At 59.8% G+C, this 56,319-nt stretch carries 56 protein-coding genes (1 of these 56 only partly in view); 31 read left to right on the top strand and 25 right to left on the bottom strand.

The features are described 5' to 3' along the window. Positions 1-15: the 3' portion of a CDP-6-deoxy-delta-3,4-glucoseen reductase gene (locus PHT20_RS05345; protein WP_301019735.1), read on the top strand. Its footprint begins 1,020 nt before the window's first position; 15 of the gene's 1,035 nt are visible here — the last part of the coding sequence; the start codon falls outside the window, past its left edge; its stop codon occupies positions 13-15. A 77-nt stretch (positions 16-92) separates the two neighbouring features. Here PHT20_RS05345 and PHT20_RS05340 read toward each other — a convergent pair whose 3' ends face one another. Beyond that, positions 93-671 carry a CZB domain-containing protein gene (locus PHT20_RS05340; RefSeq protein ID WP_301019734.1) on the bottom strand — a complete coding sequence of 193 codons (579 nt, stop codon included), beginning with the start codon at positions 669-671 and terminating at the stop codon, positions 93-95. A 265-nt stretch (positions 672-936) separates the two neighbouring features. Between PHT20_RS05340 and PHT20_RS05335 the strand changes: the two genes are divergently transcribed. The 4 genes from PHT20_RS05335 (at position 937) to PHT20_RS05320 (ending at position 5,311) form a co-directional block, all read left to right on the top strand. Then, positions 937-1,461, top strand: a complete 525-nt coding sequence (locus PHT20_RS05335; RefSeq protein WP_301019733.1) for a hypothetical protein — start codon at positions 937-939, stop codon at positions 1,459-1,461. Between the two features lie 216 nt (positions 1,462-1,677). Then, a complete protein-coding gene (locus PHT20_RS05330; RefSeq protein ID WP_301019732.1) occupies positions 1,678-3,981 on the top strand; it encodes an NADP-dependent malic enzyme in 2,304 nt (767 codons plus the stop codon). Positions 3,982-4,455: 474 nt separating this feature from the next. Further along, on the top strand, positions 4,456-4,830 hold the full coding sequence (locus PHT20_RS05325; RefSeq protein ID WP_301019731.1) for a DUF2237 domain-containing protein: 375 nt from the start codon (positions 4,456-4,458) through the stop codon (positions 4,828-4,830). Position 4,831: 1 nt separating this feature from the next. After that, positions 4,832-5,311, top strand: coding sequence for a DUF3429 domain-containing protein (locus tag PHT20_RS05320; protein ID WP_301019730.1), 480 nt, complete (start codon positions 4,832-4,834; stop codon positions 5,309-5,311). 58 nt (positions 5,312-5,369) lie between these two features. Here the strand turns inward: PHT20_RS05320 and PHT20_RS05315 are convergent, their stop codons facing one another. After that, positions 5,370-5,558, bottom strand: coding sequence for a hypothetical protein (locus PHT20_RS05315; RefSeq protein ID WP_301019729.1), 189 nt, complete (start codon positions 5,556-5,558; stop codon positions 5,370-5,372). A gap of 50 nt (positions 5,559-5,608) precedes the next feature. Between PHT20_RS05315 and PHT20_RS05310 the strand changes: the two genes are divergently transcribed. From PHT20_RS05310 to PHT20_RS05290, 6 genes are all read left to right on the top strand, one after another. Beyond that, on the top strand, positions 5,609-6,838 hold the full coding sequence (locus PHT20_RS05310; RefSeq protein WP_301019728.1) for a hypothetical protein: 1,230 nt from the start codon (positions 5,609-5,611) through the stop codon (positions 6,836-6,838). Beyond that, on the top strand, positions 6,835-8,016 hold the full coding sequence (locus PHT20_RS05305; RefSeq protein ID WP_301019727.1) for a HupE/UreJ family protein: 1,182 nt from the start codon (positions 6,835-6,837) through the stop codon (positions 8,014-8,016). Before PHT20_RS05310 ends, PHT20_RS05305 begins: the two co-directional genes overlap by 4 nt. Next, positions 8,013-9,614, top strand: a complete 1,602-nt coding sequence (locus PHT20_RS05300; protein ID WP_301019726.1) for an FAD-binding domain-containing protein — start codon at positions 8,013-8,015, stop codon at positions 9,612-9,614. The genes PHT20_RS05305 and PHT20_RS05300 overlap by 4 nt, the downstream gene beginning before the upstream one ends. Before the next feature lie 167 nt (positions 9,615-9,781). After that, positions 9,782-9,937 (top strand): DUF2256 domain-containing protein, encoded by a 156-nt coding sequence (locus PHT20_RS16710; protein ID WP_366520895.1) that lies wholly within the window; start codon positions 9,782-9,784, stop codon positions 9,935-9,937. After that, the gene (locus tag PHT20_RS05295; RefSeq protein ID WP_301019725.1) at positions 9,934-11,247 is read left to right on the top strand and encodes a DASH family cryptochrome; all 1,314 of its coding nucleotides are present in this window, start codon (positions 9,934-9,936) and stop codon (positions 11,245-11,247) included. Before PHT20_RS16710 ends, PHT20_RS05295 begins: the two co-directional genes overlap by 4 nt. Before the next feature lie 39 nt (positions 11,248-11,286). Beyond that, positions 11,287-12,918, top strand: coding sequence for a cryptochrome/photolyase family protein (locus tag PHT20_RS05290; protein WP_301019724.1), 1,632 nt, complete (start codon positions 11,287-11,289; stop codon positions 12,916-12,918). Between the two features lie 66 nt (positions 12,919-12,984). On the opposite strand, the gene PHT20_RS05285 is transcribed toward PHT20_RS05290, so the two are convergent. Beyond that, positions 12,985-13,290 (bottom strand): hypothetical protein, encoded by a 306-nt coding sequence (locus PHT20_RS05285; protein WP_301019723.1) that lies wholly within the window; start codon positions 13,288-13,290, stop codon positions 12,985-12,987. Positions 13,291-13,292: 2 nt separating this feature from the next. Beyond that, positions 13,293-14,300 (bottom strand): adenylate/guanylate cyclase domain-containing protein, encoded by a 1,008-nt coding sequence (locus PHT20_RS05280; RefSeq protein ID WP_301019722.1) that lies wholly within the window; start codon positions 14,298-14,300, stop codon positions 13,293-13,295. Positions 14,301-14,463: 163 nt separating this feature from the next. On the opposite strand from PHT20_RS05280, the gene PHT20_RS05275 reads away from it, so the two are divergent. After that, complete coding sequence (locus PHT20_RS05275) at positions 14,464-15,159, top strand: SDR family NAD(P)-dependent oxidoreductase (protein ID WP_301019721.1); 696 nt, start codon at positions 14,464-14,466, stop codon at positions 15,157-15,159. A 124-nt stretch (positions 15,160-15,283) separates the two neighbouring features. After that, positions 15,284-16,450, top strand: a complete 1,167-nt coding sequence (locus PHT20_RS05270) for an MFS transporter (protein ID WP_301019720.1) — start codon at positions 15,284-15,286, stop codon at positions 16,448-16,450. 7 nt (positions 16,451-16,457) lie between these two features. Here PHT20_RS05270 and glmS read toward each other — a convergent pair whose 3' ends face one another. After that, positions 16,458-18,326, bottom strand: coding sequence for a glutamine--fructose-6-phosphate transaminase (isomerizing) (glmS, locus tag PHT20_RS05265; RefSeq protein ID WP_301019719.1), 1,869 nt, complete (start codon positions 18,324-18,326; stop codon positions 16,458-16,460). 139 nt (positions 18,327-18,465) lie between these two features. Between glmS and PHT20_RS05260 the strand changes: the two genes are divergently transcribed. Next, positions 18,466-19,353, top strand: a complete 888-nt coding sequence (locus PHT20_RS05260) for an EamA family transporter (protein ID WP_301019718.1) — start codon at positions 18,466-18,468, stop codon at positions 19,351-19,353. Positions 19,354-19,413: 60 nt separating this feature from the next. After that, positions 19,414-19,911 (top strand): Lrp/AsnC family transcriptional regulator, encoded by a 498-nt coding sequence (locus PHT20_RS05255; RefSeq protein WP_301019717.1) that lies wholly within the window; start codon positions 19,414-19,416, stop codon positions 19,909-19,911. Here the strand turns inward: PHT20_RS05255 and PHT20_RS05250 are convergent. The 6 genes from PHT20_RS05250 to PHT20_RS05225 form a co-directional block, all read right to left on the bottom strand. Further along, complete coding sequence (locus PHT20_RS05250) at positions 19,856-20,602, bottom strand: ATP-binding protein (RefSeq protein ID WP_301019716.1); 747 nt, start codon at positions 20,600-20,602, stop codon at positions 19,856-19,858. The two genes, PHT20_RS05255 and PHT20_RS05250, sit on opposite strands and share 56 nt — an antisense overlap. Beyond that, a complete protein-coding gene (gene glmU / locus PHT20_RS05245; RefSeq protein ID WP_301019752.1) occupies positions 20,599-21,981 on the bottom strand; it encodes a bifunctional UDP-N-acetylglucosamine diphosphorylase/glucosamine-1-phosphate N-acetyltransferase GlmU in 1,383 nt (460 codons plus the stop codon). The genes PHT20_RS05250 and glmU overlap by 4 nt, the downstream gene beginning before the upstream one ends. Before the next feature lie 119 nt (positions 21,982-22,100). Further along, the gene (locus PHT20_RS05240) at positions 22,101-22,607 is read right to left on the bottom strand and encodes a GNAT family N-acetyltransferase (RefSeq protein ID WP_300085310.1); all 507 of its coding nucleotides are present in this window, start codon (positions 22,605-22,607) and stop codon (positions 22,101-22,103) included. Next, on the bottom strand, positions 22,604-22,882 hold the full coding sequence (locus PHT20_RS05235; protein WP_301019715.1) for a DUF1778 domain-containing protein: 279 nt from the start codon (positions 22,880-22,882) through the stop codon (positions 22,604-22,606). Before PHT20_RS05235 ends, PHT20_RS05240 begins: the two co-directional genes overlap by 4 nt. 90 nt (positions 22,883-22,972) lie before the next feature. After that, positions 22,973-26,110 carry a type ISP restriction/modification enzyme gene (locus PHT20_RS05230; RefSeq protein ID WP_301019714.1) on the bottom strand — a complete coding sequence of 1,046 codons (3,138 nt, stop codon included), beginning with the start codon at positions 26,108-26,110 and terminating at the stop codon, positions 22,973-22,975. Between the two features lie 81 nt (positions 26,111-26,191). Beyond that, positions 26,192-26,764, bottom strand: a complete 573-nt coding sequence (locus tag PHT20_RS05225) for a 5-formyltetrahydrofolate cyclo-ligase (RefSeq protein ID WP_301019751.1) — start codon at positions 26,762-26,764, stop codon at positions 26,192-26,194. A 36-nt stretch (positions 26,765-26,800) separates the two neighbouring features. On the opposite strand from PHT20_RS05225, the gene PHT20_RS05220 reads away from it, so the two are divergent. The 6 genes from PHT20_RS05220 (at position 26,801) to PHT20_RS05195 (ending at position 35,522) form a co-directional block, all read left to right on the top strand. Further along, a complete protein-coding gene (locus tag PHT20_RS05220) occupies positions 26,801-28,795 on the top strand; it encodes a transglycosylase SLT domain-containing protein (protein WP_301019713.1) in 1,995 nt (664 codons plus the stop codon). A gap of 30 nt (positions 28,796-28,825) precedes the next feature. Continuing rightward, positions 28,826-29,506 carry a glutathione S-transferase family protein gene (locus tag PHT20_RS05215; RefSeq protein WP_301019712.1) on the top strand — a complete coding sequence of 227 codons (681 nt, stop codon included), beginning with the start codon at positions 28,826-28,828 and terminating at the stop codon, positions 29,504-29,506. Position 29,507: 1 nt separating this feature from the next. Beyond that, a complete protein-coding gene (locus PHT20_RS05210; protein ID WP_301019750.1) occupies positions 29,508-30,842 on the top strand; it encodes a multifunctional CCA addition/repair protein in 1,335 nt (444 codons plus the stop codon). Next, positions 30,835-31,539, top strand: coding sequence for a response regulator transcription factor (locus PHT20_RS05205; RefSeq protein ID WP_301019711.1), 705 nt, complete (start codon positions 30,835-30,837; stop codon positions 31,537-31,539). The genes PHT20_RS05210 and PHT20_RS05205 overlap by 8 nt, the downstream gene beginning before the upstream one ends. Beyond that, the gene (locus PHT20_RS05200; RefSeq protein ID WP_301019710.1) at positions 31,536-32,972 is read left to right on the top strand and encodes a sensor histidine kinase; all 1,437 of its coding nucleotides are present in this window, start codon (positions 31,536-31,538) and stop codon (positions 32,970-32,972) included. Before PHT20_RS05205 ends, PHT20_RS05200 begins: the two co-directional genes overlap by 4 nt. Positions 32,973-33,071: 99 nt before the next feature. Then, complete coding sequence (locus PHT20_RS05195) at positions 33,072-35,522, top strand: EAL domain-containing protein (protein ID WP_301019709.1); 2,451 nt, start codon at positions 33,072-33,074, stop codon at positions 35,520-35,522. 70 nt (positions 35,523-35,592) lie between these two features. Here PHT20_RS05195 and PHT20_RS05190 read toward each other — a convergent pair whose 3' ends face one another. From PHT20_RS05190 to PHT20_RS05135, 12 genes are all read right to left on the bottom strand, one after another. Beyond that, the gene (locus PHT20_RS05190; protein ID WP_300088701.1) at positions 35,593-36,750 is read right to left on the bottom strand and encodes an ATP-binding protein; all 1,158 of its coding nucleotides are present in this window, start codon (positions 36,748-36,750) and stop codon (positions 35,593-35,595) included. A gap of 77 nt (positions 36,751-36,827) precedes the next feature. Beyond that, on the bottom strand, positions 36,828-37,910 hold the full coding sequence (locus PHT20_RS05185) for an ABC transporter ATP-binding protein (protein WP_300088699.1): 1,083 nt from the start codon (positions 37,908-37,910) through the stop codon (positions 36,828-36,830). Between the two features lie 5 nt (positions 37,911-37,915). Next, positions 37,916-38,770 (bottom strand): carbohydrate ABC transporter permease, encoded by an 855-nt coding sequence (locus tag PHT20_RS05180; protein ID WP_301019708.1) that lies wholly within the window; start codon positions 38,768-38,770, stop codon positions 37,916-37,918. A 13-nt stretch (positions 38,771-38,783) separates the two neighbouring features. Then, on the bottom strand, positions 38,784-39,662 hold the full coding sequence (locus PHT20_RS05175; RefSeq protein WP_300086979.1) for a sugar ABC transporter permease: 879 nt from the start codon (positions 39,660-39,662) through the stop codon (positions 38,784-38,786). Positions 39,663-40,006: 344 nt separating this feature from the next. Further along, complete coding sequence (locus PHT20_RS05170; RefSeq protein ID WP_300086977.1) at positions 40,007-41,257, bottom strand: ABC transporter substrate-binding protein; 1,251 nt, start codon at positions 41,255-41,257, stop codon at positions 40,007-40,009. Between the two features lie 174 nt (positions 41,258-41,431). Then, the gene (locus PHT20_RS05165) at positions 41,432-42,424 is read right to left on the bottom strand and encodes an ROK family protein (RefSeq protein WP_300086974.1); all 993 of its coding nucleotides are present in this window, start codon (positions 42,422-42,424) and stop codon (positions 41,432-41,434) included. A gap of 101 nt (positions 42,425-42,525) precedes the next feature. Next, positions 42,526-42,897, bottom strand: coding sequence for a phosphomannose isomerase type II C-terminal cupin domain (locus PHT20_RS05160; RefSeq protein WP_300086971.1), 372 nt, complete (start codon positions 42,895-42,897; stop codon positions 42,526-42,528). Between the two features lie 81 nt (positions 42,898-42,978). Then, entirely contained in the window at positions 42,979-43,437 is a 459-nt protein-coding gene (gene trxC / locus PHT20_RS05155; protein ID WP_301019707.1) for a thioredoxin TrxC, read from the bottom strand. Between the two features lie 199 nt (positions 43,438-43,636). Next, on the bottom strand, positions 43,637-44,836 hold the full coding sequence (locus PHT20_RS05150; RefSeq protein ID WP_301019706.1) for a GGDEF domain-containing protein: 1,200 nt from the start codon (positions 44,834-44,836) through the stop codon (positions 43,637-43,639). An 83-nt stretch (positions 44,837-44,919) separates the two neighbouring features. Beyond that, positions 44,920-46,116 carry a diguanylate cyclase gene (locus tag PHT20_RS05145; RefSeq protein ID WP_301019705.1) on the bottom strand — a complete coding sequence of 399 codons (1,197 nt, stop codon included), beginning with the start codon at positions 46,114-46,116 and terminating at the stop codon, positions 44,920-44,922. Positions 46,117-46,179: 63 nt separating this feature from the next. Continuing rightward, positions 46,180-46,374 (bottom strand): DUF2905 domain-containing protein, encoded by a 195-nt coding sequence (locus PHT20_RS05140; protein WP_301019704.1) that lies wholly within the window; start codon positions 46,372-46,374, stop codon positions 46,180-46,182. Positions 46,375-46,382: 8 nt separating this feature from the next. Then, positions 46,383-47,519, bottom strand: a complete 1,137-nt coding sequence (locus PHT20_RS05135) for an SAM-dependent methyltransferase (protein ID WP_301019703.1) — start codon at positions 47,517-47,519, stop codon at positions 46,383-46,385. Between the two features lie 19 nt (positions 47,520-47,538). Between PHT20_RS05135 and PHT20_RS05130 the strand changes: the two genes are divergently transcribed. From PHT20_RS05130 to PHT20_RS05100, 7 genes are all read left to right on the top strand, one after another. Continuing rightward, complete coding sequence (locus tag PHT20_RS05130; RefSeq protein WP_301019702.1) at positions 47,539-48,351, top strand: SDR family oxidoreductase; 813 nt, start codon at positions 47,539-47,541, stop codon at positions 48,349-48,351. Positions 48,352-48,406: 55 nt separating this feature from the next. Continuing rightward, positions 48,407-48,787, top strand: a complete 381-nt coding sequence (locus PHT20_RS05125; protein WP_300086950.1) for a dihydroneopterin aldolase — start codon at positions 48,407-48,409, stop codon at positions 48,785-48,787. A gap of 61 nt (positions 48,788-48,848) precedes the next feature. Beyond that, positions 48,849-49,154, top strand: coding sequence for a DUF6364 family protein (locus PHT20_RS05120; RefSeq protein ID WP_301019701.1), 306 nt, complete (start codon positions 48,849-48,851; stop codon positions 49,152-49,154). 31 nt (positions 49,155-49,185) lie between these two features. After that, a complete protein-coding gene (locus tag PHT20_RS05115; RefSeq protein ID WP_301019700.1) occupies positions 49,186-49,599 on the top strand; it encodes a PIN domain-containing protein in 414 nt (137 codons plus the stop codon). Positions 49,600-49,607: 8 nt separating this feature from the next. Then, positions 49,608-50,582, top strand: a complete 975-nt coding sequence (gene ttcA, locus PHT20_RS05110; protein WP_301019699.1) for a tRNA 2-thiocytidine(32) synthetase TtcA — start codon at positions 49,608-49,610, stop codon at positions 50,580-50,582. An 89-nt stretch (positions 50,583-50,671) separates the two neighbouring features. Continuing rightward, on the top strand, positions 50,672-51,280 hold the full coding sequence (locus PHT20_RS05105) for a DUF4136 domain-containing protein (protein WP_301019698.1): 609 nt from the start codon (positions 50,672-50,674) through the stop codon (positions 51,278-51,280). 12 nt (positions 51,281-51,292) lie between these two features. After that, positions 51,293-51,931 (top strand): histidine phosphatase family protein, encoded by a 639-nt coding sequence (locus PHT20_RS05100; protein WP_301019697.1) that lies wholly within the window; start codon positions 51,293-51,295, stop codon positions 51,929-51,931. A gap of 56 nt (positions 51,932-51,987) precedes the next feature. Here the strand turns inward: PHT20_RS05100 and ruvB are convergent, their stop codons facing one another. Then, a complete protein-coding gene (ruvB, locus tag PHT20_RS05095) occupies positions 51,988-53,079 on the bottom strand; it encodes a Holliday junction branch migration DNA helicase RuvB (protein ID WP_301019696.1) in 1,092 nt (363 codons plus the stop codon). Positions 53,080-53,214: 135 nt separating this feature from the next. On the opposite strand from ruvB, the gene PHT20_RS05090 reads away from it, so the two are divergent. From PHT20_RS05090 to PHT20_RS05080, 3 genes are all read left to right on the top strand, one after another. Further along, complete coding sequence (locus PHT20_RS05090; RefSeq protein ID WP_301019695.1) at positions 53,215-54,615, top strand: carbonic anhydrase family protein; 1,401 nt, start codon at positions 53,215-53,217, stop codon at positions 54,613-54,615. Between the two features lie 90 nt (positions 54,616-54,705). Beyond that, positions 54,706-54,951: a type II toxin-antitoxin system ParD family antitoxin gene (locus PHT20_RS05085; RefSeq protein ID WP_301019694.1), complete on the top strand. Its 246-nt coding sequence runs from the start codon at positions 54,706-54,708 to the stop codon at positions 54,949-54,951. After that, a complete protein-coding gene (locus PHT20_RS05080) occupies positions 54,944-55,234 on the top strand; it encodes a type II toxin-antitoxin system RelE/ParE family toxin (RefSeq protein ID WP_301019693.1) in 291 nt (96 codons plus the stop codon). Before PHT20_RS05085 ends, PHT20_RS05080 begins: the two co-directional genes overlap by 8 nt. A gap of 70 nt (positions 55,235-55,304) precedes the next feature. Here PHT20_RS05080 and PHT20_RS05075 read toward each other — a convergent pair whose 3' ends face one another. Further along, positions 55,305-56,192 carry a type ISP restriction/modification enzyme gene (locus PHT20_RS05075; protein WP_301019692.1) on the bottom strand — a complete coding sequence of 296 codons (888 nt, stop codon included), beginning with the start codon at positions 56,190-56,192 and terminating at the stop codon, positions 55,305-55,307. Positions 56,193-56,319: the final 127 nt, after the last annotated feature.

Below are 56,319 nucleotides of genomic sequence, written 5' to 3'. Positions count from 1 at the left end.
GAAGCTGACAAGTAAAAGTTGCCACTGAGGCGGCGCGTAGCTTCTCCACACAGTTCTCCAAGCTTGCGGCTGGGTTGGTGTCAAGAGCCTGCTCAAACAGAGGATCTTTTCACCCTTTTGACAGCATGACGCATGCGCTCCAAGTCCTGAACCAAGGCTTTTGAGTAAGCAGCATACTGCCCATTCAAAATTTGGTGGGAATGCATCAATTTGTCGGCCTTGTACAAAGCCACCACGTTGGAGGCGGCGTAATGAAACATTTTGTGGTGCCCCATCAGGGCAGTAAAACCAGGGTAATGTCCCAAATGCGCCTTGCCTGGGCCGTGCAACCAACGACCTAAATCACAACGGTCATCGAAGCAAATCACGTCGGGTGAAAAGTCTTCGTTGGACTGGCCTTTCAAATACGCTTGCAAACGGTATTTCCAGTTTTGATGCGCTGCCATGGCAGCATCGACGTCAAAGTCGTTGAGCGCTTGCGCGGCCAATGGCGTCAGGATGCGCTGACTCGGCTTGGAAAACTTAGCGGGGTTGAGGTATTTTTTTAACGATCCAATCACTTGTGTTCCAACGTATTCAAAAAAAGGGATGAATTCAATACCGTGCGTGACACCCGTCAAGCCGGCATGAGGCTCGACCACAAGGCGACGCACGGTGAGTTCTTTTGTCATATTTGGATGTTAAAGAACTTAACTTTCAGGAAAAAATTCAAACCAAAACTGCGAACGAAGAAGCGGAACTTGTTGTCACATTTGACATTTTTTCACCTGGGCATGCGCCCACTGGATCTCATCGGGCGCGCGTAACCAGAGCCATCCAGGAACGAGAGACGATACAAAGCTTTACCTATTTAAGCCTGCCATAAGCCACAACGCAGGCTTTTTCGGGCACATTACGGGTTTTGAATTGCAGCCTTTCCTCAGCCTGAGACACACCATGACCACAGCCACCTCGCCATGCACCTTTCTAACCAACCGAAGCTTGCGTTGGTGCGCCGTCACTGCCACTTTTCTGGCAGGCTGCACCACCACCCCGCTACCCCCCATGGCACCCCCACCCAAACCAGCGCCGGTATTGCCCCCGGTGGTGATCATTGCACCACCACCCACCCCTGCCCTGGTCTCACAAGCGCGCAGCCCGCGTGACTACCGCATGGACGCCGCCGCCCACCTGTATGGCAAAAACCAAAACCGTGTGTACCGCGGCAAAATGCCGCCCTTGCTTTACGCCGTGGGCGTGCTGCAAGTTGAAGTCAACAGCCAAGGCCGGGTCACCAGCACCAGCTGGATGCGTGCCCCCAAACACGCCCCCGAAGTAATGGCCGAAATTGAACGTACCGTGCGTCAAGCCGAACCCTACCCCGCCCCGGTGCGCATGGGTCGGGTCACCTACACCGACACCTGGCTCTGGCACAAAAGCGGTCTATTCCAACTCGACACCCTCACCGAGGGTCAAATGTAAAACCGCTGGGCGCAGGCCGACGCGCCCTGAAACCCAAGGCTGGTTTGTCAGAAAACCAGCCACCCCGCGGTGTAAAGTATTTGCCATAGGACTTACGCAAAATTGCTCCAACTAGGCGCCCCGACGGAGACAGTACAAGCGTACGGCAAGTCGGGGCAACAACGTTGGTGCGGTTTTGCGTAAGTCCTGTGCCATTTATTTCAACCGGAGACCCTGATGAGCAAACAACTATCCGCCGCCGAACAAGCCTTGGGCGATGCCTCGCGCGACTACCACCGCCTGCCGACCCGCGGCAAAATTTCGGTCAACGCCACCAAACCCCTGTTCAACCAGCGCGACCTGGCGCTGGCCTACTCCCCTGGCGTGGCCTACCCGTGCCTGGACATTCAAGCCAACCCTGACCTGGCTTATGAGTTCACCAGCCGTGGCAACCTGGTGGGCGTGGTGACCAACGGCACCGCCGTGCTGGGTTTGGGCGACATTGGTCCGCTGGCGGGCAAGCCGGTGATGGAAGGCAAAGGCTGCCTGTTCAAGAAATTTGCCGGCGTGGACGTGTTTGACATTGAGCTGGCCGAGCGCGACCCCGACAAACTCATCGAGATCATTGCCGCGCTGGAGCCCACCCTGGGCGGCATCAACCTCGAAGACATCAAAGCACCCGAGTGTTTTTACATTGAAGAAAAGCTCAAAGCCCGCATGGGCATTCCGGTGTTTCACGACGACCAGCATGGCACTGCCATCATCAGCAGCGCCGCACTGGTGAACGCGCTGGAGCTGGTGGGCAAAGACATTGCAGCCGTCAAAGTGGCAGTCTCTGGCGCAGGCGCAGCAGCGCTGGCCTGCCTGAACGTGATGGTGGGTTTGGGCGTGCAAGAAAAAAATGTCTACCTTTGCGACTCCAAAGGCGTGGTCTACCTGGGTCGTCCAGGGGGTTACGACCACTCCAAAGCCCGCTTCGAGAAAGACACCAGCGCCCGCACGCTGGCCGATGCGGTCAACGGCGCCGACGTGTTCCTGGGCTGCTCTGCCGCCGGGGTGCTGACGCAAGACATGGTCAAAACCATGGCGGCCAGCCCAATCATCCTGGCGCTGGCCAACCCCGAGCCCGAGATTCGCCCCGAGCTGGCCAAAGCCGTGCGGCCAGACTGCATCATTGCCACCGGCCGCTCGGACTACCCGAACCAGGTCAACAATGTGCTGTGTTTCCCGTACATCTTTCGCGGTGCGCTGGACTGCGGTGCGACCCAGATCACCGATAGCATGAAGCTGGCCTGTGTGCGCCAAATTGCCGACTTGGCCAAGGCCGACATCAGTGAAGAAGTGGCGCACGCCTACGCTGGCCAAGAGCTGGCCTTTGGCCCAGACTTCATCATCCCCAAACCCTTTGACTCGCGCCTGATCTTGCGCATTGCCCCGGCGGTGGCGGCCGCGGCTGAAGCCTCTGGCGTGGCCAAACGCCCGATCAAGGACATGGACGCTTACCGGCGCGAACTCTCGCGCTTTGTTTACTCCACCGGCATGCTGATGGAGCCGGTGTTCAACGCCGCCCGGCTGGCACCAGCCGCTGCCAAGCGCGTGGCCTATGCCGAAGGCGAAGACGAGCGCGTGCTGCGTGCGGCTCAAATCGTCATCGAAGGTGGCCTGGCACGCCCCATTTTGATTGGCCGCCCAGCGGTGATGGAAGCCCGCATTGCCAAAGCTGGCCTGCGCCTGCAACTGGGCAAAGATGTCGATGTGATCAACCCCGAAGACGACCCGCGTTTCAGGCAATATTGGGAAACCTACCACCAGCTCAAAGGCCGCGACGGTGTCAGCCCCGAGGCCGCCAAAGCCGCCGTGCGCCGCAGCACCACCACCATTGCAGCACTCAGCGTCAAACTGGGCTACGCCGATGCCATGCTGTGCGGCATGCATGGCCGCTTTGACGTGCACCTGGACCACGTGCGCGATGTCATTGGCTACGCCCCGGGCATCAGTAACTTTGCCACGCTCAATGCCCTGATGCTGGAGCACCACAGCCTGTTTGTGGCCGACACCTATGTCAATGAAGACCCCAGCGCCGAGCAACTGGTGCACATTGCGCAAATGGCTGCGGTTGAAGTCAAACGCTTTGGCCTGCAGCCCAAAGTGGCGTTTTTGTCACATTCCAACTATGGCTCGTCCTCGCGCGCTTCGGCGCGCAAAATGCGCGCCGCACGCGACTTGTTCAAAGCCGCTTGTCCAGACGTTGAATGCGACGGCGAAATGCAAGGCGACACCGCGTTGTCTGAAGAAATTCGCCACGCCACGCTGCAAGACTGCACCCTCAGCGGCTCGGCCAACATCCTGATTTGCCCCAACCTGGATGCCGCCAACATTTTGTTCAATGTGCTCAAAATGACTGGCAGCAACGGCGTCACCGTTGGCCCCATCCTGCTGGGTGCAGCCGCCACCGCCCATGTGCTCAACCCGTCAAGCACCGTGCGCCGCGTGGTCAACATGACCGCCCTGGCCGTGGCAGATGTCAACGCAATGCGCTGATGCCGCACAACTGATGCTGAGCTAAGACCACGCCAATCCCACGAAAAATTGGCGTGGTCTTTTTTTTGGGGTGAAGGTGAGAGTGAGGGTTTAACCCGGCAGGGCGACTGGACTCAAAGATTTATAAGAAAACAGCCTCTAGAGCATATCCAAAAAGCGTGAGCAGCTATGAATTTTGGTCACTTTACAACGCACCATCCACGCAGATAAGGCGTGGTGGTTGGGTCAGGTGACCGGGCTTTGGGGGTAAAAGCGCGCGAACCTGACCCAGCCGCCGCGCCGTGCCAGAGCCACCAAAGCACCAGGGCAGCCAGAGACACCCCCACAGCAGCCGCACCTGAAAAATCACACCGCTGCGACCCACACCCACCCAATGCCCATGAATTGACGGGGTGTTTGGCGCGTGCCCAGGCCTTTTGCCAAGCGCTTGTTTCACAATGTCATCACCATCACGCATTCGACATTCTCACCACCATGACCGCACTCAATGTGTTGGGCACACCCCTTGTGCCTTGCTCTTACGACCCCCTCACCGGCTATTTTCGTGACGGCTGCTGCCACACCGACGCGCAAGACCACGGCACCCATGTGGTGTGCGCCCGCATGACGCGTGAGTTTCTTGACTTCTCGCTGGCCCAGGGTAACGACTTGATCACAGCGCGACCTGATCATCGCTTTGCCGGGCTCAAACCCGGTGACCGCTGGTGCTTGTGCGTGCTGCGCTGGCTTGAAGCACTGCAGGCGCAGGTGGCACCGCCGGTTGAATTGCGCAGCACGCACATCAAGGCGCTGGAGCGCGTCACACTGGCGCAACTGCAAGCCCATGCCACCGAATTGAGCCCTGACTGACATGACCACTGCCACCCCTTCTCGACCCACCCTGGTGGCCTGGCTCGGCTACGGCGGCTTGCTGCCCTTTGTGGCCACAGCGCTGGTGAGCTGGCTTGAGCCAAACCACCGCAGTTTTTGGCAAGACATGCTGGTGGGCTATGGCGCTGTCATTTTGAGTTTTGTCGGGGCGCTGCACTGGGGCTTTGCCATGGTGCACCCTGACACTGCTGGCAAATCAATGAACGGCATGTATGCCTGGAGCGTGATGCCGTCCTTGCTGGGTTGGGCGGCGCTGCTGGTGCACCCGGGTGCAGCGGTCACCTTGCTGATGGCCGGTTTTTTGGCGCAATACCGACAAGATGTGCGTCTGACACGGGTGCTGGCCTTGCCGCCTTGGTACCTCCCCCTGCGCTTGCAGCTGACGTTAGTGGCCTGTGCCTGCCTGGCATCGGTCTACGTGTTAACGCCCAACGCGCCACCCAGTTTGCTCAACGCCTGAGTTTGAGCCATAAAAAAAACGAGCCGCAGCTCGTTTTTTTAAAGTGAGCAACCAGGAATTACTTCTTGGTTTCCATCATTTTTTTGCATTCAGCTTTCATCTTGTCATCAGCTTTTGCATCCATCTTTTTGCAAGCTGCCATTTTTTCTTCCATGGCCTTGGCATCTTTCATGGCACCGCCATGAGAAGCTGCAAAAGAACCCGTGGCAAACGCAGCCAAAACCAAAGCAGACAATAATTTCGTCATACCAGCTCTCCAAGTGAATCTATGAAACGCCCAAACCGAGCGCAGAAATAATGTACCGCAGCCTGAAAAAATTGAACTTTGTAGCGCCTCAAAGGCTTGTCCAAGCTGGGCTTATTGCCCGGGGGCTGATGCTGTGCCTTGGGCTGGCGTGTGCCAGCCCACACAGCCAAGCTGCCCCACGCACACCGCGTGATGATGCCGAAGTCTTGGCGCGCTTGCCAACGCGGCCTGGCGATGCGTCCACCCAGCACCTGGCTGCCTTGCGTGCGCAAGTGGCTCAAACCCCAACCGATGCCGAAGCCACCCGTGCCTTGGCACAGGCCTACTTTGACCAAGCCATGGCGCAAGGCGACCCGCGCTACATTGGCTATGCGCAGGCCAGCCTGCAGCCCTTTGCCAAAACCATGACGGCTGAGTTGCTGCTGGTGCGTGGCCAGCTCAAGCAATACAGCCACCAATTCGAGGCCGCCTTGGCCGACTTTGCCGCGGCACTGCAAGCCAACCCACAATTAGCGCAAGCCCAGGCCTGGCGCGGTGCCATTTTTTTGGTGCAGGCCAACTACCCGGCAGCCCGTGAAGTGTGTCAAGCCCTGCACAGCCTGGGGCGCACCGCCTTGGGCGGTGCGTGTCAGGGCTTGCTGCAGGCCTACACCGGTGACCTGGGTCGCGCCCAAGCCACTTTGCAGCAGGCCTTGAACGTCAGCACAGATGCGGACAGCCAGCTTTGGCTGCACACCCGCCTGGGTGAAGTGGCGCATTGGCGCGGCCAGCCCGTTCAAGCCGAGCAGCATTTCAAAGCCGCCTTGGCACTGGGGCTGGACGACGGCTACCTGCTGGCCGCCTGGAGCGACTTTTTGCTTGACACGGCGCGCCCCGCTGAAGTGGTGCAGTTGCTCAAACCCTGGGAAGCCTCCGACAGCCTGCTGCTGCGCCTGGCGCAAGCCGAGCAGCAGCTCAAACTGCCCGCCGCCGCCGCCCACCGGCAAGCCATGGCCAACCGTTTTGAAGCCGCCCGCTTGCGTGGCGATGTGACCCACCGCGCGGAAGAAGCCCGCTTTGAAATGCACCTGCGCGCCAACCCCCAAGCGGCTTTGACGCTGGCACAGGCCAACTACCAAGTGCAGCGCGAGCCACGCGATGCCCGCATCTTGCTAGAGGCAGCGCTGGCCGCCCAAGCCCCGGCTCAAGCCCAGGCGGCGCTGGACTGGCTGCGCAACAGCGGCTTTGAAGACACCCGCCTGCAAAGCATGGCGCAAACCCTCAACACCCTGACACCATGAGCACCCGGATCCTCTTCTCGCACGCTCTTTCACTCTTGCGCTTGTGCGTGCGCCGCACCTTGACCCTGCTGGCACTTACTCTGGGGCTGACACTGGGCTTGACTGGCCCGGCCAGCGCCCACAAAGCCAGCGACAGTTTGCTGATGTTGAACGTGCAGGGGCAAACCCTCAGCGGCCAGTGGGACATTGCCCTGCGCGACATCGACTTTGCCTTGGGGCTAGACGTTGACGGCAACGGCGACATCACCTGGGGCGAACTGCGCCAGCACCAGACAGCCCTGAACAGCTGGGCGCTGGCCCATTTAAGCCTGCAGCGCGGCGGCGCCTGCACGCTGCAGGTGGCGCAACTGCAAGTTGACGAACACACCGACGGCGGCTATGCCGTGCTGCAGCTAGGCGGCCAATGCCCCAGCGCCACGGCTGATGTCAACCTGACCTACCAGCTGCTGTTTGACCAAGATGCCCTGCACCGCGGCCTGCTGCGCCTGCAGCTCGACGGCCACACCCACACCGCCGTGCTGTCGCCCACGCAACCCAGCCAGACCTTCAAGGCACAGTCGGTCTCCAGCTTCACCCATTTTGTTCAGTACCTGGTGGAAGGCGTGTGGCACATCTGGATGGGGTTTGACCATATTTTGTTTTTGCTCTCGCTGCTGCTGCCCGCGGTACTGGTCATAGAACAGCGCAAATGGGTCGCTGTGCACAGCTTTGGCCAGGCCCTGCATGAAGTTTTATGGGTGGTCACGGCGTTTACCGCAGCACACTCCATCACCCTGACACTGGCCGCACTGCGGCTGGTGGAGCTGCCGTCCAGGCTGGTGGAGTCAACCATTGCGTTGTCGGTGGTGCTGGCCGCGGCCAACAACCTCAAACCCGTCATCACCCAGCGGCGCTGGATGATGGCCTTTGGGTTTGGCCTGATCCACGGCTTTGGTTTTGCCAGCGTGTTGGCCGAGCTGGGCCTGCCGCAAGAGGCGCTGGTGTTGTCGCTGCTGGGCTTTAACCTGGGCGTGGAAGTGGGTCAACTGGCCATTGTGGCGGCGTTTTTGCCGGCAGCTTACTGGCTGCGGCACAGCCGCTTTTACCGTCGCGGCGTGTTTGTGGGTGGCTCGGTGCTGACCCTGCTGCTGGCTGCGGTGTGGCTGGCCGAGCGCGCCTTCAACCTGAAACTCTTATGAACATCAGCGTGGTCTGGTTCAAGCGCGACTTGCGCCTGCACGACCACGCCGCGCTGATGCAAGCCGCTGCCTGCGGCCCGGTGCTGTGCCTGTATGTGATCGAGCCCGGCCTGTGGGCACAGCCCGATGCCGCTCGCCAACACTATGAATTTGTGCTGGAGAGCTTGCGCGAGCTGGCGCGTGCGCTGAAAGCCCTGGGCGGCCGCTTGCACGTGCGCACCGGCGACGTGGTTGCGGTGTTGTCAGAACTGCACGCCCTGCTACCGTTCAACGGCCTTTTTTCGCACGAGGAAACTGGCAACGCTTTCACTTATGCGCGCGACACGGCCGTGGCCCAGTGGTGCCAGCGGCACGCTGTGACGTGGCAAGAGTCGGCCCAGTTTGGCGTGGTGCGCCGCCTGCAAAACCGCAACCTCTGGCACAGCCACTGGGTCACACACACCAGCGCTAAACAGCACCCTTGCCCCGGCACGAGTGCATGTGCAGGCATGGGCATGGGCCTACTGCAGTTTCAGCCCTCGCCCTGGCCCGCCCAGACCGTGCCCGCTGCACAAGACCTGGGGCTGGCGGCGTTTGACCCACCCCGGCGTCAGCGCGGTGGGCGCAGTGTGGGGCTGGCCGTGCTGGATGATTTTTTGCTAGACCGCTGCCGCCATTACCGGGGCGGCATCTCGTCACCCCTGTCGGCGCCTGAGGCCTGCTCGCGCTTGTCACCGTACCTCAGCTTTGGGTGCCTGAGCCTGCGCGAAGTGGTGCAAGCCACCGAGCAAAAGGCGCTTCAACTTCAAGAGCACTCTATGCAAGAAGCAAAAGGGCTAGAGGCATTTTTGAGCCGATTGCATTGGCACTGCCATTTCATCCAGAAGTTGGAGTCTGAGCCCGAGCTGGAGTGGCGCAACGTGCACCGCGGCTACGACGGCCTGCGTGAACCCGACTGGAACCCGGCCCACTTTGCCGCCTTGCAAGCCGGGCGCACCGGCTGGCCGATGGTGGACGCCTGCGTGGCCATGCTGCGTGACACCGGCTGGCTCAACTTTCGCATGCGCGCCATGCTGGTCTCGGTGGCAGCGTACCCGCTGTGGCTGCATTGGCATGAAGTGGGTCAGTGGCTGGCACGCCAATTTTTAGACTATGAGCCCGGCATCCACTGGAGCCAGCTGCAAATGCAAAGTGGCACCACCGGCATCAACACCACCCGCGTCTACAACCCGGTCAAGCAAGCGCAAGACCACGACCCGCGCGGTCTGTTTGTGCGCCGCTGGTGCCCCGCCCTGCGCCACGTGCCCGACAGCTGGCTGCTCGAGCCCTGGAAAATGCCTGAGAGTGTGCAAGCCGCCTGCGGCGTGCGTGTGTGTGCCGATGCACCAGCAGGTGCACCAGACGCCTGGCCGCTGCCGCCCGTCGACCTGGAAGCCGCCACCCGCGCCGCCAAAGACCGCCTGCACAAACTGCGCCGTGCGCCAGAGGTGCGCGCAGGCAAAGCGGCCATAGTGGAAAAACACGCCTCACGCAAAGGGCGCGACAGTGGCACGCGCGCCCCAAACCGCAAGCCCGCTGCAGACAGCCGGCAAATTGGGTTGTTTGATGAGTCCCTCTAACCAGCGCAAAGTACCCAAAACTACCACCTATCCAATGGCTGACCCGCAACGTCCCCATCCACCCAACGTCAATCTGACACTTGCCAGCAAAGTTAATCAATTTCAATAGCTGCTTACGCTTTATCCATAAGCTCTAGAGGCATATTTAGCACACAAAAATCATCTACATGCGCAAGAAATCAGACCTGCCCAGCAAAATTTGCCCCATATGCCACAAGCCCTTTGCCTGGCGTAAAAAATGGGAGCGTGATTGGGACAACGTCAAATACTGCTCAGAGCGCTGCCGCCGCAGTGGCCCTAGCCCTTCAGGAAACCAGCCATGACCACCCTGATTTACTGGTTTAGAAACGACCTGCGCCTGCACGACAACCCGGCCTTGACCCAAGCCTGCGCGCAAGCCAGCGCCGTGCTGCCGGTGTACTGCCTGGGCAGTGCCAGCGCCACCCACAATGGTGAGCCACGCTGGGGCGTGATGCAGCCCAGCGTGCACCGCCAGCGCGTCTTGCTTGACAGTTTGCAAGACCTTGACGCACAACTGCGCCGCTTGGGCAGTGCCTTGACCGTGCTCTACGGCGCCCCGGGTGAGATGCTGCCCAAGCTGGCCCAAGCCCTGAATGTGCGCACCGTGCACTGCGAACACATCGCCGCCACCCATGAACGCTCTGAGGTTGATGGGCTGCAACAAGCGGGGTTGAACGTGGCAAGCCACTGGCAGTCCAGCCTGTTTGAGCCCGCCGCTCTGCCCTTCAAAGTGCCAGACCTGCCCCCGGTTTACACCCAGTTTTGCCAGGCACTCAGCCACGCCCACACGCCCGTGGCAGCACCCCTGCCCGCGCCCACCCAGCTGCCGCCCTTGCCGCGCACCGCGCACGGCTATGCCTGCGTCAACCTGGCGCAGGCACTGGCCAAGCTGGGCGACATCACTCTCGAGCCACGCAGCAGCGTGCCCTATTGGCTGGGCGACTTTGCCGGGGGCGAGCGTGCCGCACTTGGCCACCTGGCACGCTACTTTGCGTCCAACTTGCCGCCCCGCTACAAAGCCACGCGCAACGGGCTCACAGGCACAGACTTTTCCAGCAAAGTGTCACTCTGGCTGGCCTCTGGCGCGCTGTCGGTGCGCCGGCTGCACCAGTCGATGGTTGACTTTGAGCACACGCATGGCACCAACGAGGGCACCGAATGGCTGCAAAAAGAACTGCTGTGGCGCGACTACTTCCGGTTTTTGCACCTGCAGCATGGCGACACCTTGTTCAGGTACCGCGGCCTGCGCGACAAAGTGCCGCCGGTGCACCACGACCCGGCGCAATTCACCCGCTGGTGCCTGGGCCGCACGGGGGAACCCCTGGTGGACGCGGCCATGCATGAACTGCTGGCTACCGGCTACTTGTCCAACCGCCTGCGCCAGGTGGCAGCGAGCTATTTGATTCATGAGTTGGGTGGCGACTGGCGCGCTGGTGCCGCCTGGTTTGAGGCGCAGTTGTTTGACTACGATGTGTACAACAACCAAGGCAACTGGCTCTACATTGCCGGCATGGGATGCGACCCACGTGGCGGGCGCCGCTTCAACGTGGCCAAACAGGCGCATGACCATGACCCGGATCAGCGCTACCAAAAGCTGTGGCAACAAGTTTGAACCCAAGAGCAACATGACCGTGAGACCGTGACCGTGACCGTGAAAGCAAACCTTGCCCCCTATCCAGCGCCAGCCCCAGCCCACACCCTGCGGCTGATTCTGGGCGACCAGCTCAACCCGCTGCACAGCTGGTTTTCAAAAGCAGACACCAGCGTGATCTACGTGCTGATGGAGATGCGCCAGGAAACTGACTACGTGTTGCACCATGCGCAAAAAATCATCGCCATTTTTGCTGGCATGCGCGCGCTGGCACAGCTGCTGCGCGAGACTGGCCACCGCGTGCATTACCTGGCCATTGACGACGCGGCCAACACCCAAAGCCTGACGGACAACTTGAGCGCCCTCATCCGCCACTACGGCGTGCAGGTGTTTCAATACCAAGACCCCGACGAATACCGCCTAGACCAACAATTGCAAGCGTTTTGTGCCTCTAGACCATATGGAATAAGCGCAAGCAGCTCTGCTATTAATAGCAATGAGGGTCAGCGCGTTGACATCAACGCCAGCAGTTGCGGCGTTGACAGCGAACACTTCTACACCCAGCGCCATGAAGTGGCAGAGCTGTTTGCTGGGCGCAAGCAGTGGCTGATGGAGACCTTTTACCGCCACATGCGCAAACGCCACCGCGTGCTGATTGACGGGGCCGACAAGCCCGCCGGTGGCCAATGGAACTTTGACGCCGAGAACCGCAAGCCCTGGAAAGGCTCACCCCCCGAGCCACCCGATTTGCGCCCGCAGCACGACCACAGCGCCCTGTGGGCCAGCATTCAAGCCGCAGGCGTACAGAGCTTTGGCGAGCCCAATGCTGCCAACTTCCGCTGGCCCCTGAACCGCTTGGAGGCCTTGCAGCAGCTTGACCACTTCATCACCCACGCCCTGCCCCACTTTGGCGACTATGAAGATGCCATGAGCCGCAAAGCCATGCGGTTGTTCCACAGCCTGCTCTCTTTTGTGATGAACGTGAAACTGCTCAACCCGCGTGAAGTGGTGCAGCGCGTTGAGGCCGAGTGGCGCGCTGGCCGCGTGGAGCTGGCCGCCGCTGAAGGCTTTATCCGCCAGGTGATTGGCTGGCGCGAGTATGTGCGCGGCATTTACTGGGCGCAAATGCCGGGCTATGACGCGCACAACTACTTTGCACACACCAGGCCGCTGCCCCAATGGTTTTGGACGGGCAACACGCGCATGAACTGCTTGGCTGCCGCCATCACCGGCTCGCTGCAAACCGCCCACGCGCACCATATTCAGCGTCTGATGGTGATTGGCAACTTTGCCCTGCTCGCTGGGCTGGATGTGCAGGCGCTGCACCGCTGGTATTTGGGTATTTACATCGACGCGTTTGAGTGGGTGGAGCTGCCCAACACCCTGGGCATGAGCCAGTTTGCCGACGGCGGCCTGCTGGCCACCAAACCCTATGTGTCAAGCGCCGCCTACATTGACCGCATGAGCGACTACTGCAAAGGCTGCGCCTATGACAAAAAACAGCGCCTGGGGGACTCTGCCTGCCCGTTCAATGCGCTGTACTGGGACTTTTACCAGCGCAACGCCGACAAACTGGAACGCAACCCGCGCATCGGCATGGCCTACCGCCAGCTGGCCAAAATGCCGCCAGAAGAACTAGCCGCGCTGCAAGCCCAGGCCAGCGCCACACGCCAGCGGCTTGATGCGCTTTGAGAGCTCAAAGCCTGCCCCTATCCCTGCCTTCCCCCAAAGGGGGAAGGAGTGAAGATATGCGATTGACTAAATGCTGCGCATAGGTTTTTGCAAGCTCACGGGCATTTGCAGGGTCTGCATGTCCCACTGCTCCAGCACCAACACCGCATGCAAGCACTCCTCAAGCGCAGCGTGGGCGCGTTGCGCGTCTGACGCAATGCGCTGATGCACGGCCACGTCGGTATCGGTTTGGTTCAGGCAGTCTTGTTGGTAAGCAAACAAATCACGCAAGCCAATCAGATGTTTAGCCACCTGGGCGGGGCAGGCACACTGGTAAATCAGCGACTGATCCAGAATGTGACTGAGCTGTTTGTCTGAAAATTGGGTCTTCAAAATCATTCCTTGGGGACGGGTTGAATGTGCGCACAAGCCACCGGCTTGGCAAAACCTTTGACCTGAATGGCCTCGGTCATGGGCGTGTTGACAAAATCAAAATGTGCCTTGGCAGCAGTGTCTTGGGTCGCCAAAATCTCGCCGCCAGCAGCCAAAGCGCAGAGCCTGGCGGCCACGTGCACATGCTTGCCAATCACATCAAAGTGCACATGCTCATGGGTGCCCAAAATGCCAGTCAGCACCAGCCCATCGCTCAAGCCAATGCCAATGCCGATCGCATCTGCCCGATTCGTGCACTGAATGGCTTGGGCGCATTTCAAGGCCAAATGGCAGCGTGCAGCACCCTCAAACACCGCCAACAGCCCGTCGCCCGTGGTTTTGACCACCATGCCGTCATGGGCACGAATCAGCCGGGCTTGTTCGCCCAAAATGCGGTTGAGCCGGACAAAATAATCTTGCGCGGTCGACGCCACAATGTGGCGAGACGAGTCGCGGATGTCGGTGAACATCACCGTCATGTCAAACAGTTCTGCATGGCCGGGCTCGGGGTGCTTGAAAATGCGGCGCAAACCACCGGTGGGCAAAAACCGCAACAGGTTCAGGTGCTCTGAGTTGAGTTTTCTGGCCAAGTTTTGCCTGGCCATCTCGTCTTGAATTTGCCGGGCAAGCGCATCAGGGTCAATCGGTTTTTCAATCAACCCCTGAATATGGCCTGCCTTGCGCAATGGCTCCAAGGCTCTTTTTTCAGTGCCGGGGCTCACGATCACCAGCACCTGCGTGGTCGGGCAGACGTGTTTCAAGTGCGCTAATAAATCAGCCGGTGGTGCGTCGGTGGCATGGTGGTTGAGCAACAAAATGGCGCTGCACTGTGCCGATGGTGCCAGCTGTATGTCGGCCAAGCTCGCGTGCACGTGCAAAGCGCAGCCCTCAAGCCGCACCATGCGCTCGACCAGCAGTGAGCGGGTGTAGGCGTTGCTGTCGGCAATCAATAAATGGTTTTGCGATGGCATAAGGTCTGGGTAATCATGAGGTGAGCAGTCAGCAATGATTATTGCGCTTTGAGCCGTGTTTCATCACCCTGCTTGTCTGCAAACCCCTAGCACGCGGACTGCTGCCACGCCCACCCCCATATCGCCTAGACTGCAGCGCTTGACTGAACATTCAGCACACACCATGAACACATTTCCAGACGGTTTTCGCGCCTTGGTGCTTGGCGCATCAGGCGGCATTGGGCAGGCTTTTGTAGCGCTGCTGCAAGCCAACCCACGCTGCAGCGAGGTGATCGGGCTGCACCGCAAGTCTGCGCCTAGCCTTGACTTTGACGACGAGGCCAGCATCGCCAACGCCGCTGACGCCTTGCGCGCAGGTGGCAAGTTTCACCTGATCATCAATGCCGCTGGCGTGCTGCACACCGCCGGTTTCATGCCTGAGAAAAAACTCGGTGACCTGAGTTATGCCCAATTAGAGACCACCTTTCGCGTCAACACCTTTGGCCCAGCCTTGGTGCTGCGCCATTTCGCTGCGCTGCTCGATGCCCAGCGCAGTGTGCTGGCCCTGCTGTCGGCCAAAGTGGGCAGCATCGAAGACAACCGCCTGGGCGGCTGGTACAGCTACCGCGCCTCCAAAGCGGCGCTCAACATGCTGCTGAAAACTGCCGCCATTGAGGTCAAGCGCAGCAACCCACAGGCGGTGCTGGTCAGCCTGCATCCTGGCACCGTCAACAGTGCCTTGTCCAAACCTTTCAAGGGTGAACAAATTGGCCGCCAAGCCATGCTGGCTGTGCATGAGATGCTGCAAACTTTAAACAGCTTGACCCCTGCCGACACCGGCTCTTTTGTGGCTTATGACGGCGCACGCTTGCCTTGGTAAAGCGCTGAAAAAGCCCTTTGCAGAACGGCAGTTGCCGGAACCCAAGGGCAATAAACCGTGGCCTGCGGCATGGCTTTGAGTTACCGACAATCAGCCTCTTCTTATTTAACGTTTGAGTTTTTTCATGAACCGACACCTCTGGCTTTTGGCCATTTGCCAAGGCCTTTTTTTGACCAACAACGTCACCTTCATTGCCATCAATGGGCTGGTGGGCTTGAGCTTGGCACCGCTGGGCTGGATGGCCACCCTACCGGTGATGGGTTATGTGGTGGGAGGCGCCTTTTCCACCAGCCTGGTGGCCCAAACCCAGCAACGCTACGGCCGTAAAACATCGTTCCAAATGGGGCTGGTGGTGGCTTGCCTGAGCGCCCTGCTGTGCGCCTATGCCGCCTGGAGCCGCAACTTTTGGCTGTTGTGCGCTGCCACGCTGGTGGCCGGCTACTACAACGCCAACGCCAATTTGTACCGCTTTGCCGCCGCCGAGCTGGCCAATGCCGGTGCCAAAGAAAAAGCGGTCTCGATGGTGATGGCCGGTGGGCTGATTGGCGCGGTGGCCGGCCCCAACTTGGCCGCCCAAACCCGCGCTCTGACTGCGGTGCCGTTCATGGGCGCTTATCTGGCCCTGGCCGTGGTAGCGCTGCTGTCTATGCTGGTGCTGGCCTTCATCACTTTTCCCCCGGCGCCTGCGCCCTCGCACCACAGCCAAGGTCGCACGCTCAAAGAGATCATGCGCCAACCTGCCTTCATGGTGGCTGCCGCCTGCGGGGCACTGGGTTTTGGGGTGATGAACCTGCTGATGGCGGCCACACCACTGGCCATGCAGCAGTGCAGTTTGCCGTTTTCTGATGTGGCTTTGGTGCTGGAGTGGCACGTGATTGGCATGTTTGCGCCGGGCTTTTTCACCGGGCATTTGATCAAACGCTTTGGCGTGCTGCCCATTATGGGTGTGGGTGTGGTGCTGAATGCGGCGTGCATTGGCATTGCGCTCACGGGCGTGGATTTGCATCAGTTTTTGATTGCCTTGTTTTTGCTGGGCGTGGGCTGGAACTTTTTGTTCACCGGCAGCACCACCTTGTCGCTGCAAACCTACACCCCGCAGGAAAAAGACCGGGCGCAAGGTGCGCTCAATTTCTTTGTGTTTGCCACCACCGCGCTGAGTTCATTGGCCTCTGGCGTGCTGGTCACCACCCAAGGCTGGCTGTGGCTCAACGCCGGGTCTATGCTGCCCGTGCTGCTGACCGGGGCGGCTATTGTTTGGCTGGCAACCCGGCCAGCGGCGCAACGGGGTTGAAGCAGCCTCACTCCACCGTCACGCTCTTGGCCAAGTTGCGCGGTTTGTCAACGTCGGTGCCACGGGCACAGGCGGTGTGGTAAGCCAGCAGCTGCAGCGGCACCACGTGCAGCATGGGCGAGAGTTCGCCATAGTGCTCGGGCATGCGGATCACGTGCACGCCTTCGCTGCTCTCAATCTGGCTGTCGGCATCGGCCAGCACATACAGCACGCCGCCACGGGCGCGCACTTCATGCATGTTGCTTTTGAGTTTTTCCAGCAGCACGTCATTGGGTGCCACGGTCACCACCGGCATGGCACTGGTCACCAGCGCCAACGGGCCGTGTTTGAGCTCACCAGCGGGGTAAGCCTCGGCGTGGATGTAGCTAATTTCCTTGAGCTTGAGCGCGCCTTCCAGCGCAATGGGGTAATGCAAGCCGCGCCCCAAAAACAGCGCATTTTCTTTGGCTGCAAAGTCTTGCGCCCAGGCCATCACTTGCGGCTCTAGCGCCAGCACCGCCTGCAGCGCAGCCGGCAAGTGGCGCATGGCGTTGATGTGGCGTGCCTCTTCGGCATCTGACAGCAAGCCGCGCGACTGCGCCAACGCCAGGGTCAGCAAAAACAAGCCCGCCAGCTGTGCGGTAAAGGCTTTGGTGCTGGCCACGCCAATTTCAACTCCGGCGCGGGTGATGTAGGCCAGCTCGCACTCGCGCACCATGGCGCTGGTGGCCACGTTGCAAATGGTCAGGGTGTGCGGCATGCCCAGGCTTTGCGCGTGGCGCAGGGCAGCCAGCGTGTCGGCGGTTTCGCCAGACTGCGTGATGGTGACCACCAGCGTGCGCGCATTGGGCACCGAGTCGCGGTAACGGTATTCGCTGGCCACTTCCACCTGGGTCGGGATTTTGGCAATGGACTCCAACCAGTATTTGGCGGTGCAGCCGCTGTAAAAACTGGTACCGCAGGCCAGAATCAACACCGAGTCGATGTCTTTGAACACGCGCGCGGCGCTGGCTTGTGCGCCGTCAAACAGCTCGGGCACGATGCTGTCGACGCCTTGCAGGGTGTCGGCAATGGCGCGTGGCTGCTCAAAAATTTCTTTTTGCATGTAGTGGCGATACGGCCCCAGCTCGGCCGCGCCGCTGTGGGCGTGCACGGTTTTCACCGGGCGCTGGGCGGCGCTCAGTGGCTTGAAGGCCTTGTCCACCAGCCAGTATTTGCCCAGCTGAATATCGGCCACATCGCCCTCTTCCAGGTAAACAATCTGGTCGGTCACACCGGCCAGCGCCATGGCATCGCTGGCCAGGTAGTGCGACTGGCCGTCCACCCCCACGCCCAAAATCAAAGGGGAACCAGCGCGCGCACCTATCAAGCGCTGCGGCTCGTCCTTGCAAAACACGGCAATGGCATACGCCCCGCGCAGGCTGCCAATGGCCACCTTGACCGCTTCAAACAAGTCACCGTCGTACAGGCTGTCAATCAGGTGGGCAATGACCTCGGTGTCGGTCTGGCTTTGAAACACATAGCCTTTGGCTTGCAGGGCGGCGCGCAAGGCGTCGTGGTTTTCAATGATGCCGTTGTGCACCAGCGCCACGCGGCCCGGCTTGCTGTAGGCATCAGCGCCCGGGCCGTGGCTGAAGTGCGGGTGCGCGTTGTGCACAGCGGGCGCGCCATGCGTGGCCCAGCGGGTGTGGGCAATGCCGGTGCTGCCTTCCAGGTGCGTGGTGGCAATTTGGTCCATCAGCTCTGACACCCGCGCCGTGCTGCGCGCACGCTGCAAACCGTTGGCGTAAACCGCTACGCCGCAGGAGTCGTAGCCGCGGTACTCCAGCCGAGCCAAGCCCTGTACCAGAATGGGAACGATGTTTTGGTTGGAAACGGCGCCGACAATGCCACACATAAAGACTGCTCCATGAAAATGAAAATTGCATCGTAGTGACTTCACTATGAAATAAGCAGTCTATTTTTTGGTTTTTTAGTTTTTAAATTTCACAAAATGAACTGTGTGATTTAATATTCCAAATAAATTTATTTTTTGAATGAAAACTTCACTCTCTTTGCGCCATTTTTGGCTGGCCTTGGCGGTGGTGGCGGTGTGGGGCAGCAACTTTGTGGTCATCAAACTGGCGCTGGGGCAGATGCCGCCGCTGCTGTTTGCCACGCTGCGTTTTGTGGTGGTGGTGCTGCCCATGGTGTTTTTTCTGAAACGCCCAGCCGTGCCGTGGCGCAACCTGGCGGGCTACGGACTGCTGATTGGTGTGGGGCAGTTTGGCTTGCTGTTTGTGGCCATGAACGGCCACATTTCAGCCGGCTTGGCCTCGTTGGTGATTCAGATGCAGGTGTTTTTCACCATTGGCCTGGCCATGCTGCTGGCGGGCGAGTCTTTGCAAAGGGTGCAACTGTGGGCGCTGGCGCTGGGCGCGGCAGGCCTGGGCGTGATCGTGACCCACACCGACGGCAGCACCACGCTGTTGGGTTTGGGGCTGATTTTGCTGGCTGCGTTGTCTTGGGCGGGCGGCAACTTGGTCAGCCGGGCGGCTGGGCGCATCAACATGGTGGCCTACGTGGTGTGGTCTAGCTTGTTTGCCGTGCCACCGTTGCTGCTGCTGACCTTGTGGATGGAGGGCTGGGAGGTGGTGCTGGGCAGTTTGGCGCAGGCCGATGCGTTCACCTGGGGCGCCGTGGCCTGGCAGGCCTGGGGCAATTCGCTGTTTGGCTATGCCGCCTGGGGCTGGCTGCTGGCGCGCTACAGCGCCGCCACCATCACCCCGATGGCGCTGCTGGTGCCGCTGTTTGGCATGGGCGGCTCGGCCTTGTGGCTGGGTGAAGGCTTGCCCGCCTGGAAGCTGATCGCTGCCGCCCTGGTGCTGAGTGGCCTGGCGCTCAACCTGCTCTGGCCATGGTGGCTGCAGCGGCGCAAGAAATAAGTGACAAATTGGCCTCTAGAGCTTATGAATAGAGCATGAGGTGCTATCAAATACAAGATCATGACCCCTTTCCACCTTGACCCGACCGACCTGCTGCTGCTGCGCCAGCTGCAAAAAGATGCCGCTTTGTCTAACCAGGCATTGGCTGAGCTGGTGCACATTTCACCCCCTACGTGCCTGCGCCGCGTCAAACGGTTGCAAGAGACGGGGCTGATTGAGCGAAAAATTGCGATTCTGAGCGTGGACACCTTGGCCAAGGTGGCCGGGCATGGGCTGAGTGTGGTGGTGGAAATCACGCTAGACCGGCAAGACCAGCACGCGCTGGAGGCGTTTGAGAAAAAAGTGCTGCCAGAAGACGCTGTGCAACAGTGCTACCGGGTCTCGCCCGGACCCGATTTTGTGCTGATCGTCCACGCGGCCAACATGCCCGACTACCTGGCCTTGACCCAGCGCCTGTTCACCACAGACGTCAATGTGCGCAATGTGAAAAGCTTTTTCAGCCTCAAGCGCAGCAAGTTTGGGGCAGCGCTGCCGCTGCCCACGGAAGGACCAGCGTGACGCTGCAACCATTGGCTGGCACGCCTTCAATGGCGACCGTCCCCCCCAACCGCTGCATGATCTTGCGGCAAGTCACCAGCCCCAAGCCCAGCCCGGCAAACTCGCGTGCCGGGTGCAGCTTGCCAAAGACCTTGAACAAGGCTTTGGCTTGCTCAGGCGCAAAACCTACGCCATGGTCGCAAATGCTCAACTGACAGTGCTGCGGGGCTGCTTGCTGCCAGCTCAGTTCCACCACCACCGGGTCACAACCCCGGCTGAATTTGACGGCGTTGTCCAGCACCTGCACCAGCACCTGGCGCAATAGCGCGCTGTCGGCCAGCACCAGCGGCACGTCAGCGGCCAGCTGCCACTGCACCACTTGCTGCGGGTAGCGTGCTGCCACTTCTTGCGCGGCATCTTGCGCCAGTGCTGCCACATCCACCGCTTGCAAGTTGAGCGGCTGCAGCCCCAGCCGCGAGAGCTGTGTCAAGCCTTCCAGCTGGCTGGCCAGCACCTGCGCAGACTGGGTGATCACCCCCAAGTGGCTAGCCGCTTCAGCAGGCATGTCGGGCCAGTCTTCCGCCAAAATTTGCGCGTAGCCGGTGATGTGGCGCAGCGGGGCACGCAAGTCGTGCGAGACGGTGTAAGTAAATTCCTGTAGCTCGGCGCGCGCGTCGTCCAGCTGGCGCTGCAGCTCTGGCAGCGTGTTCACTTCTTGCTTGGCCGTTTCCAGTTGGCAATGCTCACCTGGCGGCCGCGCGCCACGGCCAGCGTGAGCGGCGCGGTGTCTTTGGTGATGGTGGAGCCACCGCCCACCGTGCCGCCCGCGCCAATGGTCACCGGGGCAATCAGCACGCAGTTGCTGCCAATGTGCACATCGGCCTCAATGACGGTGCGGTGTTTGAACGCCCCATCGTAATTGGCGGTGATTGACCCGGCGCCATAGTTGACGCGCTCACCCACCGTGGCATCGCCCAAATAGGCCAGGTGGTTGGCCTTGGCGCCCTTGGCCAGGGTTGAGTTTTTGACCTCCACAAAGTTGCCAATGTGCACCTCAGCCCCCAGCCGGGCGCCCGGGCGCAGGCGGGCAAATGGGCCAATCAAGCTGCCGGCACCTACCTCAATTGCGTCCTTGCTGCCGGGCGCGCCGCCTTCGATGTGGGTAAAGGGGTGAATCACCGCACCGGCCGCAATGCTGACGTTTTTGATGCAGCAGTTGGGGCCAATCTTTACACCCTCGCCCAGGCTGACCTGGCCTTCAAAGACGCAGTTCACGTCAATCGACACATCGGTGGCGCAGCTCAAGCTGCCGCGCACATCCAGCCGCGCCGGGTCGGCCAGGCGCACACCTTGCTCCATGAGCTGGAGCGCGATGCGCTTTTGGTAAGCGCGCTCCAACTCAGCCAGCTGCACCGGGCTGTTGACCCCAGCCACCTGCACCGGGTCCAAAATTTTGTGCGCCACCACCGGCACACCATCAGCCACAGCAAATTTCACAATGTCGGTCAGGTAATACTCGCCCTGGGCATTTTGGTTGTCCAGCCGCGCCAGCCATTTTTTAAGTTGCAGCGCAGGCACCGCCATGATGCCGCTGTAAACCTCGGTGATTTGGCGTTGCGCTGGCGAGGCATCTTTTTGCTCCACGATGGCTTTCACCGCAGCCCCCTCGCGCACAATGCGGCCATAGCCAGTGGGGTCGGCAAAGTCGATGGTCAACAGCGCCAGTTGCTTGCCCGCGCTGGCATCAATGAGTTGCTGCAGCGTGGCGGCTTGCGTCAAAGGCACATCGCCAGAGAGCACCACCACCAAACCATCGTCACGCAGCACCGGCACCGCTTGCTGCACCGCGTGGCCAGTGCCCAACTGCGGCTCCTGACGCACAAAATTCAAGTCAAATTGGCCTGCAGCGCCCGTATTTACTGCCAAAGCAGCTTCTACTTCTGTAGCGCCATGACCGGTAATGACGGTAACTTGGCGGGCATTGAGCAGCGCCGCCGTGTCCACCACATGCTGCAGCAAAGCGCGCCCACCCAGCTGGTGCAGTACTTTGGGCAGCTTGCTTTTCATGCGTGTGCCTTTGCCTGCGGCCATGATGAGCACGTCAATGGGAGCGGTCGAAAAAATGTCTGGGGTGGCGTTCAAGGGAACCTCCGTGGGGTTTTGAGTGTGAGTATGATGGTAGGGAAGCGAAACAAAAGGCGGTGAAATCATCACCCGTCGAGCAGGCTTTTGATGTCTTTGATCAGCAAAAAGAGCTGAAACGCATCGGTTGGGCTGGGCTCAAAGTCCCAGCTTTCATACCAACGCTTGGCGGCATCGTCTTTGGCATGCACCAAGAGACATCGGATGCCTGCAATGTCTGCAGCAAAAGCGGTGCGACGCAGCGCATCTTTGAGCAGTGCACGGCCTAAACCTTGGCCTTGGTGCGACAAGTCAACCGCCAGTCTGGCCAAAATCATCACCGGCACAGGGTGCCGCGCCAAGCCTTTGGTCACTCGGTTGGGACTTGCATCGTGTTCAACACTGCCCACTGCCAGGCTGTAAAAACCCGCCACACAGTCGCTTTGGCAACTGACATAAGTTTGCGCACTGTGGGCTTTTTGGCTGCTGAGTGCAAACCGTTGCAGAAACTGGTTCAGCGCCAGCACACCGCAATCAAAGGCATCCACACGGTCGACATGGCTGAGCTTGCGAACCTGCTCATAAACTGCACTCAATCCAGCACCCCAGGCTCAGACAGCAATTGTTTCAAGCGTGGCTTGGTTTGAACCGGTCGATCCAGTGCCGCTTCAAACACCTGCCACTGCGTGGGCGAGAGCAAAAACCGCTGTCGGTCAGCCAAGGCTTGGTTGGCCGCCACCACACCCGCGTCAAGCAAAAATTCACTGACATTTTTGTGACTCGCCCGCGCTGCTTCTTGCAACAGCAGCTTCACCGCTTCGCTGGCGCGAACGTCAATGCGTTGGGTTTTGGAGAGGTTCAAGGTGTTCATGGCAGGCTCATGGGGAGTGGATTGACAGATCATAGCGTCCGGACGACGTACTGACAATGACGCACATCGGCCTGTGCCAGGGCATGGAGATTAACGGCTGGTCTGCTGCATGGCGGTGGTGCAATGCACAGTGTCTAGGCTCACCGTGGTGACACGCATCAGTAGGTTGATGACATTTTCTTTGTGGTCGGCGAAGCGGTAGGTGTCAAACTGCTCGCGCAGGGTGGGATCTTTGGGCTTTTTTTCTTTGTATTGATCCAGCACCCAGTCCAAGGCACTGCGGTTGCCCAGCTTGTAAGCCCAGGCCTCGGGCGGAATGCCGCGCAGGGTTGTCTCGGTGTCGATGGCAATGCTGCCCGCAGTGGGGTCGGCACGCAGCAAGGTTTTAGGTGGCAAGCCCGCCGCACGCGATTTTTCGTCGGGAATGTCAATGCGCTGCAGCGCAAACGGCGCCGCGTTCTCAAACCCAATGTGCAGCGCCATCAGGTTCTCGCCCCAGGCGGCCCACTGCCAAAAATCGGGGTAAAACGGCATGCGCGGAAAATCCCGTTTCAGGTTTTGGGCGTATTTCTCGCGGTAAATGGGGTCGTGCAAGACCGCGTAGCAGTAGTGAAAGATGGCTTCTTTGGTGATTTTTTGAGGCGCCTTGCCACGCGTCTGACGGCCTTGCGCTGGGGGCTCAGTTGGTGCAGGGGACTGAGCCGTGCGGTAGTGCGCGGTGAACTGCTTGAGCGCCCAGTCGGTGATGTTGTCAACGCGCTGCCCAAGTTCATAACGATACAGAGGCAGTGTCTGGGTTTTTTCGAGCATGTCGTAGCAAGGAATGCTGTTGACTGCCAAGGTCTGAAAAGGCTTGGCTGCAGGCACGCCAGAAATGCAAATGGCCTGACTGCCCTGCCCGGGCCCAAATATCTCACGCAGCAAATACTGCATTTCGTTCAACTGTTTGCTGAAATACAGCTTGCGCTCGACATAGGGGCGATACAGCGAGGAACAGACATAGTCGGCTACAAATTTGTAGGTCACCGATTTGCTCAAGTCATTTTTCACAGCACGCGACCACTTGATGTTGTTCGTCAGGCGGTTTTCAAGCCCCTTGCGACTGCGCAAAGTACCTTTCAACCCCCTAAGCTGCTGGTTGTAGGCATCAATCAAGCATTTCACCTTGCGCTCGACTTGTTTCGGGTCAACGTCATAAACCCACTCATCTCGTGCAGTCACAACCCCCAAAGAAAACTTGCGAAAAATGGCCTTCACATCCCGGTTGGTCTTGGCGGCTTTGGTTTCTTTGCTGGCCAGTGGCAGCAAGGTGTCAAAGTCGTTGTGGGTCAGGTTGATCCAGTTGTTTTTTTCGTCCGGCTTGATGTGGTCAAAATGATGTTCCCAAAGGGGTTTACTGCTGACATAGCTTAGTTTTTCGTCTGCTTTTTCGTAGTCAGGCACTGACTCATACATGATTTTGCAGCCGCGCGCGCCTTGTTTTTTGACACAAAACCAAATCGCCACACCCACACGAATTTGGTTGTGAAAAATGTTGCCCCCCTCCTGCCTGCGCCGCTCACCACTTGTGCGAGCGTTACCTTTGAGGTCTACCACCCAAATTTCATTGAACTCTTGTGTCAGCACCTTGCGAAAGCCGTCAAATGTCCGACTGTCGATGAAAGAGCTGTTACTGACAAAAGCAATGATGCCATTCTGGTTCAACCGGTCACTCGCCCAGCGGAAGAAGCGCGCATACATGTCATAGAGCTTGGTCTTTTGCGCTGTGCTCTGGGCAATGTAGGTTTGCTTGATGCGGGCATCAATGTGCGGGTAGGTGCGGTTTTTGTTGTTGTCGTTCTCGTTGGCCTGGTTGGCGTTGTAAGGCGGGTTGCCTATGACCACGCTGATGCGCTTGCTGTTTTGGCGTTTGATGCGCGCCACATTTTCTTCTGACACGCTGCCAAACAGCTCGACCGTTGTGCCCTTGGCCGCGGTGTGCAGACCCACGTTGTCTAACGTATCCACAAAACACAGGCTTTGAAATTCTTCGTACTGGCCGGTGATGGCGGCGTAAGTGGACTCGATGTTCAGGTTGGCCACGTAATAGGGCAAGATGGCCACCTCATTGGCATGCAGCTCGTGGCGGTATTTGTGCGCCAGCTTTTGCGGCTGGCCACGAAAGTGCTCCAGCAGCTCACAAATAAAGGTGCCAGTGCCGGTGGCGGGGTCAAGAATATCCACCTCGGGGTCAATCAGGTTTTTGCCAAAATGCTGCTCACACAGCCAGTCTGCCCCGTCAATCATGAACCGCACAATCTCGTTGGGGGTGTAGACCACGCCCAGCCGGTCTGCCGCTTTGGTGTTGTAAACCTTGTAGAAATTTTCGTAAATGATCTTTAAAAACGTCTGCTTTTCGCTGTGGCTGCTGATTTGGGCTGCTGCAGCCCGAATGGCGGCGTAATAGGTTTCCAAGCCTTTGAGAGTTTGCTTTTTTAACGCCCCGGTAAAAAACGCGCCTTCCAGCGCATACAACTCGCGCGCCACGTTGTTGTGCTGGTGAAAGTCGCTGTCATCAAACACTTTGGCAAAAATTTCTTCGGTCAAGATGTGCTGAATCAGCATCTCGCGCACATCGGCTTCGGTCAAGATAGGGTTGATGGCCTCTTGCGCATGGCGCAAAAATTTTTCTTCCGACTGCCTGAAACTGGGGTTGGCCACGTGCGCCGCGTCAATCATGTGGCGCAGCGCTTGCAGCACGGCGGGCAAATCCGTTTTGAACTGCTCCACAGCGGTGCGAAAACCGGCAATCTCGGGGCGCTCAAAACTGAAAAACACCTCCAGCAGATGCGCCAGCGCGGTGGTGTCGGTCATGTCGCAGCGCAACACTTCTGCGCGGTTTTGCCACAGCACAGCAACCGCGTCGTCGCTGAAGATGATGTTGTCTTGGGGGTAGCCTTTTTTGAATTTCTTGACGATTTCAGCATCAAGGTTGTCGTTGGCATCTTTGGCTTCCCAGTAGCCCAGTGGCATGCGCAGCTCATGCAAGAGCGCACCGTCAACGCTGATAAGGGTCTTGCTGGCGGTTTTCATACCGTACTCGGCAATGAAGACCAGCTCATGCTGCTTGCCCCAATTTTTCAGCAAGTCTTTGAAGGCCTCACGCACAATGGTTTCACGGTTGGAGCCGCTGACTTTTTTGATCAGGTCTAGCTGACGCAGGTAATGGTTGATCAGAAGCAGGCTCATTTTTATGAATCAAATTGGCATTTAGCGCTTATAGAATAAGCGCAGATAGCTATTTTAAAAATAGCAAAAATAATGAAAACCTCAGACCGGCCAGACCACCCCGTGGTCGTTCAAGATGGCGTCCATCGGCAGGTCGTGCGGTTCAGGCTCAAAGTCGGGCAAAAAGTCGGTGGCAAAACTCAGCCCCACGGTGAACGGCCGGGGCGACAAGCCCGCCAGCATGCGGTCGTAAAAACCACCACCGTAGCCCAGCCGGTAGCCACCGGGGGCGTAGCCCACGCACGCCACAAACAGCAGCGTGGGCACAATCACTTCGGTGTCTTTGGGTTTGGGAATGCCGAAGGCATCGTCTTCTATGGGGCAGCCGGGATACCAGGTGTGAAAGGTCATGGTTTTGTGAACTTTGTCCACCACCGGCAGCCCAATCTGGCGCAACTGGGGCTGTTCCATCAGCTCGCCGTCCTCTTTCCAGCGGTGCAGGGCGGGCAAGGGGTCAAACTCACCCTTGATCGGCCAGTAGGCACCAATCACGGTGTCAGCGCGCCCCACCAGCCAGATGCGCATCACTTGCTGCAACGCGGCAATGCGCTGGGTGCGGTCCGGCAGTTGCAGACGTTGGGTAATCAGGCGTTGGCGCAAGGCTTTTTTGTCCAGCGCCTTTTGTTCATCAGAGTTATTCATAATCTCCACATGCAGTTCAGAACCATTTTGACATTGATTGTCTTCACCAGCGCCGCGGCGCTGGCCGCTAGCGCCGCACAGCCCCCAGCCCAGCCCAAGTTACAGGACGCAGACAAGGTGCTGCTGGACATGGCTGAGGCCTTTAAAAAAGGCCAATCCAAGCGCCTGACCGAGCTGCTGCCCACCGCCCGCCGCCACACCTTGGCGCCCTGGGCGGCCTATTGGGAGCTTAAAGCCCGGCTTGACACTGCCAATGCCGACGAAGTGCAGGCCTTTTTCAAGCGCTTTGCCGGCACCTACCAAGAAGACCGGCTGCGCAACGACTGGCTGCTGCTGCTGGGTCAGCGTCGCGACTGGAGTCAGTTTGTGACCGAGGCACCCCACTACCGCATGCAAGATGACCGCGAGGTACGCTGCTACACCCTGGCCATGGAGCACACCCTGGCTGGCGTGGACATGTCACAAGAAACCAAAGACCTCTGGTTCAAACAAAAAAACGCCAGCGACGGCTGCACCCTGGCCGCACAAATGCACTTTGACCACCAGCTGCTGACCCCCGCCGACCTCTGGCGCAAAGCCCGCCTGAGCCTGGAAGCGCGCCAACCCAGAGCCACCCAGCAAGTGGTGGCCATGGTGGCACCGCAGGCCAGCAGCGCCTTGGGCACCCTGCTGGCCAAGCCCGCGCACTACCTCAAAGTCACCACCCCCAGCAGCCAGCCACTGGCGCAAGAACTGGCGCTGCTGGCACTGGTGCGGCTGGCCGACAGCGCCCCAGATGCCGCCGCCCAGAGCCTGAAAACCCGTTGGGCAGCCGCCCTTGCGCCTGACCAACGGGGCTGGGCGTGGGGTGCCATTGGCAAGCAGTCGGCCATGCAACTCTCACCTGATGCCATGGGCTACTTTGCCCAAGGCAGCGCCAAAGACATGAGCGACGAGCACCTCACCTGGTATGCCCGCGCGGCCCTGCGCGCCGGTGTCTGGCCGCGGGTGCTGTCAGCCATTGCCGCCATGAGCCCGGCTGTGGCGGCCGAGCCCACCTGGGTCTACTGGCGCGCCCGCGGGCTGCTGAACGTCAAAAACAACCCGGCGGCGTTGCAAGAAGGCCAGGCGCTGCTGCAAAGCATGGCCGGTGTGCGTGGTTTTTATGAGCTGCTGGCGCAAGAAGAGCTGGGGCTGCCCATCACCCCGCCGCCTTCGCCCGAGGCCTTGACCGAATCTGAAAAAGAGGCTGCCCGCAGCAACCCCGGCCTGCAGCGGGCACTCACGGCCATCGCCATCGGTTTGCGTGCTGAGGGCGTGCGCGAGTGGAACTACCAGACCAACCTGCACCGCCCCGGCGGCCTGTCAGACCGTGAACTGCTGGCCGCGGCCGACCTGGCCTGCCAGCACGAGGTGTGGGACCGCTGCATCAACACCAGCGAGCGCACCAAAAGCGTGATCGACCTGACCCAGCGCTTTCCCATGCCGCACAAACAAGCGGTGCTGGCCCGCACCCAAGCCATTGGCCTGGACCCGGCCTATGTGTATGGCTTGATCCGGCAAGAAAGCCGCTTCATCACTGACGCGCGCTCTGGCGTAGGTGCCTCAGGCCTGATGCAAGTCATGCCCGCCACCGCCCGCTGGACTGCCAAAAAAATTGGCCTGACCGGGTTTACCCCGCAGCAGCTCAATGACCGCGACACCAACATTGCCATTGGCACCGGCTACCTCAAGCTGGTGCTGGATGACTTTGCTGGCTCCATGCCAATGGCCGCCGCCGCCTACAACGCCGGCCCTGGGCGGCCACGCAAATGGCGTGGCCAGGGCGACACGCCCAGCCTAGAGGCTGCCATTTGGGCGGAAAACGTGCCCTTCAACGAAACCCGTGACTACGTCAAAAAAGTGCTGGCCAACACCACCATTTACGCCGCCATGATCAGCGGCCAAACCCAGTCGCTCAAAGCCCGGCTGGGGCAGATTGGGCCCGCCCATGCCAGCGCCCAAGTCAACCGCGAGCTGCCTTGACTTACCTCCAACCACCTCACCCGCTTGCACATGAAACTCTACATTGGCAACAAAAACTACTCCTCCTGGTCAATGCGCCCGTGGGTGCTGCTGACCCAAGCCGACATCCCTTTTGAAGAAGTGATGGTGCGCTTTGATGCCTTCACGCCAGAGTCAAACTTCAAAGCCACGCTCAAAGCGGTCTCACCCACGGGCAAAGTGCCGGTGCTGGTGGACGGCGACTTGGTGGTGTGGGACACCTTGGCGATTGCCGAATACCTGGCTGAAAAGTTTCCTGAGTGCGAGCTGTGGCCGCACGAGCGCGCCGACCGCGCCCGCGCCCGCAGCATTTGCGCCGAGCTGCACAGCGGCTTTGGCGCCCTGCGCAGCGCCTGCCCGATGAACATCGAAGCCCGCCTGCCCGACACCGGCGCGCTGATCTGGCGCGACCACGCTGCAGTGCGCGCCGACGTGGCGCGCCTGGTCAGCCTGTGGCGCGACTGCCTGCAAAAAAGCGGCGGCCCGCTGCTGTTTGGCAACTTCAGCGTGGTCGATGCCTACTACGCCCCGATCTGCACCCGGCTGGTCAGCTACGCCCTGCCGCTGCCCCCTGATGTGCAAGCCTATGTGCAACACGTCTTGGCGCTGCCTGGCGTCAAAGCCTGGCTGGATGCCGCCTGCGCCGAGCACGACTTTCTGGCCTTTGAAGAGCCCTACCGATTACAGCGCTGACATGCAGGTCTATCTGGTCGGCGGTGCGGTGCGCGATGCCTTGCTGGGCTTGCCAGTGCAAGACCGCGACTGGGTGGTGGTGGGTGCCAGCCCGGCAGACCTGCTGGCGCAAGGCTTTACCCCCGTGGGCAAAGATTTCCCGGTGTTCTTGCACCCACACACGCACGAGGAATATGCCTTGGCGCGACTGGAGCGCAAAACCGCCCCCGGCTACCACGGCTTTGCCATCCACGCAGCCCCAGACGTGACCCTGGAAGAAGACTTGGCACGCCGCGACATCACTATAAACTCGATAGCTGTTCACGCAGACGTATCAAGCGTTAGAGGCCAATTTCATGCTGAAGTTTCAACCCCAGCACAAGACTGGCAACAAGCTGGCCTGCTGATTGACCCGCACGGCGGTGCCCAAGACCTGGCCGCCCACCTGCTGCGCCATGTAGGGCCGGCCTTTGCAGAAGACCCGGTGCGCATTCTGCGGGTGGCACGCTTTGCCGCGCGCTACAGCCACTTCAGCGTGGCGCCTGAAACCGCCGAGCTGATGCGCCAGATGGTGGCGCATGGCGAGGCCGACCACCTGGTGGCCGAGCGCGTGTGGCAAGAGCTGGCCAAAGGGCTGATGGAGCCCCAACCCTCGCGCATGTTTGCCGTGCTGCGCGCGTGCGGTGCGCTGGCACGCCTGCTGCCTGAACTTGACCGCCTATGGGGCGTGGCCCAGCGTGCCGACTACCACCCCGAAATCGACACCGGCGTGCACGTGATGATGGTGCTGGACATGAGTGCGCGCCTGCACGCCCCGCTGCCGGTGCGCTTTGCCTGCCTGGGGCACGACCTGGGCAAAGGCAACACCCCAGCCGACATCTTGCCGCGCCACCTGGGGCACGAAGGGCGCAGCGCCCAACTGCTCAAACCACTGTGTGAACGCCTGCGCGTGCCGCTAGAGTGCCGCGCCCTGGCCGACCTGACCGCGCGTGAACACAGCAACATCCACCGCAGTCTGGAACTGAATGCCGCCGCCCTGATGCGCCTGCTGGAGCGCTGCGACGCCCTGCGCCAACCCACCCGCTTTGCCCACCTGCTGCTGGCCTGCGAGTGCGATGCCCGCGGCCGCCTGGGGTTTGATGCCGCCGCCTACCCGCAACGCGCCCATCTGCTCAAGGTGCTCGCTGCAACGCAACAAGTTGATACAAAAAAAATAGCTACTCAGGCAATGACTACCGGCGCTAGCGGCATAAAAGTCGGTGAAGCCATTCGCGCCGCACGGGTTACCGCGGTGCAGGCGGCCACTGCAACCATCGCACCCCCATCAGCCTCAAGTATGCTCACGCCCCATGTCTAACCTGCTCATCATTGAAGACGACGAATTGTTGCGCGACGGCCTGTGCGCGCAGCTGGCGCAAGCCGGCCACAGCGTCAGCGCCGCGGCCGATGGCGAAGCGGCCCAGCACTTGCTGGAAACCCAGCGCTTTGACGGCGTGGTGCTGGACCTGGGCTTGCCCAAAATCAGCGGCATGGACGTGCTGCGCTGGGTGCGCAAACGCCTGCCTGCGCTGCCGGTGCTGATTTTGACCGCGCGCGACGGCATTGAAGACCGCGTCCAGGGTCTCAACGCCGGTGCCGATGACTACTTGACCAAACCCTTTGACATGCAAGAGCTGCAAGCCCGCCTGGGTTCGCTGCTGCGCCGCGCCCGCCTGCCCGCCTTTGGCGGCTCGCTGGAAGTGGCCAGCAGCCACAGCGCGCGCGGCCTGCGGGTCGATGCCCACCTGCCGCAAGCCTGGCTGGGAGACGAAGCGCTAGAGCTGACCCAGCGCGAGTGGGCGCTGCTGTCGCTGCTGGTCACCCATGCCGGGCGCGTGGTCAGCCGCGAAGATGTGCTGGAGTCGTGGCAAAGCACCCCGGCGGAGGCCGGTGCCGTGGCCTCGAACGCGCTGGAGGTCTACATCCACCGCCTGCGCCGCAAGCTGGTCGACTCGGGCCTGAACATCCGCAACGTGCGCGGCCTAGGCTACATGCTGGAACACACCAGCCCGTGAACACTGCCACGCCGCTGGCTCCCGCTGCACCGGCCAGCCCTCACCCGCTGCAGGGCGGCCTGTCGCTCAAGCGCCAGCTGCTGCTGTGGCTGCTGTTGCCGCAGCTGGTGCTGTTTTTGGTGGGGGGCGCGCTGGCCTACCGCATTGCGCTGAGCTACGCCGAAAAAGCCATTGACCAGTCGCTCACACAGTCGGTGCGCTCGCTCTCGCGCCAAGTCAAACCGATTGGCTCAGGGCTGCTGGTGGACTTTCCCAAAGCCGCCCAAGACATCATTGAGCAAGACCCCCAAGACCGTGTGAGCTACATGGTGTCGAGCCCACCGGGGCGCTTTTTGCTGGGCAATGGCAAGCTGCCCGGCCCCAACGCCAGCGTGCGAATTGAAGCCAACACCACCCTGCTTTACAACGTGGCCATTGACGGCAAACCGATGCGCGTGGCGTTGCTGGAGGTGAACTACGGCGAAGACGCATCACCGCAACGCCTGCGCGTGCAACTGGCCAAAAGCCTGGCGGTGCAAGAGCGCCTGACCACCGAGCTGATTGCCGACATGCTGGCACCCCTGCTGCTGCTGGGCGCGCTGCTGAGTGTGCTGGTGTATGGCGGCATCTCGCGCGGGCTGCAGCCGCTGACCCGGCTGCAAGCGCAGCTGGGCGACCGGCGCAAGCAAGCCCTGACCGACTTGTCGCCCATCGAGCTGACCCAAGCACCGCAAGAAGTGCACGCCCTGGCCACCGCGCTGAACCAGTTGCTCACCACCGTGCGGCGCAGCCTGGGGCAAGAAAAGCGGTTTTTGAACGATGCCGCACACCAACTGCGCACCCCCCTGGCGGGCTTGATCAGCCAGACCGAGCTGGCACTGCTGGAGCACGACCCCGCCGCCCTGCACCAGCGGCTGACCAAAGTGCTCTCAGGCGCACAGCGCAGTGCCCACCTGGTGCACCAACTGCTGTCGTTGGCGCGCCACGAGGTTGAAGTGAACTTGCAGCCGCTGGACCTGGCCGCGCTGGCCCGCGAGGTGGCGTGCGACTGGACACCGCGCGCCCTCAAAGCCGGGGTGGATTTGGGATTTGAAGGCGCCGACCATCTGTGGCTGGCCGGTGCGCCGTTGCTGCTGCGCGAAGCCTTGAGCAACCTCATCGACAACGCGCTGAATTACGCCGGCCAAGGCTGCGAAGTCACGGTGGGCGTGCAAGCGCAAGGCGACTTGGTGCTGCTGGAAGTTGCCGACAACGGCCCCGGCCTGGCCGATGCCGACCTCTCCCATGTGTTTGAGCGCTTCTGGCGCGCCAGCGCCCTGCCCGGCGGCTGCGGACTGGGGCTGGCCATCGTGGCCGAAATTGCCCAGCGCCATGGTGGCCAAGCCAAGGTGCTCAACCAAACCCCGCACGGCCTGCGAGTGCAACTGTGGTTGCCAGCCGGTGCAGCGCGCTAAAGTTCAGTGGTTTTTACCCCCCTCCATAGCCACACAGATAAGGCGTGGTGGTAAAACACGTTCTGTGAAGCCACTTTTATTGCGTCCCACTTTTTCACCATGAAAAACTCCCTGCAAACCCTGCTTGGTAGCATCAGCCAAGGCATTTACATGCTGGGCACGGACGGGCGTATGTGCTTGTACAACACACGCTTGTGCGAGCTGCTTGACATACCCGCTGCGTTTTTCGACAAGCACCCCACCCTGGCTGAAATGAATGCCTTTCAGATGCAACGTGGCGACTTTGGCGACGCCGCTTCTTTGGTGGATGAAGTGGCCCGCGATTACGTGCTGGCCGGTGGCCAAGCGCCGGTGCCAACTCACTTTTTGCGCCAAACCCGCACCGGGCGCACGCTTGAAGTGCGCTCTAACGTGCTGCCCAGTGGCATGATGGTGCGCACTTTTGCCGATGTCACCGACTACATTCAAGCTGAAGCCGCCCGCAAACGCGCCAACGAGCTGCTGTTTGCCACCCAGGCGCTGGCCCAACTGGGTGGCTGGGAGCTTGACTTTGTGGCTCAAACCGAGACCTGGACCGACGGCACCTACCGCATTTTTGACACCACCCCAGAGCAGTTCCAACCCGACCTGCACAACACCCGCAAACTGTTCACAGCGCAAGCCCAGGCGCTGGTGGATGCGTCTTACCAAGACAGCGTGCGCCAGCCCGCCACCCACGAGTTAGAGCTTGAAATGTTCACCCTGACCGGGCGGCGCATTTGGGTGCATTCGCGCGGCACCTCCGTCTGGCGGCATGGGCATGTGGCGAAACGCACCGCCATCGTGCAAGACATCACCCAACGCAAGCTCACCGAACTGGCCTTGCGCGACTCCGAAGCGCGTTGGAAACTGGCCTTGGAGAGTGTGGGCGATGGCGTGTGGGACTTGCATGTGCCCACCGGCGAAGAGTATTTGTCGCCCCAGTTGCTGCGCATGTACGGCTACGCCGAGAGCGAGCTGCCGTCAGCCTTGACCGCGCTCGACCAGCGCACCCACCCAGACGATGTGCCCGCCATGCAGCTCAACCGCTACAACCACTTGGCCGGTCTGACCCCCAGCTACAGCAACGAGCACCGGGTGCAATGCAAAGACGGCAGCTGGAAATGGGTGCACAGCCGCGGCCTGGTCATCAGCCGCAACGCGCAAGGCGAGCCGCTGCGCATGATTGGCACTCACACCGACATCAGCGAGCGCAAAGCCGCCGAAGCGCTGATCTGGCAACAAGCCCACTTTGACCCCCTCACGGGTCTACCCAACCGGCGCATGTTGCAAGAGCGGCTGGCGCAAGAGCTTAAAAAATGCCGCCGCGACGGCCAGCTGCTTGCGGTGGTGTTCATTGACCTGGATCACTTCAAAGAGGTCAACGACACACTGGGTCACCCCAAAGGCGATGTGCTGCTGGTCGAGGCTGCCCGGCGCATTCAGGCCTGCCTGCGTGAGGTCGACACCGTGGCACGCATGGGCGGCGACGAGTTCACCGTGCTGATCACCGAGCTGAGTGATGCCAACCACCTGCAAACCATTTTGCCCAAGCTGCTGCACACCCTGAGTGCTGCCTTTACGCTGGAGCAAGACCAGGTGTATGTGTCGGCCAGCGTGGGGGTCACGGTCTACCCCACCGACGGCCAAAGCACCGAAGACCTGTTCAGAAACGCCGACCAGGCACTGTATGTGGCCAAAGACGCGGGGCGCAACCGCTTTAGCTTTTTCACCCCCGCCTTGCAAGTTGCCGCACGCGAGCGCGCCCAGCTCATGGCCGACCTGCGCAGCGCGTTGACGCGCCAAGAGTTTCGGGTGGTGTACCAGCCCATCGTGACGTTGGCCACCGGCCACATCCACAAAGCCGAGGCACTGGTGCGCTGGCAGCACCCGGTACGCGGCCTCATCAGCCCAGCGGCATTCATTCCAGTGGCCGAGAGCAGTGGGCTGATTGTGGAACTGGGTGAATGGGTGTTTGGCCAAGCCGCAGCGCAAGTCAAGCACTGGCGCAAAACGCTGTATCCGCAGTTTCAGATCAGCGTGAACAAGTCGCCGGTGCAGTTTGAAAACCCCAACCCGGCGCACACGCCGTGGATTGAGCAGCTCACTGCGCTGGGGCTGCCCGGCGAAAGCATTGTGGTGGAAATCACCGAAGGGCTGCTGCTGTCCACCAGCGCTGGCGTGCTCGACCAGCTGCTGGGCTTGAGCGACGACGGCATCAATGTGTCGCTGGACGACTTTGGCACCGGCTACTCGTCACTGTCTTACCTGCAGCGTTTTGACATTGATTTTGTCAAGATCGACCAGTCGTTTGTGCGCCAGCTGGTGGCCGGCTCCACCGACATGGCGCTGTGCCAGGCCATCATTGCCATGGCACACGCGCTGAGCATGAAGGTGATTGCCGAAGGCGTTGAGACCGAACTCCAGCGCGATTTGCTCACCGCCGCCGGTTGCGACTATGGCCAGGGTTACCTGTTTTCCCGGCCGGTGCCCGCGGCTGAGTTTGAGCAATTGCTGGGCATCAACCCGTAACGTTTAATTGCCAGAGCGCTGAAGCCGGCATGTATGAAATCTAAGCAGCGGAACAACACCTGCCAGAAGATCAAGCTCCCAGCGCAAACTCGCGCCAACCCAGCACATCACACCCTTGCCTGGCGTAGTGCCCGCTGCCGCCGTAAATAATTTGCGGTGGCAGGGCGGGCGGTTCGGCCAGACCGACCCATTTGTGTACGGCTTGCGGCCAGTCTGATGCAAAGGTACTGCCAGATTTGATTTCTATCGCCTGCAATCCCTGCGGGGTTTCAAACATCACATCCACTTCGTGGCCGACGTTATCGCGCCAGAAAAAGAGTTCTGCGCTCTGCCCATTGTTGAAGCGCTGCTTTATCAATTCAGATACCACCCAGGTTTCAAACAATGCCCCCCGCGCAGCATGCGTCTCAATATTTGAGGCCTCCCGAATGCCCAACAACCAGGCCATCAGCCCGACATCCAGAAAATACAGCTTGGGGCTCTTGACCAGTCGCTTGCCAAAGTTGCGGTGGTAGGGTGCCAGCCGCATGACCAGGTAACTGGCTTCCAGCACCGACAACCATTTGGCTGCGGTGACGGCTGCAATGCCGCAATCGGCTCCCAACGCAGCCAAGTTGAGCAATTGCCCGGAGCGCGCCGCGCACATGCGCACGAAACGATGAAATTGACTCAGGTCTTGCACCGCCAGCAGTTGACGCACATCGCGCTCCAGATAAGTGGCCACGTAGTTGGCAAACCAGTCGCCCGGAGCCAGTGGCCGGTCATACAGCGCCGGGTAGCCGCCTGTGAACAACAGCGCATCCAAGTCTTCAGGTAACTTGTCGCTTGCGAGTTCTGAACCACTCAAGGGCAGCAGCTCAATCCGCCCGACCCGTCCTGCCAGGCTTTGCGTGATGCCCGCCAGCAAATCAAACTGGGCTGATCCAGTCAATACAAAATCACCCATGCGAGCACGCTCATCAACCATTTGCTGCAACCACGACAGCAAGGCAGGACAGCGCTGAACCTCATCCAGAATGGCACCATCAACAAAGCGTGCCAGAAAGCGCTGCGGGTCAGTCCGAGCAAACTCGTTCTCTTGCGGGTTTTCCAGCGACACGTAGGGTTTGGTCGAAAAAACAGCACGCGCCAGCGTCGTCTTGCCTGACTGCCGTGGCCCTGTGATGGCCAGCACAGGAAACCCCCTGGCCAGGCGATGCAGCGTCGAAGTGGCTTGGCGAGGAATCATTTCTTACAAATCGAAGTTTTAAACTTCGCATTGTAAATTCATCTCGGTAAGCGGCAGGACTTGGATTTGAGACCGCCTTACACCGCCTCAAAACCCAAGCGCAGCCCGGTTTGGGCATCAAACCAGTTGTTGTGCTTGCTGCTCACGCTCAAGCCCACCTGGTCGCCCACTTGCACCAGGGTGCTCGGTGGTGTGCGCACGGTGATCAGGCCTGCGGCGGTTTTCACCACCACGTAGGTGTCGGCACCGGTGGGCTCCACCAGCGTGACCTCGCCGCGCCAGGCGGCATCGTTTTCCAAGTGGATGTGCTCCGGGCGCTGGCCCAGGGTCACTTGGCCACTCGCTGGACAGGGCAGGGGCAACACCCCACCTTCAAAGGTAAATTGACCTGTAGCGCCCGTGCCGCTTGCCTGACCAGCTATGAAATTCATGGTGGGCGAGCCGATGAAGCCAGCCACATAGGTGTTGGCTGGGCGGCGGTAAATGTCGTCGGGCGTGCCAATTTGCTGCAGGATGCCGTCTTTCATCACGGCAATGCGGCTGCCCAGTGTCATGGCTTCGATTTGGTCGTGCGTCACGTACACGCTGGTGATGCCTGACACTTGGTGCAAGCGCTTGATCTCGGCGCGCATTTCTACGCGCAGCTTCGCATCGAGGTTGCTCAAGGGCTCGTCAAACAAAAACAGCTGCGGGTCGCGCGCCAGGGCGCGACCCATGGCGACGCGCTGACGCTGGCCGCCCGAGAGTTGCGCCGGGCGGCGGTCCAGCAGGTGTTCAATTTGCAACATGGCCGCCACCTCCTTGATACGTTTTTGCCGCACCTCCAGCGGCACTTTGCGCATCTCCAGCGCAAAGCCAATGTTGTCGGCCACGCTCATGGTCGGGTACAGGGCGTAGCTCTGGAACACCATGGCAATGTCACGCTGTGCCGGAGCCATGCCCACCACGTTTTTGCCCGCAATCTTGAGCTCGCCCTCGGTCGGTTCTTCCAGCCCGGCAATGATGTTGAGCAGGGTGGACTTGCCGCAACCCGAGGGACCGACCAAAATCAAGAACTCGCCCGGGGCGACCTCAATGTCGATTTTTTTCAGGATTTCAACGGCTTTGTCGCCCTTGCCGAAAACCTTGCGAATGCCTGCAATGTGAAGTGATGCTGCCATGATGTTTATCCTTTCACAGCGCCAGCTGTGAGACCTTTGACGAAATATTGACCGGCCAACACATACACCAGCATGGTGGGCAGGCCGGCGATGATGGCCGCGGCCATGTCCACGTTGTAGCTCTTGACGCTGCTGGTGGTGTTGGCCATGTTGTTCAGACCGACCGTGATGGGTTTGCTGTCGGCGCCGCTGAAGGCCACGCCAAACAGAAAGTCGTTCCAGATGTTGGTGAACTGCCAGATCAGCGTAACCATCAGAATCGGCGTGCTCATGGGGATGACGATGCGGTAAAAAATGCGCCAGAAACCGGCGCCGTCCATGCGCGCGGCCTGAATGAGTTCACGCGGAATGGCGGTGTAGTAGTTGCGGAAAAACAGCGTCGTGCCCGCCATGCCCGCCAAGCAGTGCACCAGCACCAAGCCGGTGATGGAACTGCTCAAGCCCAAATACCCCAGCACCTGGCTCATGGGCAGCAGCACCACCTGGAACGGCATGAACACGCCAAACAAAATAAAGCCAAACAGCAAGTCACTGCCCCTGAACTTCCACATGCTCAGCACATAGCCATTCAAAGCGCCCCACAGGGTAGAGATCAGCACCGCTGGCACCGCCATGGTGACCGAGTTCCAAAAATAGGGCTGCAGCCCGCGGCAGTCCACCCCGGTGCAAGCGGTTGACCAGGCCAGCGTCCACGACTCAAAGTTCAGCCCATGCGGCAAACTCAGCAGGTTGCCGGAACGGATTTGCTCGGCATCTTTGAAGCTGGTGGCCAGCATCACATACAGCGGTGCCAGAAAGAAAAAGGCGGCCACACCCAACACGGTGTAAATGCCCAAACGTGAAAGATTTTTAGCGTTCATGAGTGACCTCTGATCAATGTTCATGCGGTTTGGCGCGCAATTCGCTGTAAAGGTAAGGCACCACAATCGCCGCCACCATGGCCAGCATCATGGTCGCGCTGGCCGCACCCAGACCAATCTGGCCACGGGTAAAACTCATGGTGAACATGAAGGTGGCGGGCACGTCTGACGCATAGCCCGGCCCACCGGCGGTGAGCGCCATGACCAAATCGAAGGCCTTGATGGACAGGTGCGAGAGCACCAGAATGGTCGAGAACACCACCGGCCGCAGAATCGGCAAAATGATGCGCCAGTAAATGCGCGGCAGGCTGGCCCCGTCAATTTGCGCTGCCTTGATGATGCTGTCGTCTATGCCGCGCAAGCCCGCCAAAAACAGCGCCATGGCAAACCCAGCTGATTGCCAAATGCCGGCAATCACCACGCAATAAATGGCGGTGTCAGATTGCACCAGCCAGTCAAAAGTGAAGCTGGTCCAACCGATGTCGTGCATGAGTTTTTCAAGCCCCAGGCTGGGGTTCAAAATCCATTTCCAGGCCGTGCCGGTGACAATGAACGACAAGGCCATGGGGTACAAATAAATGGTGCGAATGACGCCTTCAAAGCGGATTTTCTGGTCCAGAAAAATCGCCAGCAGCATGCCCAGCAGCATCGAGCCGCCGACATACAACACGCTGAAAATGCCGAGGTTTTTCAGCGCCACATACCAGCGGTCCATTTCCCACAGCTTGGTGTACTGCTCCAGCCCGACGAATTCGTCGTAGTTGGGCAGCATGCGCGAGTTGGTCACCGAGAGCACGCCGTTCCAGATCATCAAGCCGTAAATGAAGGCAAAGCCAAGCACAAAGGCTGGGGCGATCACCAGCTTGGGGAGCACGTTTTCAAAAGATTTCATAGGTACCTTACCTTGGGTTTTGAACTTCCAAAGTCCATGGTTGGCGTGCCAGTTGTGAGCGAAAGTTGTGTGTACCAGACCTGACGAAGCGGGTATTTCCCTCCGTTCGTGTCCCCCAACCCTAATTCTTCGAACTAGGGTCTCCTCCTTGACCTCACTGCGGGAAACACCCACTCCGTCAGGTCTCGATGCGCATGATCGCTTCCTACAAAAGATTTCGTAGCGTCTAGCAGCAGGGCTGGGGTGCGTTCCAGAGCGGAATCAAGGAGGAGCCCGCAGGGCGGGGGACATCCGCGGCGGAACGCACCCCAGCCCTGTTGCGGGTTCAACCAAAAGTGCCCGACTTACTTGGTCGCAGCCGCCTTAGCGATAGAGGCCACACCGTCGGCCACGCTCATCTTGTCGTTGTTCCAGAACTGGCTCACAGCGTCTTTGATGGCACCTTCAGCTGCTGGCTTGATGGCCATGCCGTGCGCCACTGAGGGCACCAGGCCACCGGTTTTGGCAGTTTCCACAAAGTCTTTGCTGGAGAGCTTGGCGCAGTCGTCAAACTTGGCCATGTTCATGTTCAGGCGCACCGGAATGGAACCCTTGTTCAGGTTGAACACTTCCTGGAACTCCGTGCCCATGATGGCGGCAGCCAGGTCGCCCTGGGCTTTTTGGGCGGCAGCGTCTTTCAGCTTGAACATGGCAAACGAGTCCACGTTGAAGGTGTAAGCGTTGGCCGTGCCCGGTGCGGCGGCGCAAATGTAGTCTTTGCCTGGCACTTTGCCGGCGGCGGTGAACTCACCCTTGGCCCAGTCACCCATGAACTGGAAGGCGGCTTTTTCTTGAATCACCATGGCGGTGGCCAGGTTCCAGTCGCGCCCAGGAGATGCGGGGTCGGTGTAGCTCTTGACCTTGCGGAAAGTTTCAAGGGCTTTGGTCATGGTGGCACTGGTCAGCGCTTTTTGGTCGAGTTTGACCAAGGCATCGCCATAAAACTTGGCCCCGCCCACACCCAGTACCACAGACTCGAATGTTGTGAAGTCTTGCCAGTTTTGGCCACCGTGCGCCACCGGAATCAAACCGGCTTTTTTGACTTTTTCAGCTGCGGCAAAAAATTCGTCCCAGGTCTTGGGCGTGCCCGCCACACCGGCTTTTTTCAGCACGGCGCTGTTGGCCCACATCCAGTTGACGCGGTGCACGTTGACGGGGGCCGCCACGTAGTTGCCCTTGTACTTCATCACATTGGCCACCACGCCTGGCAGCAGGCTGTCCCACTTTTCGGCCTTGGCCACTGAATCCAGATTGGCCAAGACGCCTTCAGAAGCCCATTCCTGAATGGCAGGGCCTTTGATTTGGGCCGCTGCGGGTGGGTTGCCAGAGACCACACGGCTTTTCAGCACGGTGGCTGCGTTGTCACCACCGCCGCCGGCCACAGCAAAATCTTTCCAGACATGGCCTTTGGACTGCATGATTTTTTTCAGCTCGGCAGCAGACTTGGCTTCGCCACCGGATGTCCAGTAATGCAGCACTTCCACTTCGCCAGCCAGCACGCTTGAGCCAGCCACCACCAATGCCACAGCTGTAGCCAATTTGGAAAGTTTGTTCATGTGATCTCCTGTTTGTCCACCGGGTAAGTCACGCTTGACTCCCAGGGCGCGGGTTGCTTCGTGCAGACACCATGTTGCGCGAATTAATTAATTGTTAATTAATTTTTAGCAAGCCGCTATGGGGATTTACCCCTAGGCTCCCAGCAGGCGATGTCAGAACAACGGCGGGAGCGCCTATGCCACCAGCGCCAGCGCGCCAAAGTCTCCTACCCGCTCGCCCAGGCCAGCACTGACCAGCTCACAGCCGTCTGTCAGCGCTGGCAGCTTGCCTTTGACCACAGCCTGCAAGCGCGGCAACAGGTAAGCCCGGTGATGCCAGTAGACGCTGCCGCCCAGGCTGATGCGTTGCACATCGAGCGTGGCAATCAGGTTGTAGAGCAGTCGACCCATGACCTCACACAAGTCATCAATCAGGCCGATAGCCCTTTTATCACCTTGGTAAGCAGCTACAAAAAGTGAAGCAGCGTCGGCATACCCTTGCGCCGCAAAGCGCCGGGCAATGGCGTTGCCAGCCACCAGCCCTTCCACGTCACCCACATTGCCGCAGCCGCACAGCGCATCCGCATTGCTGCTCACAAACAAGTGCCCAGCGTGGCCAGCGTTGCCGTTTTTGCCGCGCAGCACGTGGCCGTCCACACACAGCCCAGTGCCAATGCCGGTGCTCCAGGTCACATAGGCGCAGTTGGCCATGGGCACGCCATCAAGCTGCAACGCACCCCAGCGGCGCTCGGCCTCCAACGCGCCAATGCCATCGTTTTCCACCCGCACGTGGGCAAAAGCGGCGCGCAGTGGCGCCTCCAGCAGCGCGGTTTGCCAGTCGTTGGGCAGGCCACGCGCCTTGCCTGCCAAGCCGCCGCAAATGTTGGGCGCGGCCAGCTCAACCAGCCCCTGGTTCAACACAAACGGCCCGCAAGACGACACGCCCACACGCGCAATGCGCCCCACCGGCACGTCGGCCGCGTCGCAGCTGGCATGAATCAGGCGGATGATTTGCTGACCCAGCGCATCAGGCGCGCCCGTGGTAGCGGTGGGCTCGACCACCTTGCCGCGCGCGCCATGCTCATCGACCACATTGACCGCCACCTTGGTGCCGCCAATGTCTACGCAAGCCACTGGCGCGGTGCCCGCAGGCAATTTAAAACCGTCGGTCAAAAGGTTGTGGGTCATGAGGAGGTCTCTTTGAAAAAAGGATGGGGTTGAGGTTAAAAAGGCCGGTTCAGCGCCGCACGGGTGCTTGGTCAGCTATCAAATTGGGATTGTGCCGCAGCTCAAACGCGGCCGTAGTCGTCGGTAATGCGCACGATGTCGTCTTCGCCCACATAGGCACCAAACTGAACTTCAATCACTTCCAGCATCTGCCCGGTCAGGTTGCTCAAGCGGTGCACTTGCCCCAGCGCAATGTCGCAGTGCTGCCCCACCTGCAAGTCAAACGTGTCTGCGCCCAGGGTAACGCGTGCCGTGCCGCGCACCACCACCCAGTGCTCGCTGCGCTGGGCATGTGTTTGCAGGCTGATGCGCTGCCCCGGCAGCACGCCAATGCGCTTGATTTTGTGCCCCGGCGCTTCAGACACCGTCTCAAACCAGCCCCAAGGCCGGGGGGTGCGGTCAATGCGGACCAGGGTTTGGGGAGCTGTGTGCATGTGGGGGCCTTCGTGAAACAGGCCGAAATGCTAATTCTTGGCAGGTGGGCGGGTTACCAAGGCAGTACAAACGATGGCGGATTAACGCTGAGCTGCGTTGGCGCGCTGCAACTGCTGCTGCGTCCAGCGCACGATGTCGGCAGCGCCCATGGCACCGGCTTGGCGTGCCACCTCGCGCCCACCGACAAACAGCGCCAACGTGGGAATGCTGCGGATGTTGTACCGCGCCCCCAGGTTTTGCTCGGCTTCTGTATCCACCTTGGCCAGACGCACCAGCGGCTCAAGCTGCGCGGCGGCCTGCTCAAACGCGGGTGCCATTTGGCGGCATGGCCCGCACCACGGTGCCCAAAAGTCCACCAGCACAGCTATCTGGTTGCGGCTGATGTGGCGATCAAAATGGGCCTCATTGAGCATCACCGGGTGCGCCTCAAACAAGGGCTGGTGGCAACTACCACAGTTGGGCGCGCTGCTCAAATGGACGCGCGCAATGCGGTTGGTGGTGTGGCAGTGGGGGCAAACAATGTGCAGTGCGTCGGTCATGGGGAAGCCTTTTTTGGAGCTGGATGAAATGAAAGTGAATTCAACCGAGGAAATTCATGAGGGCTTGGGATGGTGGCGATGGCAGTTGCGCCCGATGGTTTCTTCGGTTCATCCTTACATGCTGATCAAGCGCAAAGATTCAAGTCCAACGCCACAAATAAATCAAAAACAATAGCTACTAACGCTTGATTAATGAGCTCTAGAGGCCTATTTTTAATATAATTTCAGACGCATCCGCGCACACCACCTGGTTGCGTCCGGCGTGTTTGGCAGCATATAAAGCTCTGTCGGCAGCCGCGTAGAGGTCTTCAAAGCCGCTCATCTGCCCGGGCTCCCAAGCGGCTACACCGGCGCTGACGGTGATGTTCAGCGGCTTTGCTGTGCCCGCAGCGACGGCCGCTTGCGCCACCTGCCGCCGTATTTTTTCTGCCACGCCCTGCGCCGCTTGGGCGCCCGTGGCGGGCAACAGCAGCATGAACTCTTCACCCCCCACGCGCGCAGCCAGGTCTGAGTCGCGCACGCTCGAGGCAATCACCTGTGCCATGAATTGAATCACGGCATCGCCCGCCGGATGACCATGCTCGTCGTTCACCTGTTTGAAGTGATCCAGGTCAAACATCACCGCAGCCAGCGGCAAGCCGTCGCGCAGGGTGCGGCTCAAAACGGTGTGGGCTTGGTCGGTGAAGGCGCGGCGGTTGAGCAGGCCGGTCAGGCTGTCGCGTTGGGAAAGGGCTTCAAGCTGGGTCTTTTGCAACGCCAGCGTGGTGTTTTGCGCCTGCACCTGACGGCGCAGCAGCTCGGTGACCGTGTGCCGGCGCCACAGCACCAGTGACAGCGTCAACCCCAGCGCCGCTGCCATGCCACCGTGAAAACGCAGCAAGATCAACACTGTGCCAGTTTGAGCCGTCTGCCCCAACAGCCAGAAAAAAACGGCATAGCTCACGCCAAAAATCACCAGCATGATGCTGGGACGAATCAGCAGCAGTGTGCCGACAAACACACAGCTGATGACATACATGGTGGCGGATGGCAGCACCCACTGCGAAGCGATCGACAAGGTGATGCCAAAGCTGACAAACACCACCGCCAAAAACACCGGCAACCCCTGCCGCCAGACCGACATGCAGGCGCTGCGCTGACACCAGAGCAGCCAGACCAACACCACCAACAAGCCCAGCATCAAGGCCACGTCAACCCAGCCAATCAGGTTTGAAAAGTGTGCTTCAGCGGGTGACGTGCTGGCATTCACGCCCCAGGCCAGGTAAATACCGGCTGCCAGCAACAGCTGCACCACCCCCAGCACCCAAGGCAAACGCGCCATGTTGTCTTGCATGGCTTGTGCCGCCACCAGGTTGTGCTGGCCGTGCCAGAGCAGCAGTTGCTTCCAAAGATTGAGCATTATTTTTATCAAATTTAATAGCACGTTATGCCTGATTTTAAAACACCATAGGCTTATTTAATTGACAAAAATCAATACTGTTTTTATAGCATGATGGCAACTTTCACACAGTTGCGGCCAGATTGTTTGGCTTGGTACAAGGCGCGGTCTGCGGCGCTGTACAGAGCCTCAAAGTTTGCCGTTTGGTCAGGCTGGCAAGCCACCACACCGGCACTCACGGTCATACTCACTTGCTGACCGTCCGGCAAAACCAGCGGGGCTTGCGTCAACTGATGCCTGATTTTTTCGGCCACCAAGACGGCGTTGTCGGTGCTGCTGTTAGGCAGTGCCAGCATGAATTCTTCGCCGCCCACTCTGGCTGCCAGGTCGGTTTCGCGCACGCTGGTGCGAATGATTTGAGCCATGTGAATGATGACCGCGTCTCCGGCAGGGTGGCCAAATTGGTCATTGATCCGTTTGAAAAAGTCCAGGTCCAGCATCACGGCAGCCAGCGTGCTGCCGTCTCTGGCGGCGCGCTGCCACAGCAACTGGGCTTGCTGGGTGAAGGCGCGGCGGTTGAGCAGACCGGTGAGGCCATCGTGCTGTGAGAGCTGCTCGAACTCGGCTTTTTGCTGCGCCAGTTCGGCATTGCGCTGGCGCAAGTCTTGGTTTTGTGCGGCCACTTGGTCTCGCAAAAGCTCAGTGACCGAGAACCGCCGCCATGAAGTCAATGAGAGTACAAAACCCAACATGGCTGCAATGCTGCCATGGAGCAGCTCGGTGCGCAGCATCAAAGCCGTCATGGGAACCTGCCCCAGACTAAGCACCAGCGCGACGTAGCTTAAGAAAAACATGACGAACATCACGCTGGGGCGCTCCAGCACCAAAGCCCCGACAAACACACACGCCAACACATACAGGGTCACCGTGGGCTGCTGCCCATTCAAAATCCAGGTGGCCAGCACGCCATAAGCCAAGAAAACAAAAGTCGCAATGCCCATGAAAAGTCGTTTCACGGGGGTGGCATGCTGACCAAGGCGCAGGCCATAAAACAAAGCCATAGATGTCAACAGCCATGCCAGCATCACCACATCCAGCCAGCCCATGGCGCGCATGGAAGCCGCCTTGAGGACGTCTACGCCCAAAACTGGACCCCAGGAGTGCATCAGCCCAGCCGCATAAAGCGGCACCAGGGTGAGAAAAATCCACTGCACCCGCTTCATGTTGTCAGCCACCGCACGGCCAAGCACCAAGTCATGCTGCCGGTGCAGAGCCTTCAAACGCGCAAAGAGCTGGTTCATAAGAACACCAAGACTAACGTGAAATATCAGCCGTGTCTTGAGCTTGGTCAAGATTCATGAAAGTCAAAGAAATTTGGCAATGGCTGCAGCCACCAGGCTCAGGATGATGGTGGTGGTCAGCGGAATGAAGAACTCGCGGCCAAAAAGCTTGAAGCGCAGGTCGCCCGGCAGCCTGCCAAACCCCAGCTTTTGCAGCCACGGTGTGAAGCCGTTGATGAGCACCAGCGCCAAAAAAACAACGATCAGCCAGCGAAACATGGGCAGCCTTACAAGGTGTGGGTTTTGTCGCCGGCATCAAAGCCGATGGCCTGCCAAGGTTCGCCCTTGAAGAAGCCAATGACCTTGAAAAACTCGCCCATTTCATGCGTCATGATGAGCTTTTGTGCCATCACGCGGGTGGGCAGGTCGGCCGCCTCCAGCTGTGTCAGAAAACCGCAATTCATCAAAAACTGGGCTTGGTTGCAGTAGCCCAGCACGCCCAGGTCTGCCGCGTTAGCGGCCAGCGCCACGCCGGTGAAGTTGACATGGGCGGTGATGTCTTTTTGGCCGACCCGAACCAAGGGGTCGTCATCCACCTGGTGCGCCTGGTGGCACATCACGGTGCCCATGTGGCGCTGCGGGTGGTAGTACTCGGCCTCGGGAAAGCCGTAGTCCATCAAGAAAATGGCACCTTGGTGCAGCTTGTGACCCAGGGTGCGCACAAAGGCTTCGCCCTGGGGGTGGATTTCGGTCAGGTAATCGTGCTCGCCGGGCACGTCCAAACTAGGGCGCAGGTGCGTGGGTCGGTCTTGCCAGGTGAAGCTGGGGGCAGCATCAGCAGCCCCCACCACCACACCGCGCTCGTGCCACACACCGGCCACGCGCGCCAGCAGTTTGACAGGCATGGCATCAAGCACCTCGTTGCCCAGCACCACGCCTTGCAGCTGGTCAGGCAAGGCATCCACCCAGCGCACTTGGGCCGCAAAAGCCGCCAAAGTGGCTTGTTGACGGGCGCGCAAACTGCCCGATATGTCCACAATGGTGTAGCTTGATACGGCCACACCGCTGGCCTGCAAGGCTTGCAGCAGCTGCAGCGCCAGCGCGCCAGAGCCCGCGCCAAACTCCCAAATCTCGTCGGTGCCTGTCACCTCAAAGGCCTGCGCCACTTGCTTGGCCAGCGTCCAGCCAAACAGCGGGGTGATTTCTGGCGCGGTGACAAAGTCGCTGCCGGCCACGCGCACGCCGTCTTGCACGGTGTAGGGCAAGGCACCAAATTTGGCGCTGCCATGGGCGTAGTAACCCAAGCCCGGCGTGTAAAGCGCCATGTCCATGAAAGCGTCAAAGCCGACCCAACCCCCGGCGTGCGCAATGGCCTGGGCAATGTGGTGCGACAGCTCGGTCGTTAAACTAGGTTGCGTTGTCATAGCCTGGAATTGTCTCCCAATGTCTACCCCCTCTGCCCCCACCCCCCGCCCGCTTGACTCTGCCACCCCGGCCGTGGTGCGCCAGCCCACCGTGCTGGTCACAGGCACGGCCAAACGGCTGGGCCGCGAGATTGCGCTGACGCTGGCCAAAGCCGGTTGGCGGGTGGCGGTGCACTACCGAGACTCAGTAGAAGATGCTCGTAAAACAGTAGCTGATTGCGCAGCACTGGCGGGCGCTAGCAGCTCATTTCGTGCCAATTTAGGCAATGAGACGGCAGTTCGCAACCTGCTCCCCACAGTGATCGAAACGCTGGGTCATGTGGATGCCTTGGTCAACAGTGCCAGCACCTTTGAGCACGACACGCCGCAAACCTTCAGCTTTGCCGCCATGGAGAAGCACCTGCGCGCCAACACCGGTGCAGCCATTTTGCTCAGCCAAGCGCTGCACGACCATCTGGCCAGCCGCCAGGCCAACGGTGCCGTGGTGAATTTGCTCGACCAAAAGCTGTGGAACCCCAACCCCGACTTTGTCAGCTACACCTTGTCCAAAGCCGCGCTGGAGTCGGCCAACACCATGCTGGCGCTGGCGCTGGCGCCGCGGGTGCGGGTGGTGGGCGTGGCGCCGGGGCTGACGCTGACCAGCCACATGCTGACCCCGGAAAAGTTTGAGGCCTTGCACAAGCTCTCGCCGCTGGGGCACTCGTCCACCCCGGCCGATGTGGCTGCCACCGTGGCGTTTGCGCTGGGCAACGCATCGATCACCGGCACCACGCTGCTGGTGGATGGCGGCCAGCATTTGATGAAGTTTGAGCGCGATTTCTCGCTGCTTTAAGGCACGCCGAGTTGGCGCATGCACCGTTCTCATTGACAAACTCCCCACCCACACCATGACCCCCATCACCTACCACCAAGGCCTGCAAACCCTCACGCTGACTGGTCTGCGCTTTGATGCCAACCTGGGCATTCTGGAGGCTGAAAAGCAAGCCCCGCAGCCGATTCAGGTAGACACCGAGTTGAGCCTGGGCGCGCAGCCGCTGCTGCCCCACGACGACGACATTTGCCATGTGCTGGACTACCGCAAGGTGCGCACCATCATCATTGACGAATGCACCGCAGAGCACGTCAACCTGCTCGAAACCTTGATCGGCAAGCTGTGCCACCGCCTGATGCAGCTGCCCAATGTGAAAGGCGTGCGGGTGAAAATTGCCAAGCTAGAAATTTTTGCCGACTGCGAAGTGGCCATTCGCATGGAGACGGGGCAGTGGTAAGGGTTTGCCCCTCATTGAGCCAGACGTACAATTATTGAAACTCAGTACGTCACCCCACCACATGAACCAAAAACTCACCTTGCGCATGGACGAGTCGCTCATTACCAGCGCCAAAAATTATGCCGCTGCCCATGGCAGTTCGGTCTCGCAAATGGTGGCCAACTACTTTGCGGCGCTTGGGCACTTCACTCAAGACAAAGATCGTCCAGCCCAAGCAGCCCCCAGCACCGATGACGCTGATTGGGAGCAGAAGCTGGGGCCATTCACCCGCAGTCTGATTGGTATTGCCTGCCCCACAGACGGCAGTCCGCCGCCGACCGAGGAAGACTATTACCAATACCTAGAAAAAAAACACTCCCCAAAATGATCATCAGGGTTAAACCCGCGACGGATTTGCCATGCACCTATGTTTTGATACCAATGTCATTCTCGATGTGATTTTGAGGCGCGAGCCTTTTATCAAAGAATCGGCCATGGTCGTCGCTCTGGCTGAAGTCTCGGCCCACACTGGCCTACTTTGCGCAACCACATTGACCAATCTGCACTACGTCACTCGGCGCACCTTGGGAGAAGCCGGGGCCAGACAAGCCATAGCGAATTTTCTACAAGTCATGGAGTTGGCCAAAGTGACGCGTTATGTGCTGGATGCCGCTGTCAAAAGTGACATGACTGATTTTGAAGATGCCGTGCTGGCCTACAGCGCCCACCAAGCCGGGGCGCAGGCCATCATCACCCGCAATCTGAAAGACTTTGCCCAAAGCCCGGTGCGCGCCTACACCCCCACGCAATTTTTAGCCTTGCAAGCCTTGTGAAACACCCCATGAACGCTCCCTGGACTGACAACGATACCCCCACCGACACGCTGACTGCGCCTGAAGCGGCACACACCGCACCCGCGCCCACAGCCCCCACTGCCGCTCAAAAAATCAAAATCGAACGCGAGGTGCACAAGCTGGAAAAGCGCCTGTGCCGCCAGGTCGGCCAAGCCATCATCGACTTCAACATGATCGAAGAAGGCGACCGCGTGATGGTGTGTGTGAGCGGCGGCAAAGACAGCTTTGGCCTGCTTGACATCTTGCTGAAACTGCAACACCGTGCCCCCATTCACTTTGACATCATGGCGGTGAACCTGGACCAAAAACAGCCCGGCTTTCCGGCGCACATCTTGCCCGAGTACCTGAGCAAACTGGGCATTGAGTACCACATCGAAACCCAGGACACCTACAGCATTGTCAAAAAAGTGGTGCCCGAGGGCAAAACCATGTGCAGCCTGTGCAGCCGTCTGCGCCGGGGCATTTTGTACGGCGTGGCCGACCGACTCAAGATCACCAAAATTGCCCTGGGCCACCACCGCGACGACATGTTGCACACCTTTTTCCTGAACATGTTTTTTGCCGGCAAGCTCAAGGGCATGCCGCCCAAGCTGGTGAGCGACGACGGTGGTCATGTGGTGATCCGCCCACTGGCGCATGTGGCAGAAAAAGACCTGATTGCCTGGGCCGCGCACCGGCAGTTCCCCATCATCCCGTGCAGCCTGTGCGGCAGCCAGGAAAACCTGCAACGCCAGGAGATCAAACGCATGGTCAACCAGTGGGAGCGCCAGTACCCCGGCCGCACCGAGACCATGTTCACCGCGCTGCAAAACGTGGTGCCGTCGCACCTGATGGACGGTAAACACTACGACTTCAAGGGCGTGCAGTGCACCGGCGTGGCCGACCCACAGGGTGACATTGCCTTTGATACCGAAGACTTGCCCCTGCCCAGCTTGACCGGCGTAGCGCTGGTGCAGCTGTAAGCCACACAGGTTCGCAGTTGTTCGCTATTGTTCGCTGTTCGTACTTTTTACAGGGGCACTTCAAGCCACTGCCACGTTTGAGAACTTATATGAAAAATATGCCTCTAGAGCTTATGAAATATGCGCAAGCAGCTATATTAACAATAGCATTTACACTCACCGGCTGCGCCAGCACCCGGCTGGTTGATGCGCAGGTCAACAGCTTTGCCCCGCAACCTGTGGCCACCGGTGCCAGCTACCGCTTTGAGCGTCTGCCCTCGCAGCAGCACAACCCAGACCAAGACCAACTGGAGCAACTGGCACAGCAAGCCTTGGCCAAAGTAGGACTGAAGTTTTCACCTGCTGCGGCTTTGAGCGTGCAGGTGACCGCGGTGCAGCGGCAAGAAAGCAACCCGCGTCAAAACGGCGTCAACATTGGCGTGGGGCTGGGCTGGGTGTTTGGCAACGGTGCGGTCAGCATTGGCAACCGCGGTGCGCTGTTTCCGGGGTTGGACGCCCAGCAAACCAACTATTGGCGCCAGGTGAGCCTGGTCATGCGCAATGCCCAGCAAACGGTGGTGTTTGAGAGCCATGCCACGCACGACGGCATTTGGAGCGACCACGCCACCGTGTTGGCCGCCCTGCTGGACGCTGCGCTGCAGGGTTTCCCCAACCCGCCCGAAGGGGTGCGCCGGGTCAACATCGACATTCCCCGCTAAAGCCCCCGCACCATGCAAGCCACCCGATTGATCGTCATCCGCCATGGCGAAACCGCCTGGAACGCCCAGACCCGCCTGCAAGGCCACACCGACATTGCCCTCAACGAGCAAGGCATCTGGCAAGCTGGCCAAGTGGCTCAGGCACTGCGCGACGAAGCCATTGATGCGGTTTACGCCAGCGACCTGCTGCGCGCCTGGCAAACCGCCAACGCCATTGCCCACGCCACCCAGGCGCCGCTGGTGGCAGAGCCAGCCTTGCGCGAGCGCGCTTTTGGCAGCTTTGAGGGCCACACCTACGCCGAGCTTGACACCCGCTACCCAGAGGAGGCACTGCTTTGGCGCCAGCGCGACCCCGAGTGGACACCGCCCGGGGGCGAGTCGTTGCTGACGGTGCGTGAGCGCATCAGCCAGATTGCGTCAACATTGGCAAACCGGCACATGGGTGGCCAAATTGTGCTGGTGGCGCACGGTGGTGTGCTCGACCAGCTCTACCGTTTGGCCACCGGGCAAGCGCTGCAAGCGCCCCGCAGCTGGCACCTGGGCAACGCCGCCATCAACCGCTTGCTGTGGACGCCTGAAGGCTTCACGCTGGTCGGTTGGGGCGACACCCGGCACCTGGAAGCGGCGGTGCTGGACGAGGGCAGTGTGTAAGGGCTGCGTTCAAACTGATGTGCAGCGGGTTTTACTCCCGCTCTCTAGCCCTCACCCTAGCCCTCTCCCAAGGGGCGAGGGAATAAGTCCACATCAACTTGAATCGCACCCTGGTTGGCTGGCGGCGTGACCCCCAAATGCCGATACGCGGCCAGCGTGGCAATGCGCCCACGCGGGGTGCGCTGCAAGTAGCCTTGCTGAATCAAATAGGGCTCGATCACGTCTTCAATGGTTTCACGCTCTTCGCCAATGCTGGCGGCAATGTTGTCCAGCCCGACCGGGCCGCCGTCAAAGCGGTGAATCACCGCCTCAAGCAACTTGCGATCCATCAAGTCAAAACCCTGCGGGTCTACATCAAGCATCTGCAAGGCGCGGTTGGCAATGTCCAGCGTGATCTCGCCACGGCCTTTGACATCGGCATAGTCGCGCACCCGGCGCAGCAAGCGGTTGGCAATGCGTGGCGTGCCGCGTGAACGCCTGGCAATCTCAAAGCCGCCTTGCTCGTCGGTCGGCACATTGAGCAAGCCCGCACTGCGCTTGACAATGCGCGCTAACTCTTCCGGGGTGTAAAACTCCAACCGCGCCACGATGCCAAAGCGGTCGCGCAGCGGGTTGGTCAGCATGCCCGCGCGGGTGGTGGCGCCCACCAGGGTGAAGGGCTGCAAGTCGAGCTTGATGCTGCGTGCGGCAGGCCCTTCGCCAATCATGATGTCGATCTTGTAGTCTTCCAGCGCAGGGTACAGAATTTCTTCTACCACTGGTGAAAGTCGGTGAATTTCGTCGATGAACAGCACATCGTTTTTTTCCAGATTGGTCAGCAGCGCAGCCAGGTCTTTGGGCTTTTCCAGCACGGGGCCGCTGGTTTGGCGCAAGTTGACGCCAAGCTCGGCGGCAATGATGTGGCTCAGCGTGGTTTTGCCCAGGCCAGGTGGGCCAAACAGCAGCACATGGTCTAGCGCTTCGTCGCGCTTTTTGGCCGCGCTGATGAAGATTTCAAGCTGCTCACGCGCCTTGACCTGCCCCACATAGTCATCGAGCAGCTTGGGGCGCAAGGCTCGCTCGATGGCCTCCTCGTTGGGGGATGCGGGCGCGTTAGACACCACCCGTTTGGCGGGCGCAGGGGCAAAATCGTCGGTTTGGATACTCAAAGCGGACTCAGTGTGAGGAACAAAATGGCACTATAGCGCCGCGTTGCAGTATTGCCAGATTAAGCTACCGCCGCCCTTTGCCGATATAAAGAACTAAAGACCCTCACTTTTGCCCGCCCTTGAGCCACGCCTGCCATGAAAAACATATTTAGCCCCCTTGCGCAACCCATTTTGCAACCCGTTGCACAGCGTTCTTGTACCCCAGAAGCTGGGTTGACCGCGCGGGTCAAAGGCCATTTGCCGGTGCCCTCGCGCCACAGGGTGCGGCTGGCGCTGCTGGCTTTGAGCTGGCTGATGTTGGCCGGGCTGGTACTGCCCCGCAGCCATGCGGCCGAGCCCACGCACGAAGCCGCACCAGCTCATACCGTCAAAAAAGCCAGCCCGGCCAAAGCGTCGGCTGAAGCGGCGTCAGACCCCGCATCCGAGGGCAAAGACTTGGCAGTGGACATCAAAGCCGCCTTGCGCGACAAGCTGATCGGCCGCAAAAAACTCACCCTGGTGGTGACTGACAAACCCACACCAGCCGCTGATAAACCTGCCGCCAAAGCCGCTGCCAAACCTGTGGCCAAAGCCAGCCCGAGCAAGGCCGCCGCCAACGCCCATGCAGCGCCTGAAGCCGCGGCACCTGAAGAAGCTGCCCCAGTGGCAGCCGCCCATGCCGCGCCAGTGCACACGCCCGCAGCCGCAGTGGCACGCCCGCGCACCGCCGCCGTGGCACACGCCGCACCGGCGCACACCCCAGTGATCAACCCGCGTGCCAGCCGCGACTACATCCAGACCAAAGCCGCCGCCTTGACGGGGCACGAAGCCTCCGCCGCTGCCGATGCTCATGGCAACAGCGGCCATGTGGGCGAGCCGCATTGGGCTTACGAGGGCGAAAACGGCCCGCAAGCCTGGGGCAACCTCAAGTCTGAATTCAATGTGTGCGCCATCGGCAAACGCCAGTCGCCCATCAACATTGAAGAGTCCATGACCCTGCAAGGGCCTGCCGAGCCACTGCAGTTCAACTACAGCGCCTCCAGCGGCACGGTGGTCAACAACGGCCACACCATCCAGGTGGATTTGTATGGCGACAACACCCTGACCGTGCGCGGCTCGGTCTACAAACTGGTGCAGTTTCACTTTCACACCCCGTCTGAAGAGCAGGTGAACTACCGCAACTACGCCATGGTGGCGCACCTGGTGCACAAAAATAACGAGGGGCAACTGGCCGTGGTGGCCGTGCTGCTCGACCCCGGTGTGGCCAACCCGCTGATCAACACCGTGTGGACCTACATGCCGCTTGACCTGAATGACCGGGTGCGCATGCCCGGTGGCCTGATAGACATGAACCTGTTGCTGCCCAAAGACCAGCGTTACTACCAGTTCATAGGCTCTCTCACCACCCCCCCCTGCACCGAAGGCGTGCTGTGGATGGTGCTGAAAACCCCCACCCAGCTCAGCAAAGAGCAAATCCGCCTGTTCCAGCAGCTGTTCCCCAACAACGCCCGCCCGGTGCAACCTGTGAATGGCCGGCCAGTGCGCGAGGCGCAGTAAGGCCAGAGGAAATTGGCAGCGATTCTGCGTAACAATGCATTAGCAGCATGAATCGATCACACCCTTGACTCCAACCTGGAAAGCGACACCATGGCAACTTTGCGAAAAACCATCACCTTGACTGACCAGCAAGACAACTGGATCAAAACGCAAATTCACTTAGGTCTTTACACCAACGACAGCGAATACATCCGCGACCTGATCCGGCGCGAACAAGAGCGCAGCTTGGAGACTGATGTCATCCGGCAGGCGCTGGTTGAAGGCGAGGCCAGCGGCGAGCCACAAGTTTTCGATGCTTCTGCGTTCAAGCAGAAAATGCGCGCTGCCCATGCCTGAATATCGGCTCAGCCCCGCCGCAGAGATTGATCTTGAACACATCTGGACTTACACCGCCGAACATTGGGGTATTGACCAGGCTGATCGCTACACCGACCACCTGACAACGGCTTTTGCCGACCTGGCGCAGTCGCCCAGAACTGCGCCAGCCTGTGACCACATTCGACAGGGCTATCGTCGCCACAGTATCGAGCGGCACGTCATTTACTTTCGCATCACAGACTACGGCATTGCCGTTGTTCGCATCTTGCATGACCGCATGGATGCGCCACGCCACCTTTAGCAGATGCAATTGCCGTTGATCTCGGCGCTTCAACCCAGGGGTATAGGCTGGTTTCGTGCCTATAACAAGGCTACGCCAGCGGCCAGAGTTGGCCATTGGCCACAGTGTCAATCTCTTGCATCAGCTCACGGGTGCGCGTGAGGGCTGCCACAACTCGGCTGTAGTGCTGGATGTCAGCAAAGTCGAGTTGGCGGCCTTTGCGGTCTTTGAGCCACTTTTCACACACCTGGTAGCCACCTACCTTGAACTGCCAGGTGTCAAAAGGCACGCCCTCAAAGTACTGGCTGGCGTTGATCCAGACACGGCCACTGCCGTTGCAGACTTCAAACCGGGGTTTCTCCACCTCATTGCTGCCCTGCACCGCAAACTTGACGCGTGCGTTGGTGGGCACATTTTTAAGCAGGTGCAGATCAATCAATTGCTGACCCAAGGGCAGCAGAGCGCGCCAGGTTGATTCAAAATCAATAGCTGCATGCGCTTTATCTGTAAGCGCTAGAGCCTGATTTGTTAATGGAATTCTGGGAAAGTCGCTTTTCAGGAAGCCGGCGTAGCGGCTGCGGTAGCTGGGTGCGTGCAGCACCGCGTAAACGTAAGCCAGCACGTCCTCGGGCGTGACACCTTCAGGCAGGCCGTGCGGCTGCGTCACCGGGCGGCGCAAGGCTTGCGCCAGTGCGGCCAGGAAGTCGGGAGCGAGGTTGGGCGTGGCGCCTGACAGGTACAAAGGCGACACATAACTACCGTCATAAGGCGTAACTAATTTGTGCTGTGCGGCCGGTTTGTCAATCACAAGCGCAGCAAACTCTTCTTTTGTTTGTTTCGTTGTGACCAAAGCAGGCGACCCATGAGAAAGTAAATCATTGATTTCACTTCGTGGGTAGTCAAACGCGTAATCGCCATAAAGCATGTAACGCAAGTCAAATGCACGGTAAACGCTCAACACCGGTTTTGCAGCTTTCAAGTTCAACCCAGATAATCCATTAGAGATTTCGATGTTTCAAGCGAGTCCGAACTTGTGCAGACTTGGGTCAATTTCAGCTTGAGCCCAAAGGCCCTCAAACCACTTTCGTCGCCGTCGTGCCAAAGCC

It is taken from the genome of Rhodoferax sp., assembly GCF_028715765.1.
Taxonomy (GTDB): domain Bacteria; phylum Pseudomonadota; class Gammaproteobacteria; order Burkholderiales; family Burkholderiaceae_C; genus Rhodoferax.
The sequence above is the reverse complement of the archived record's forward strand: the minus strand, read 5'-3'. Positions and strand labels throughout refer to the sequence as shown.

What these genes read in the sequence shown, in the direction of transcription:
- PHT20_RS05340 (WP_301019734.1), bottom strand. Translation starts at nt 671, where the DNA reads ATGACAAAAGAACTCACCGTGCGTCGCCTTGTGGTCGAGCCTCATGCC.
- PHT20_RS05335 (WP_301019733.1), top strand. Translation starts at nt 937, where the DNA reads ATGACCACAGCCACCTCGCCATGCACCTTTCTAACCAACCGAAGCTTG.
- PHT20_RS05330 (WP_301019732.1), top strand. Translation starts at nt 1,678, where the DNA reads ATGAGCAAACAACTATCCGCCGCCGAACAAGCCTTGGGCGATGCCTCG.
- PHT20_RS05325 (WP_301019731.1), top strand. Translation starts at nt 4,456, where the DNA reads ATGACCGCACTCAATGTGTTGGGCACACCCCTTGTGCCTTGCTCTTAC.
- PHT20_RS05320 (WP_301019730.1), top strand. Translation starts at nt 4,832, where the DNA reads ATGACCACTGCCACCCCTTCTCGACCCACCCTGGTGGCCTGGCTCGGC.
- PHT20_RS05315 (WP_301019729.1), bottom strand. Translation starts at nt 5,558, where the DNA reads ATGACGAAATTATTGTCTGCTTTGGTTTTGGCTGCGTTTGCCACGGGT.
- PHT20_RS05310 (WP_301019728.1), top strand. Translation starts at nt 5,609, where the DNA reads ATGTACCGCAGCCTGAAAAAATTGAACTTTGTAGCGCCTCAAAGGCTT.
- PHT20_RS05305 (WP_301019727.1), top strand. Translation starts at nt 6,835, where the DNA reads ATGAGCACCCGGATCCTCTTCTCGCACGCTCTTTCACTCTTGCGCTTG.
- PHT20_RS05300 (WP_301019726.1), top strand. Translation starts at nt 8,013, where the DNA reads ATGAACATCAGCGTGGTCTGGTTCAAGCGCGACTTGCGCCTGCACGAC.
- PHT20_RS16710 (WP_366520895.1), top strand. Translation starts at nt 9,782, where the DNA reads ATGCGCAAGAAATCAGACCTGCCCAGCAAAATTTGCCCCATATGCCAC.
- PHT20_RS05295 (WP_301019725.1), top strand. Translation starts at nt 9,934, where the DNA reads ATGACCACCCTGATTTACTGGTTTAGAAACGACCTGCGCCTGCACGAC.
- PHT20_RS05280 (WP_301019722.1), bottom strand. Translation starts at nt 14,300, where the DNA reads ATGCCATCGCAAAACCATTTATTGATTGCCGACAGCAACGCCTACACC.
- PHT20_RS05275 (WP_301019721.1), top strand. Translation starts at nt 14,464, where the DNA reads ATGAACACATTTCCAGACGGTTTTCGCGCCTTGGTGCTTGGCGCATCA.
- PHT20_RS05270 (WP_301019720.1), top strand. Translation starts at nt 15,284, where the DNA reads ATGAACCGACACCTCTGGCTTTTGGCCATTTGCCAAGGCCTTTTTTTG.
- glmS (WP_301019719.1), bottom strand. Translation starts at nt 18,326, where the DNA reads ATGTGTGGCATTGTCGGCGCCGTTTCCAACCAAAACATCGTTCCCATT.
- PHT20_RS05260 (WP_301019718.1), top strand. Translation starts at nt 18,466, where the DNA reads ATGAAAACTTCACTCTCTTTGCGCCATTTTTGGCTGGCCTTGGCGGTG.
- PHT20_RS05255 (WP_301019717.1), top strand. Translation starts at nt 19,414, where the DNA reads ATGACCCCTTTCCACCTTGACCCGACCGACCTGCTGCTGCTGCGCCAG.
- glmU (WP_301019752.1), bottom strand. Translation starts at nt 21,981, where the DNA reads ATGGCCGCAGGCAAAGGCACACGCATGAAAAGCAAGCTGCCCAAAGTA.
- PHT20_RS05235 (WP_301019715.1), bottom strand. Translation starts at nt 22,882, where the DNA reads ATGAACACCTTGAACCTCTCCAAAACCCAACGCATTGACGTTCGCGCC.
- PHT20_RS05230 (WP_301019714.1), bottom strand. Translation starts at nt 26,110, where the DNA reads ATGAGCCTGCTTCTGATCAACCATTACCTGCGTCAGCTAGACCTGATC.
- PHT20_RS05220 (WP_301019713.1), top strand. Translation starts at nt 26,801, where the DNA reads ATGCAGTTCAGAACCATTTTGACATTGATTGTCTTCACCAGCGCCGCG.
- PHT20_RS05215 (WP_301019712.1), top strand. Translation starts at nt 28,826, where the DNA reads ATGAAACTCTACATTGGCAACAAAAACTACTCCTCCTGGTCAATGCGC.
- PHT20_RS05210 (WP_301019750.1), top strand. Translation starts at nt 29,508, where the DNA reads ATGCAGGTCTATCTGGTCGGCGGTGCGGTGCGCGATGCCTTGCTGGGC.
- PHT20_RS05205 (WP_301019711.1), top strand. Translation starts at nt 30,835, where the DNA reads ATGTCTAACCTGCTCATCATTGAAGACGACGAATTGTTGCGCGACGGC.
- PHT20_RS05195 (WP_301019709.1), top strand. Translation starts at nt 33,072, where the DNA reads ATGAAAAACTCCCTGCAAACCCTGCTTGGTAGCATCAGCCAAGGCATT.
- PHT20_RS05190 (WP_300088701.1), bottom strand. Translation starts at nt 36,750, where the DNA reads ATGATTCCTCGCCAAGCCACTTCGACGCTGCATCGCCTGGCCAGGGGG.
- PHT20_RS05185 (WP_300088699.1), bottom strand. Translation starts at nt 37,910, where the DNA reads ATGGCAGCATCACTTCACATTGCAGGCATTCGCAAGGTTTTCGGCAAG.
- PHT20_RS05180 (WP_301019708.1), bottom strand. Translation starts at nt 38,770, where the DNA reads ATGAACGCTAAAAATCTTTCACGTTTGGGCATTTACACCGTGTTGGGT.
- PHT20_RS05175 (WP_300086979.1), bottom strand. Translation starts at nt 39,662, where the DNA reads ATGAAATCTTTTGAAAACGTGCTCCCCAAGCTGGTGATCGCCCCAGCC.
- PHT20_RS05170 (WP_300086977.1), bottom strand. Translation starts at nt 41,257, where the DNA reads ATGAACAAACTTTCCAAATTGGCTACAGCTGTGGCATTGGTGGTGGCT.
- PHT20_RS05165 (WP_300086974.1), bottom strand. Translation starts at nt 42,424, where the DNA reads ATGACCCACAACCTTTTGACCGACGGTTTTAAATTGCCTGCGGGCACC.
- PHT20_RS05160 (WP_300086971.1), bottom strand. Translation starts at nt 42,897, where the DNA reads ATGCACACAGCTCCCCAAACCCTGGTCCGCATTGACCGCACCCCCCGG.
- trxC (WP_301019707.1), bottom strand. Translation starts at nt 43,437, where the DNA reads ATGACCGACGCACTGCACATTGTTTGCCCCCACTGCCACACCACCAAC.
- PHT20_RS05150 (WP_301019706.1), bottom strand. Translation starts at nt 44,836, where the DNA reads ATGCTCAATCTTTGGAAGCAACTGCTGCTCTGGCACGGCCAGCACAAC.
- PHT20_RS05145 (WP_301019705.1), bottom strand. Translation starts at nt 46,116, where the DNA reads ATGAACCAGCTCTTTGCGCGTTTGAAGGCTCTGCACCGGCAGCATGAC.
- PHT20_RS05140 (WP_301019704.1), bottom strand. Translation starts at nt 46,374, where the DNA reads ATGTTTCGCTGGCTGATCGTTGTTTTTTTGGCGCTGGTGCTCATCAAC.
- PHT20_RS05135 (WP_301019703.1), bottom strand. Translation starts at nt 47,519, where the DNA reads ATGACAACGCAACCTAGTTTAACGACCGAGCTGTCGCACCACATTGCC.
- PHT20_RS05130 (WP_301019702.1), top strand. Translation starts at nt 47,539, where the DNA reads ATGTCTACCCCCTCTGCCCCCACCCCCCGCCCGCTTGACTCTGCCACC.
- PHT20_RS05125 (WP_300086950.1), top strand. Translation starts at nt 48,407, where the DNA reads ATGACCCCCATCACCTACCACCAAGGCCTGCAAACCCTCACGCTGACT.
- PHT20_RS05120 (WP_301019701.1), top strand. Translation starts at nt 48,849, where the DNA reads ATGAACCAAAAACTCACCTTGCGCATGGACGAGTCGCTCATTACCAGC.
- PHT20_RS05115 (WP_301019700.1), top strand. Translation starts at nt 49,186, where the DNA reads ATGCACCTATGTTTTGATACCAATGTCATTCTCGATGTGATTTTGAGG.
- ttcA (WP_301019699.1), top strand. Translation starts at nt 49,608, where the DNA reads ATGAACGCTCCCTGGACTGACAACGATACCCCCACCGACACGCTGACT.
- PHT20_RS05105 (WP_301019698.1), top strand. Translation starts at nt 50,672, where the DNA reads ATGAAAAATATGCCTCTAGAGCTTATGAAATATGCGCAAGCAGCTATA.
- PHT20_RS05100 (WP_301019697.1), top strand. Translation starts at nt 51,293, where the DNA reads ATGCAAGCCACCCGATTGATCGTCATCCGCCATGGCGAAACCGCCTGG.
- PHT20_RS05090 (WP_301019695.1), top strand. Translation starts at nt 53,215, where the DNA reads ATGAAAAACATATTTAGCCCCCTTGCGCAACCCATTTTGCAACCCGTT.
- PHT20_RS05085 (WP_301019694.1), top strand. Translation starts at nt 54,706, where the DNA reads ATGGCAACTTTGCGAAAAACCATCACCTTGACTGACCAGCAAGACAAC.
- PHT20_RS05080 (WP_301019693.1), top strand. Translation starts at nt 54,944, where the DNA reads ATGCCTGAATATCGGCTCAGCCCCGCCGCAGAGATTGATCTTGAACAC.